General features: G+C 62.1%; 45 protein-coding genes (2 of these 45 running past the window's edge). 19 read left to right on the plus strand and 26 right to left on the minus strand.

Annotated features, from left to right (window positions below; all coding sequences use genetic code 11):
• Positions 1-309 carry the end of a xanthine dehydrogenase accessory protein XdhC gene (gene xdhC / locus AAGT95_RS17040; protein ID WP_342594581.1) on the plus strand. The gene continues 648 nt to the left of window position 1, outside the view, so the window shows 309 of its 957 coding nt (coding positions 649-957); its start codon lies off the left edge, out of view; its stop codon occupies positions 307-309.
• 2 nt (positions 310-311) lie between these two features.
• Entirely contained in the window at positions 312-1,637 is a 1,326-nt protein-coding gene (guaD, locus tag AAGT95_RS17045; RefSeq protein ID WP_110600422.1) for a guanine deaminase, read from the plus strand.
• Between the two features lie 6 nt (positions 1,638-1,643).
• Here guaD and AAGT95_RS17050 read toward each other — a convergent pair whose 3' ends face one another.
• Both AAGT95_RS17050 and AAGT95_RS17055 read right to left on the minus strand, forming a co-directional pair.
• A complete protein-coding gene (locus tag AAGT95_RS17050; RefSeq protein WP_110599465.1) occupies positions 1,644-2,579 on the minus strand; it encodes a hydroxymethylglutaryl-CoA lyase in 936 nt (311 codons plus the stop codon).
• Positions 2,579-3,796: a CaiB/BaiF CoA transferase family protein gene (locus AAGT95_RS17055; RefSeq protein ID WP_110600421.1), complete on the minus strand. Its 1,218-nt coding sequence runs from the start codon at positions 3,794-3,796 to the stop codon at positions 2,579-2,581. Before AAGT95_RS17055 ends, AAGT95_RS17050 begins: the two co-directional genes overlap by 1 nt.
• 186 nt (positions 3,797-3,982) lie before the next feature.
• Here AAGT95_RS17055 and AAGT95_RS17060 point away from each other — a divergent pair, with 186 nt between their 5' ends.
• From AAGT95_RS17060 to AAGT95_RS17070, 3 genes are all read left to right on the plus strand, one after another.
• The gene (locus tag AAGT95_RS17060) at positions 3,983-4,930 is read left to right on the plus strand and encodes a LysR family transcriptional regulator (protein ID WP_110599463.1); all 948 of its coding nucleotides are present in this window, start codon (positions 3,983-3,985) and stop codon (positions 4,928-4,930) included.
• Between the two features lie 163 nt (positions 4,931-5,093).
• Entirely contained in the window at positions 5,094-6,080 is a 987-nt protein-coding gene (locus AAGT95_RS17065; protein ID WP_342594582.1) for a Bug family tripartite tricarboxylate transporter substrate binding protein, read from the plus strand.
• A gap of 170 nt (positions 6,081-6,250) precedes the next feature.
• Positions 6,251-7,609: a mechanosensitive ion channel family protein gene (locus tag AAGT95_RS17070; RefSeq protein ID WP_342594583.1), complete on the plus strand. Its 1,359-nt coding sequence runs from the start codon at positions 6,251-6,253 to the stop codon at positions 7,607-7,609.
• A 27-nt stretch (positions 7,610-7,636) separates the two neighbouring features.
• Here AAGT95_RS17070 and AAGT95_RS17075 read toward each other — a convergent pair whose 3' ends face one another.
• From AAGT95_RS17075 to AAGT95_RS17125, 11 genes are all read right to left on the minus strand, one after another.
• A complete protein-coding gene (locus AAGT95_RS17075) occupies positions 7,637-9,043 on the minus strand; it encodes a mannose-1-phosphate guanylyltransferase/mannose-6-phosphate isomerase (protein WP_342594584.1) in 1,407 nt (468 codons plus the stop codon).
• Between the two features lie 49 nt (positions 9,044-9,092).
• The gene (locus AAGT95_RS17080; RefSeq protein WP_342594585.1) at positions 9,093-10,448 is read right to left on the minus strand and encodes a UDP-glucose/GDP-mannose dehydrogenase family protein; all 1,356 of its coding nucleotides are present in this window, start codon (positions 10,446-10,448) and stop codon (positions 9,093-9,095) included.
• A 91-nt stretch (positions 10,449-10,539) separates the two neighbouring features.
• Positions 10,540-11,820: an O-antigen ligase family protein gene (locus AAGT95_RS17085; RefSeq protein ID WP_342594586.1), complete on the minus strand. Its 1,281-nt coding sequence runs from the start codon at positions 11,818-11,820 to the stop codon at positions 10,540-10,542.
• A gap of 142 nt (positions 11,821-11,962) precedes the next feature.
• On the minus strand, positions 11,963-13,360 hold the full coding sequence (locus AAGT95_RS17090; protein WP_342594587.1) for an undecaprenyl-phosphate glucose phosphotransferase: 1,398 nt from the start codon (positions 13,358-13,360) through the stop codon (positions 11,963-11,965).
• Between the two features lie 94 nt (positions 13,361-13,454).
• Positions 13,455-14,579 (minus strand): glycosyltransferase family 4 protein, encoded by a 1,125-nt coding sequence (locus tag AAGT95_RS17095; protein ID WP_342594588.1) that lies wholly within the window; start codon positions 14,577-14,579, stop codon positions 13,455-13,457.
• On the minus strand, positions 14,576-15,766 hold the full coding sequence (locus AAGT95_RS17100) for a glycosyltransferase (RefSeq protein ID WP_342594589.1): 1,191 nt from the start codon (positions 15,764-15,766) through the stop codon (positions 14,576-14,578). The genes AAGT95_RS17095 and AAGT95_RS17100 overlap by 4 nt, the downstream gene beginning before the upstream one ends.
• Before the next feature lie 6 nt (positions 15,767-15,772).
• The gene (gene murJ, locus AAGT95_RS17105; RefSeq protein WP_342594590.1) at positions 15,773-17,257 is read right to left on the minus strand and encodes a murein biosynthesis integral membrane protein MurJ; all 1,485 of its coding nucleotides are present in this window, start codon (positions 17,255-17,257) and stop codon (positions 15,773-15,775) included.
• A gap of 63 nt (positions 17,258-17,320) precedes the next feature.
• The gene (locus AAGT95_RS17110) at positions 17,321-18,484 is read right to left on the minus strand and encodes a glycosyltransferase family 4 protein (protein WP_342594591.1); all 1,164 of its coding nucleotides are present in this window, start codon (positions 18,482-18,484) and stop codon (positions 17,321-17,323) included.
• Between the two features lie 62 nt (positions 18,485-18,546).
• A complete protein-coding gene (locus AAGT95_RS17115) occupies positions 18,547-19,659 on the minus strand; it encodes a glycosyltransferase (protein ID WP_342594592.1) in 1,113 nt (370 codons plus the stop codon).
• Positions 19,660-19,684: 25 nt separating this feature from the next.
• Positions 19,685-21,064: an O-antigen ligase family protein gene (locus AAGT95_RS17120; RefSeq protein WP_342594593.1), complete on the minus strand. Its 1,380-nt coding sequence runs from the start codon at positions 21,062-21,064 to the stop codon at positions 19,685-19,687.
• Positions 21,065-21,204: 140 nt separating this feature from the next.
• Positions 21,205-21,444 carry a hypothetical protein gene (locus AAGT95_RS17125; protein WP_240612329.1) on the minus strand — a complete coding sequence of 80 codons (240 nt, stop codon included), beginning with the start codon at positions 21,442-21,444 and terminating at the stop codon, positions 21,205-21,207.
• Positions 21,445-22,360: 916 nt separating this feature from the next.
• On the opposite strand from AAGT95_RS17125, the gene AAGT95_RS17130 reads away from it, so the two are divergent.
• A complete protein-coding gene (locus tag AAGT95_RS17130; protein WP_110599439.1) occupies positions 22,361-23,257 on the plus strand; it encodes a flagellin in 897 nt (298 codons plus the stop codon).
• Positions 23,258-23,420: 163 nt separating this feature from the next.
• Positions 23,421-27,926 (plus strand): CDC27 family protein, encoded by a 4,506-nt coding sequence (locus AAGT95_RS17135; protein WP_342594594.1) that lies wholly within the window; start codon positions 23,421-23,423, stop codon positions 27,924-27,926.
• Positions 27,927-28,146: 220 nt separating this feature from the next.
• Here the strand turns inward: AAGT95_RS17135 and AAGT95_RS17140 are convergent, their stop codons facing one another.
• A complete protein-coding gene (locus tag AAGT95_RS17140) occupies positions 28,147-28,713 on the minus strand; it encodes a polymer-forming cytoskeletal protein (protein WP_342594595.1) in 567 nt (188 codons plus the stop codon).
• 233 nt (positions 28,714-28,946) lie between these two features.
• Here AAGT95_RS17140 and AAGT95_RS17145 point away from each other — a divergent pair, with 233 nt between their 5' ends.
• The 4 genes from AAGT95_RS17145 to AAGT95_RS17160 all read left to right on the plus strand — a co-directional run bounded on the left by AAGT95_RS17145 (position 28,947) and on the right by AAGT95_RS17160 (position 33,027).
• The gene (locus AAGT95_RS17145) at positions 28,947-29,540 is read left to right on the plus strand and encodes a polymer-forming cytoskeletal protein (protein WP_342596542.1); all 594 of its coding nucleotides are present in this window, start codon (positions 28,947-28,949) and stop codon (positions 29,538-29,540) included.
• A 55-nt stretch (positions 29,541-29,595) separates the two neighbouring features.
• Entirely contained in the window at positions 29,596-29,970 is a 375-nt protein-coding gene (locus tag AAGT95_RS17150) for a flagellar protein FlaG (protein ID WP_342594596.1), read from the plus strand.
• Between the two features lie 92 nt (positions 29,971-30,062).
• Positions 30,063-30,992 carry an alpha/beta hydrolase gene (locus tag AAGT95_RS17155; RefSeq protein ID WP_342594597.1) on the plus strand — a complete coding sequence of 310 codons (930 nt, stop codon included), beginning with the start codon at positions 30,063-30,065 and terminating at the stop codon, positions 30,990-30,992.
• A gap of 160 nt (positions 30,993-31,152) precedes the next feature.
• Positions 31,153-33,027, plus strand: a complete 1,875-nt coding sequence (locus AAGT95_RS17160; RefSeq protein ID WP_342594598.1) for a SulP family inorganic anion transporter — start codon at positions 31,153-31,155, stop codon at positions 33,025-33,027.
• Here the strand turns inward: AAGT95_RS17160 and AAGT95_RS17165 are convergent.
• Positions 33,022-34,230 carry an AGE family epimerase/isomerase gene (locus AAGT95_RS17165; protein ID WP_342594599.1) on the minus strand — a complete coding sequence of 403 codons (1,209 nt, stop codon included), beginning with the start codon at positions 34,228-34,230 and terminating at the stop codon, positions 33,022-33,024. The two genes, AAGT95_RS17160 and AAGT95_RS17165, sit on opposite strands and share 6 nt — an antisense overlap.
• A 228-nt stretch (positions 34,231-34,458) precedes the next feature.
• Between AAGT95_RS17165 and csiR the strand changes: the two genes are divergently transcribed.
• Positions 34,459-35,148 carry a DNA-binding transcriptional regulator CsiR gene (gene csiR / locus AAGT95_RS17170; RefSeq protein WP_110599426.1) on the plus strand — a complete coding sequence of 230 codons (690 nt, stop codon included), beginning with the start codon at positions 34,459-34,461 and terminating at the stop codon, positions 35,146-35,148.
• Positions 35,149-35,198: 50 nt separating this feature from the next.
• Here csiR and AAGT95_RS17175 read toward each other — a convergent pair whose 3' ends face one another.
• From AAGT95_RS17175 to AAGT95_RS17200, 6 genes are all read right to left on the minus strand, one after another.
• Positions 35,199-36,482 carry a CaiB/BaiF CoA-transferase family protein gene (locus tag AAGT95_RS17175; protein WP_342594600.1) on the minus strand — a complete coding sequence of 428 codons (1,284 nt, stop codon included), beginning with the start codon at positions 36,480-36,482 and terminating at the stop codon, positions 35,199-35,201.
• Positions 36,483-36,487: 5 nt separating this feature from the next.
• Positions 36,488-37,666: an acyl-CoA dehydrogenase gene (locus AAGT95_RS17180; RefSeq protein ID WP_342594601.1), complete on the minus strand. Its 1,179-nt coding sequence runs from the start codon at positions 37,664-37,666 to the stop codon at positions 36,488-36,490.
• A 107-nt stretch (positions 37,667-37,773) separates the two neighbouring features.
• Entirely contained in the window at positions 37,774-39,465 is a 1,692-nt protein-coding gene (gene cydC / locus AAGT95_RS17185) for a thiol reductant ABC exporter subunit CydC (RefSeq protein ID WP_342594602.1), read from the minus strand.
• On the minus strand, positions 39,462-41,189 hold the full coding sequence (gene cydD, locus AAGT95_RS17190) for a thiol reductant ABC exporter subunit CydD (RefSeq protein ID WP_342594603.1): 1,728 nt from the start codon (positions 41,187-41,189) through the stop codon (positions 39,462-39,464). Before cydD ends, cydC begins: the two co-directional genes overlap by 4 nt.
• Positions 41,186-42,187, minus strand: coding sequence for a cytochrome d ubiquinol oxidase subunit II (cydB, locus tag AAGT95_RS17195; RefSeq protein ID WP_110708805.1), 1,002 nt, complete (start codon positions 42,185-42,187; stop codon positions 41,186-41,188). The genes cydD and cydB overlap by 4 nt, the downstream gene beginning before the upstream one ends.
• 3 nt (positions 42,188-42,190) lie before the next feature.
• On the minus strand, positions 42,191-43,603 hold the full coding sequence (locus tag AAGT95_RS17200; RefSeq protein WP_342594604.1) for a cytochrome ubiquinol oxidase subunit I: 1,413 nt from the start codon (positions 43,601-43,603) through the stop codon (positions 42,191-42,193).
• Between the two features lie 498 nt (positions 43,604-44,101).
• Between AAGT95_RS17200 and AAGT95_RS17205 the strand changes: the two genes are divergently transcribed.
• The 4 genes from AAGT95_RS17205 (at position 44,102) to AAGT95_RS17220 (ending at position 48,507) form a co-directional block, all read left to right on the plus strand.
• On the plus strand, positions 44,102-45,337 hold the full coding sequence (locus AAGT95_RS17205) for a multidrug effflux MFS transporter (RefSeq protein WP_342594605.1): 1,236 nt from the start codon (positions 44,102-44,104) through the stop codon (positions 45,335-45,337).
• Between the two features lie 158 nt (positions 45,338-45,495).
• Entirely contained in the window at positions 45,496-47,253 is a 1,758-nt protein-coding gene (locus AAGT95_RS17210; protein ID WP_342594606.1) for a carbon starvation protein A, read from the plus strand.
• On the plus strand, positions 47,240-47,536 hold the full coding sequence (locus tag AAGT95_RS17215; RefSeq protein WP_110599415.1) for a cory-CC-star protein: 297 nt from the start codon (positions 47,240-47,242) through the stop codon (positions 47,534-47,536). Before AAGT95_RS17210 ends, AAGT95_RS17215 begins: the two co-directional genes overlap by 14 nt.
• A gap of 29 nt (positions 47,537-47,565) precedes the next feature.
• Positions 47,566-48,507, plus strand: a complete 942-nt coding sequence (locus AAGT95_RS17220) for an ArsA family ATPase (RefSeq protein WP_342594607.1) — start codon at positions 47,566-47,568, stop codon at positions 48,505-48,507.
• 25 nt (positions 48,508-48,532) lie between these two features.
• Here AAGT95_RS17220 and AAGT95_RS17225 read toward each other — a convergent pair whose 3' ends face one another.
• A complete protein-coding gene (locus tag AAGT95_RS17225) occupies positions 48,533-49,501 on the minus strand; it encodes a calcium/sodium antiporter (protein ID WP_342596543.1) in 969 nt (322 codons plus the stop codon).
• Positions 49,502-49,804: 303 nt separating this feature from the next.
• Here AAGT95_RS17225 and AAGT95_RS17230 point away from each other — a divergent pair, with 303 nt between their 5' ends.
• The 3 genes from AAGT95_RS17230 to AAGT95_RS17240 are packed head-to-tail and all read left to right on the plus strand — an operon-like array spanning position 49,805 to position 53,434.
• Positions 49,805-51,172 carry a paraquat-inducible protein A gene (locus tag AAGT95_RS17230; protein WP_110599409.1) on the plus strand — a complete coding sequence of 456 codons (1,368 nt, stop codon included), beginning with the start codon at positions 49,805-49,807 and terminating at the stop codon, positions 51,170-51,172.
• Positions 51,165-52,817, plus strand: coding sequence for an intermembrane transport protein PqiB (pqiB, locus tag AAGT95_RS17235; RefSeq protein WP_342594608.1), 1,653 nt, complete (start codon positions 51,165-51,167; stop codon positions 52,815-52,817). The genes AAGT95_RS17230 and pqiB overlap by 8 nt, the downstream gene beginning before the upstream one ends.
• Positions 52,814-53,434: a PqiC family protein gene (locus AAGT95_RS17240; RefSeq protein ID WP_342594609.1), complete on the plus strand. Its 621-nt coding sequence runs from the start codon at positions 52,814-52,816 to the stop codon at positions 53,432-53,434. The genes pqiB and AAGT95_RS17240 overlap by 4 nt, the downstream gene beginning before the upstream one ends.
• 140 nt (positions 53,435-53,574) lie before the next feature.
• Here AAGT95_RS17240 and AAGT95_RS17245 read toward each other — a convergent pair whose 3' ends face one another.
• The 4 genes from AAGT95_RS17245 to flhB form a co-directional block, all read right to left on the minus strand.
• On the minus strand, positions 53,575-54,273 hold the full coding sequence (locus tag AAGT95_RS17245) for an RNA polymerase sigma factor FliA (protein ID WP_110599404.1): 699 nt from the start codon (positions 54,271-54,273) through the stop codon (positions 53,575-53,577).
• Positions 54,274-54,403: 130 nt separating this feature from the next.
• Positions 54,404-54,829, minus strand: a complete 426-nt coding sequence (locus AAGT95_RS17250) for a flagellar protein FlhE (protein ID WP_342594610.1) — start codon at positions 54,827-54,829, stop codon at positions 54,404-54,406.
• Positions 54,826-56,910 (minus strand): flagellar biosynthesis protein FlhA, encoded by a 2,085-nt coding sequence (gene flhA / locus AAGT95_RS17255; protein WP_342594611.1) that lies wholly within the window; start codon positions 56,908-56,910, stop codon positions 54,826-54,828. The genes AAGT95_RS17250 and flhA overlap by 4 nt, the downstream gene beginning before the upstream one ends.
• A protein-coding gene (flhB, locus tag AAGT95_RS17260) for a flagellar biosynthesis protein FlhB (protein ID WP_342594612.1) crosses the window boundary here: on the minus strand, positions 56,907-57,671 show its 3' portion. Its footprint extends 399 nt past the window's final position; 765 of the gene's 1,164 nt are visible here — the last part of the coding sequence; its start codon lies beyond the right edge, outside the window — the gene reads right to left on this strand; its stop codon occupies positions 56,907-56,909. Before flhB ends, flhA begins: the two co-directional genes overlap by 4 nt.

Consider the following 57,671-nt stretch of genomic DNA (forward strand, 5'->3'; position numbering starts at 1 on the left):
GGGGCGTTGCGCTCCATCGGCATGATTGGCTCGAACAGCAAGTGGGCCAGCTTCCGCTCGCGCCTGGCCGCCGCCGGATTCGATGACGTCACGCTGGCGCGGATTCGCTGTCCCATCGGCCTGGTCTCCACCGCCAGCAAGCGCCCTCGCGAGATCGCGATCAGCGTTGCCGCCGAACTGCTGGCCGACCAACGCCCGCCGGAAGGCGCACCGGCACAACGAGGCGCGGCGCCGGAGCGACTTCGTTCCGCCTTTGCAGGCGCCGAGCCGATCGACACCGCCCATTCAAGAGATTCCGCCAGAGAATGACCATGACAAATCATCAACGTCTGCTTCGCGGCCCGCTGTTCACCTGCCTCGACGATCCCGGCGAGGATGCCGTGCCCTTGACCGGCACCACCCGCTATCTCGAGGACGGCGCGATCTGGATCGTCGACGGCCACATTCACGCCGTCGAACCTTTCGAGGGTCTCGCCGATCGGCTACCGGCCGGGATCGAGATCGTCGACTACCGCGACAAGCTGATGATGCCCGGCTTCATCGACAGCCACGTTCACTACGTTCAGCTCGACATCATGGCGTCCTATGGCCGCGAGCTGCTCGATTGGCTCAACGACTACACCTTTCCCGCCGAATGCCGGTTCGCCGACGCCGGGCACGCCCAGGCGGGGGCCGAACGGTTCCTCGACGAGATGCTGCGGGTCGGCACCACCACCGCGCAGGTGTTCTGCTCCTCGCATCCGGTCTCGGTGGACAGCTTCTTCGCGGCGGCCCAGCGTCGCCAGCTGCGCATGATCGCCGGCAAGGTGCTGATGGATCGCCATGCGCCGGACGCCTTGACCGACGACACCCTCGGCGGCGTTCGCGACAGCGAGCGGCTGATCGCCGACTGGCATGGGCGCGACCGTCTCGACTACACCCTGACTCCACGCTTCGCCCCGACCTCGACCCGCGAGCAGCTCGACGCCGTGGGTGGCGTGCTGCGCAATGCCCCCGATCTCTACCTGCAGACCCACCTGTCGGAGAATCGCGGCGAGATCGCCTGGGTCGCCGAGCTGTTCCCGGAAAGTCGTGACTATCTCGATGTCTACGAGCGTCATGGACTCGTCGGCCCGCGCAGCACCTTCGCCCATGGCATTCATCTCGACGCGGAGCAGCGCCGACGGCTGGCGCAGGGTGGCGCCAACATCGCCTTCTGCCCGACCTCGAACCTGTTCCTCGGCAGTGGGCTGATGGACCGCCTGGCCTGCCGCGACGCCGGGCTGGCTACCTCGCTGGCCAGCGATGTCGGCGGCGGCACCTCGCTGTCCGGCCTCGGCACGCTGCAGGGGGCGTATCAGGTAGGGGCGCTGCTGGGCCAGCCGCTGACCGGTTGGCAGGGGTTCTACCGGCTCACGCTGGGCAACGCCCGGGCGCTGCACCTCGATGACAAGATCGGCAGCCTGCAGCCGGGGTTCGAGGCGGATATCGCCGTTCTCGACCCCGAGTCCACCCCGCTGATGGCGCGCCGGCTATCCCAGACCACGACCCTGTCCGAACGCCTGTTCGCACTGATGATGCTGGGCGACGACCGCACGGTAGCGGCGACCTGGGCCAATGGCCGCCTGGCCCACCAGCGCGACGCGGCAGCGGCCTGACGACGCTCAGCCGTTGGCCGTCTCCGGCAGCGGGTAGCGGCGATCCGAGGTGCCGGCCTTGACCACCTGACCCGGCACGTCGTGGCCGATCATCGCCGGCAGCAATTCGGCGGCGGCGATCAGGCGGTCGAGGTCGACGCCGGTCTCCACGCCCATCTGCTCGAACATGTGGACCAGGTCCTCGGTGCAGACATTGCCGGTGGCCCCCGGCGCGTAGGGACAGCCGCCCAGGCCGCCCAGCGCGGCATCGAAGCGCGTGATCCCGCTCTGCCACGCGACCAGGGCGTTGGCCAGCCCCATCCCGCGGGTGTTGTGGACGTGGAGCGTCACCGGCAGCCACGGCCAACGGCTCAACGTCTCGCGGCTCAGATCGGCGACCTGGCGCGGATTGGCCATCCCGGTGGTGTCGCAGAGGGTGATCCCCTGGACGCCCAGCGCCAGCAGCTTCTCGGTGATCGACAGCACCCGCTTGAACGGCACCTCGCCCTCGAACGGGCAGCCGAATGCCGTCGAGATCGAGGCGTTGACGAAGACGTCGCTTCCCTTGGTGATCTCCAGAATCTTGGCAAAGCGCTCCAGCGACTGTTCCGCGGTCATGCGAAGGTTGGCTCGGCCGTGGCTGTCGCTGGCGGACAGCACCAGATTGATTTCGTCGACCCCGCAGGCGAGCGCGCGCTCGGCCCCCTTCTCGTTGGGAACCAGGACCACGTAGTCGACCCCCGGCACCCGCTCGATACCGCGCATCACCTCCTCGGCATCGCGCAGATTGGGAATCGCCTTGGGCGAGGTGAACGAGGTCGCCTCGATCTTCGCCAGCCCGGTACGGGAGAGCGCGTCGATCAACCGAATCTTTTCCTCCGTGGGGACGAACCGCGATTCGATCTGGAGACCGTCACGCGGTGCCACGTCGTTGACGGTGATGGACTGTGTCGGCGTCGTCATCAGATCACTCCTCGTTCGCGCATCTTCGCCTGGGTCTCGCGGTCGATGCCGAGCTCGTCGAGCACGTCCCGAGTGTGCTGGCCAAGTGCCGGGCCGCCGCCCTGGATACGGCCAGGCGTCCGGCTCAGCTTGGGTAACACGCCAGGTACCTTGAGCGACTCGCCATCGCCCAGCCGAATGGTCTCGATCATCTCCCGGGCCAGATAGTGCGGATCGCTGACGATATCCCTGGCGGTGTACGGATAACCCACCGGTACGTGAGCGCTCTCCAGCACGTCGAGCACGTAGTCGCGACGGTGGCGTCGGGTCCAGTCGGCGATGGCCCCATCGATCAGCTCGGCGTGTCGACTGCGGCCATCGTTGTGGGCGAAGCGCGGGTCATCGGCAAGGTCCTGGCGACCGATCGCCGTCATTAGGCGCTTGAAGATGCTGTCGCCGTTACCGGCGATCAGCACGTACTCGTCGCTATCGCCATCGCCCGACGCGCAGGGGTAGGCATTGGAGGGCGTGATCCCCGGCAGGGCGCTGCCGCTGGGTTCGCGGATCACCTCGGCACCGTCGTACTCGGGAATCAGGCTCTCCATCATCGCGAAGACCGACTCGTAGAGCGCCACATCGATGTACTGCCCCCGGCCACTGCGATGGCGCTCCTGCAAGGCCAGCAGGGCACCGATGATGCCGTAGAGCGCCGACAGCGAATCGCCGATGCTGATGCCGACCCGCACCGAGGGCTGGTCGGGATGCCCCGAGAGATAGCGCAGCCCGCCCATCGCCTCGCCGATGACGCCGAACCCTGGACGATCGCGATAGGGGCCGGTCTGCCCATAGCCGGAGATACGCACCATGATCAGGCCGGGGTTGCGTTCGCTCAGCGTTTCCCAGCCCAGCCCCCACTTCTCCAGCGTGCCGGGGCGAAAGTTCTCGATCACGATGTCCGCCTCGTCGACCAGCCGACGCACGATCTCCTGCCCCTCTGCCGAGCGCAGATCCAGCGCCAGCGATCGCTTGTTGCGGGTCTGCACGTGCCACCACAGCGAGGTGTCGTCCTTCAGCACGCGCCACTTGCGCAACGGATCACCCGTGCCCGGCGGTTCGATCTTGATCACGTCCGCGCCGAATTCGCCGAGCAGCTTGCTGGCGAAGGGCCCCGCGATCAGTTGACCCAGCTCCACCACCTTGAGTCCCGCTAGCGCCTGCGCGTCGTCGCTGGCCGCCATATCGCTCTCCTCCGTCACGTACATCGGCACCGCCTCGCTCGAACCGCTGCCGCCATGATCGTTTCTCGATAGCGGCAGAGTGACCCAGCCCTCGGGCTGCCACAATTAGGCGATCGTCAAGCTAGGCTTCGTCCATCGCGAACGCTAGAGTGGCCGCAACTTCGTCGCCAAACGGACACCCTCACCATGAAGCGGCTCGACTTCATCACACTCAAGCTGTTCGTCGCCATCGCCGACCTGCGAAGCCTGACCCGCGCCGCCGAACGGGAGCACCTGGCCCTGGCGGCGGTGAGCAAGCGCATCAGCGATCTCGAGACCCAGCTCTCGACCACCCTGCTCTATCGGCGCCCGCGCGGCGTCGAGCTGACCCCCGCCGGCCATGCGCTGCTCCACCATGCCCGCCACATGCTGGACAGCCTCGACCACCTCAACGCCGATCTCAGCGAGTACAGCGTGGGAATCCGCGGGCATGTGCGGCTGCACGCCAACACCTCCGCGGTGATCGAGTTCCTGCCCGACGACCTGAGCGACTTCACCTGGCGCTATCCGCAGATTCGCATCGACATGCAGGAACGCCTGAGTCACGAGATCATCACGGCCGTCCGCGACGGCCTCACCGACATCGGCATCTTCTCCGCGCACATCCCCGCCGACGGCCTCTCGATCCAGCCCTACCGCCGGGACCGACTGGTGCTGGTCACCGCCCGGGACCATCCACTGGCGAACCGGCAGCGGCTGGCGTTCGCCGAGACCCTGGATCACGACTTCATCGGGCTGGAGCAGGACTCGTCGCTCCACGCCCTGCTGCACCAGGATTCCCAGCGACTGTCCCGGCCACTGCGGATGCGCATCCAGGTGCGCAGCTTCGAGGGCATCTGCCGCATGATCGACCGGGGCATGGGAATCGGCATCCTGCCCGCCCGGGCCGTCGCCGCCTATCGGGAGAGCCTATCCCTGGCGACGGTCCCGCTGATCGACGAGTGGGCGGAGCGCGAGCTGGTCATCGGCGTCCGCGACCTGGACGCACTGCCGCTGATCGCCCGCCAGATGGTCGACCATCTGGTCGGCGCGGGGACCCGAGAGCTCGAGGCCAGCGAGACCCGAGCCGGCGCGGTCGCTGCGACGAAGGTGTAAACCCTTCGAAAAGCACGAAGCCTTGCTTGCCCAGAAACCAATTTTTCCCGTCGGCGCCCCTCGCTACAGTCCTCTACCGTCTGCTGTCGTCCCCTCCCGATGACAAGGCACAGCAGACAGGTCTCCCATGCCAATCGATAACAAGACGAAGAGGAACGCGCCAATGATCAAGCCTCAACTCAAGACGCTCATCGTGGGCGGTCTGCTCTGGAGCGTCGCCAGTGCCTCCCAGGCTTTCGAGCAGAGCGGAAAGGTGGACTGCATCGCTCCCGCCAATCCCGGTGGCGGCTGGGACTTCACCTGCCGCTCCGTGGGGCGAGTGCTCAGCGATCTCGACCTGGTCGATGGCAACGTCCAGACCATCAACATGCCAGGCGCCAGTGGCGGTGTCGGTTTCTCCCACGTGGTCCAGAAACGGGCCGGCCAGGAGAACCTGATCGTCGCCGCCAGCACCGTGACCACGACCGGCCTGGCTCGCGGCCAGTTTCCCGGGATGGACGCCGGCATGGTCAACTGGATCGGGACGCTGGGCGCGGACTATGGGGTCATCGCCGTTGCCGCCGATTCGCCCTACCAATCGCTCTCCGACGTCATGCAAGCGCTGAAGGAGAATCCCAGGGCGCTGACCTTCACCGGCGGCACCGCGACCGGCGGATGGGATCACCTCAAGCTGCTGATGGCGGCCGATGCCGCGGGCGTCGACGATCTGGCGCGCATACCCTACCTCGGTTACAACGGCGGGGGCGAGGCGGTGACCCAGACCCTGGGAGGCCACGTCGATGCCTTCACCGGCGACATCTCGGAAGTGATCAGTTTCATCGAGTCCGGTGACCTGCGCCCCCTGGCGATCCTCTCCGAGGAGCGCCTGCCCGGCAAGCTGCAGGAGTGGCCAACGGCGCGTGAGCAGGGAATCGATACCATCGCCCCCAACTGGCGTGGTTTCTACATGCCGGCAGAGGTTTCCGACGACGCCTACGCCTGGTGGGTCGACACCATCGACACGCTCTACAGCAGCGATGAGTGGAAAAGCGTCATGACGCAGAACGGCCTGATGCCGTTCGAGATGCATAGCGAAGCCTTCACGACGTTCGTCAACGACCAGATCGCCCAGATCGACGATATCTCGCGCCAGATCGGGCTCTCTCGGTAACCGGCCGGACATTCGGCGCTGGCGGGCACCGCCCCGCGAGCGCCGCTCGCCGCTCGCCGTATCGCCGAGCCAACGACGGCCCTGCCGGAGAAAATTGTCCCACCCGACGAAAGTTGTAGCCAGAGCGCCTAAGCTGGAGGAAGTCGACAACAGCAACAACAGGCTCCTCCATGAAGGCATCAGTCATCGATACGACGATGGCGGCGTGGCTCGATGCGCTGCCATTCTGGCTCACGGCGGCGATCATCGTCGTCGTCACCATCGCCGCCCATGCCCTGCTCAAGTACGTGCACTTCCGGCTGCGAAGACTCGGCGATAGCCGCCACTCCCTGCTCGGTACTACCGCCAAGGCCGTCCATCCGCCGCTGGTGGGCGTACTCTGGGTCTACGGACTCTTCGGCGCGGCCCACTTCCTGGTTCCGAACGCCGTCGAGGGCCACGCGCTGATCATGACGGTGGCGCACTTCTGTGCCGCCTTGCTTGGCGTCTGGCTGTTGATTCGGCTATGCCGGCGGCTGGTCGCCACCATGGATCGCTGGGGGGATTCGCGGACCTCGATACTGGAACGTTTCCTGGTTCCGTTCATGGCGCGCTGCCTGGCCGCGCTGATCCCGATCTTCGTGCTGTTTTCGCTGTTCCCGGTTTTCATCACCTCGGCCCGCCTCGACGCGGCGCTGCACGACCTGACCAGCCTGATACTGATCGGCAGCATCGCCGGGGTGCTGATTCACGGGATCAACATCAGCGAGCGGGCATTGAGCGAGCGCTACAAGTTCGATGACGAGGATGCGGTCGCGCGCAAGGTGCACACGCAGATCACCGTGCTGCGAAAACTGATCAATTTCATCATCGTCATTCTGGCGCTCGCCTCGATGCTGATGGTGTTCGAGAAAGTCCGCCAGCTTGGCGCCAGTATCCTCGCCTCCGCCGGGATCCTGGGTGTGGTGCTGGGTTTCTCGGCGCAGAAGGTACTGGGCAACCTGATCGCCGGCATCCAGATCGCCCTCACCCAGCCGATCCAGCTGAACGACTCGGTCATCGTCGAGGGCGAGTGGGGCTGGGTAGAAGAGTTGACGCTCACCTACGCGGTGGTGAGGACCTGGGACTGGCGCCGGGTCGTGTTGCCGATCACCTATTTCGTCGACCACCCCTTCGAGAACTGGACCCGCCGCGACAAGGATCTGATCGGCGTCGTCATTCTCTACGTCGACTACCACCTGCCGATGGAGCCGCTGCGGGCCGAGTGTCAGCGAATTGCCGAGGCCTCGCCATTCTGGACCGGGCGCGTCTGCAAGGTGCAGATGCTGGAGATGACCGAGCGCAACAAGCAGCTGCGTGTGCTGATCAGCAGCAGCGGCGGCCCCAATACCTTCGATCTACGCTGCGAGATCCGGGAAGGACTGATCGACTTCATCTGCGCAAACTACCCCGAGTATCTGCCGACCCTGCGTCTGGACGTGCCCCAGCGCGACGGCGGCAGTACGCCGCCGGACCCGGCGACGACGAGAGCCGCGGAGACCGACGACTAGGGCAGCAGGATCGGGCCGGCTCAGTGATCACTCCCGGCGGTAGACGTCGTCGAAGCGCTCGATGTCGTCCTCGCCGAGGTAGCTGCCGCTCTGGACTTCGATCAGCTCCAGCGCGATCTTGCCGGGGTTCTCGAGACGATGGACCACCCCCAGCGGGATGTAGGTCGACTGGTTCTCCTCCAGCAGGAAGGTCTCCTCGCCCCGCGTCACCCGCGCCGTACCGCGCACCACGATCCAGTGCTCGGCGCGATGGAAATGCTTCTGGAGCGACAACCGGCCACCCGGCCGCACGCTGATCTGCTTGACCTGATACCGCTCGGCGGCATGCACGCCGTCGTAGCTGCCCCAGGGACGGTGGACCCGGCGATGCTGATCCCACTCGGTACGATTCTGGCGCTTGAGCGTCTCGGCAACGCGCTTGACCGCCTGCGAGGCGTCGCGATGCGCCACCATCACCGCATCCGGCGTCTCGACGATCATCAGGTCCCTGACGCCGATCGCCGCCACCAGTCGGCTTTCGCTGTGGATCAGGCTCCCGCTCACGCCGTCGACGATCACATCCCCCCGCAGCGCGTTGTCATCCTCGTCCTTGGCGGAGATTTCCCACAGCGACTGCCAGGAGCCGACATCCGACCAACCGGCATCCAGTGCCACCACGCTGGCATCCGGGGCGTTCTCCATCACGGCATAATCGATCGACTCGGCCTCGCAGGCGCTGAAGGCGTCCACGCCCACCCTGAGGAAATCGAGATCGACCTGGCGCGCGTCCCAGGCCGACTTCACGGCCGCGAGCATGGCCGGCCGCTGGCGCTCGAGGGCTTGCAGGTAGCGATCCGCCCGCATCAGGAACATGCCGCTGTTCCAGAGATAGCGGCCGCTAGCGAGGTAGGAGTGCGCGGTCTCTGCATCCGGTTTCTCGACGAAGCGCCGAATCGGCACCGCGCTATCGGTGCTCGGGGTGTCAGCGGCCTCGATATAGCCGTAACCGGTTTCCGCCCGCGTCGGGGACACGCCGAACGTCACCAGCCTGCCCTGCTCCGCTGCCGCCCGCGCCGGCGCGATCGCCGCGGTCAGCGCCTGCGGGTCGGCCACCGCGTGATCGGCCGGCAATACCAGCATCAGCGCATTGTCATCCCGGCCAATGGCCTGTAACGCCGCTAGGGCAATCGCCGGTGCGGTGTTGCGCAGCGCCGGCTCGAGCAGGATATCGCCGGTCACACCCGCCTCGCGCAACTGCTCGGCCACCAGAAAACGATGCGCATCCTGGCAGACGACGATCGGCGCCGCCGTCGACAGCGAATCGAACCGCGCCAGTGTCTCTACCAGCATGCTGCGACGCCCGGTAATGGGCAGAAACTGTTTGGGGTGACTCGCGCGGGACATCGGCCACAGACGCGTGCCAGCACCGCCAGCCAACACCACGGGTATGAGCATTCCGGCCTCTCCTTCGCGCTCGCTTGTCGGGTTGGGCATGGTCAGACGCTCAGTGCGCCGGACGGCCGCTGATACGCAGCGAATCACCGCGACCCACCGCAAAATAGAGCAGGCCGGCGGCCCGCACCTGCTCGGGCTCGAACAGGTTGCGGCCATCCACGATGACCGGGGTCCGCAGCGTGCGCTGAAGATGACCAAAATCCACCGTCCGGAAGGATTTCCATTCGGTACAGATCACCAGCGCATCCGCTTCCTGCAGCGCTTCGTCGCGCCCCCCGACCAGCGTCAGATCGGCGCGCTCGCCGTAAATGCGTCGACACTCCTCCATGGCTTCCGGGTCGTAGGCCCGAACCTTGGCGCCAGCGGCCCAGAGCGCTTCCATCAGGTGGCGACTCGGGGCTGCGCGCATGTCATCGGTATTGGGCTTGAACGCCAGCCCCCAGACCGCCACCGTCTTGCCGTCCAATTGGCCATCGAACGCCTGGCCGAGCTTGTCGAACAGGGTCGACTTCTGGCGGTCGTTGACCGCCTCGACGGCATTGAGCAACTGCGGATCGTAGCCGATCTGGCTGGCGGTCCGCGCCAGCGCCTGCACGTCCTTCGGAAAGCAGGAGCCGCCATAACCGCAACCGGGGTAGATGAAGTGATAGCCGATTCGCGGATCGCTGCCGATCCCTCGGCGGACCTGCTCGATATCCGCGCCCAACCGCTCGGCGAGGTTCGCGATCTCGTTCATGAAACTGATCTTGGTCGCCAGCATCGCATTGGCGGCGTACTTGGTCAGCTCCGCGCTGCGCACATCCATGAACATCAGTTTCTCGACGCGCCGGTTATAGGGCGCGTAGCACTCGCGCATCAGTGTTTTGACTTGCTCCGAGTCGGTGCCCACGACAATACGTGCGCCGTGAGTGAAATCCTCGATGGCAGCCCCTTCCTTCAGAAACTCCGGATTCGAGCAGACATCGAAGTCGAGCGCGACGCCGCGCTCGCCCAGGGTCCCACTGATCGCCTCGTGAACCCGATCCGCAGTACCGACCGGCACCGTGGACTTGTCGACCACGACCTTGTACTCGTCCATGTGCTGGCCGATGGCCTTGGCCACCGCCAGCACGTACTGCAGGTCGGCACTGCCATCCTCGTCCGGCGGCGTGCCCACGGCGATGAACTGCAGCGTGCCGAACGCCACCGCTTCCGCGGCGTCGGTGGTGAACAGCAGTCGCTGCTGACCGACGTTCTCGGTGACCAGCGTTTCCAGCCCGGGTTCGTAGATCGGAATCTCGCCCTGCTTGAGCCGGGCGACCTTCTGTTCATCGATATCCATGCACATGACGTCATGGCCCGCATCGGCCAGACAGGCTCCGGTGACCAAGCCGACATATCCGGTACCGAAAATCGTGATTCGCATTGCTGTCCCTTCAACCATCGGATGAAAAAAGCGCGAGCCGACACACCGTTTTCCTGCCTACGCGTCGCACTCGCCACTATACGATTGTGGCCTATGGTAATCGGTTTTCGACGGCGCGGCGCGGGTCGGCGGGTGAACGCCAGTAAAGCGTGACCAGCCCTCCCACGATCAGATTGTGGACATAGATGCCAGTCCAGAACGAGAGGTAGGACTCGAACTGATTGACGATCAGCCAATAGCAGAAGAATGCCACCGCGAACAGCGCCACGTCGTTGGGCATGTCGCCCCGCGACCAGGCTCGCCAGGTGACGGTTCCGACCCAGGCTATCAATCCGATCATGCAGGCCAGCCCCAGGAAGCCGTAATTGACCAGCGTCTCCAACAGGAAATTGTGCAGATGCCCAAAGTGGCTTTTCACGTACTCCGGCAACCAGGGCGTGTGCTCGATCACCAGCTCGCGCCCGTTGCTGCCCCAGCCGATCCAGGGCCGTTCGGCGATCCACTGGGTGGCCGCGACCCAGGAGTGGATGCGAATGCCGATGCTGCTGTAGGGCAACGTATCCAGTCGCCCCGACAGTAACTGCGCGATGATCTGGTCTTCCGCCAACGCTCGGTCGGTCAGCACATGGCCGAATAGCATCGTGACGACTGTACCCGCCAGAATCAGCCCTGCGCCGATGCCCACGGTCAGCCGATTCAGCAGCCGGACCCGATAGCGTTTCTTGGCGTAAATCCCGAGCACGAACAAGACCACGACCAAGGAGAGGAGCAGCGCCAACCAGACGGCCCGAGTCTGGCCGAACAGAATTCCCACCAGCACCATCAGCATCATGCCGAACCAGACGCAGGCGCGGCCCCTATGAAACCCGCCGGACCAGCAGAACCGTCGGGCAAAGACACAGAGCCCGAGTAGCGCGACACCGAACAGCATCGAGGCATGCTGATTGTTCTGGATACCGAACCCGACACGCTCCCCCTGCAAGCCGAGGACCCATGATTCACGTCCCTCGGGATAAACAACCGTCGTCAGCAGAAAGGCTACCAACGCTAGCCCCCATACCCAGAAGAGATGACGTAGGCTTCCTTTCAACCACCAGGCGATGGCGATGAAGATGAACAGCTTTGCCATTCTTTCCGTATCGGGGTTGGGTCTGGCCCATTGCGGATGATCGGCGATGGCGAGCCACCAGCTGACGAGCTGGACCAGGCAGATCGCCACCAGCAGGACCAGTGCCCCGCTTTTTCGCCGCCATCCTCCGAACACCAGCAACGAAGCCAGACCCAGGAACGCCATGTAAGGTTCGATGACATCCTTCAGCGAATGCGCAGCGATTCCCAGGGCGGCATAGACCAGCACCAATGAAAAGCCCAACCACCAGAGCCCCCTAGGGCAGTACCAACCCATCCCTTTCCCTCACACTTCTCACTCGAAAAAGAAAACGCCGCAGTGGCGGCGTCACAAACTCACCCATCTCGAAACGACCCTTCACGGGTATCGTGCGGCTAACTCGGCCTCAATAGGCGTGGGGATTCGTGAATCCCCGAAAGAACGTCAGCAGAATGATTTTAAGATCGAGCCACAGCGACCAGTTCTCGATATACCAGAGATCGCACTCGATTCGCTTGTTGAGATCCGTATCGCCGCGCCAGCCGTTGATCTGGGCCCATCCGGTAATGCCGGCCTTGACCATGTGCTTCTGCATGTAGCCCGGTATCTCGTGCTTGAAGCGCTCGACGAAGATCGTGCGCTCCGGCCGCGGGCCGACGATGGACATGTCTCCACGAAGCACGTTGATGAACTGCGGCAGCTCATCGAGACTGGTCCGCCGCAGGAAGGCGCCGAAGCGGGTCGTCGACTTGTTTCTCGCCCCGCCCCAATTCACACCGGCTTGCTCGGTATCGACATGCATGGAGCGGAACTTCAGCATCCAGAACGGTCGCCCGTTCCAACTGACACGCTCCTGCCGATAGAAGATCGGACCCCGGGAACTGGCTCTCACGCCCAAGGCCAGGATCAGGAGCAGGGGCGCAATCGTTACCAGGATCAGACTGGACAACACTACGTCCAGTATGCGCTTCTTCATTCGCCGCCAGCCCGTCATCGGCGAACAGCACACGTCGATGAGATGCTGCCCGGCGATGACCGATGTGCTGTGATTGATCAGACGCAGATCCGACAGGTTCGGCATCAGCCGGATATTGGCAGTGACCGTATCCAGCGCGTCGATGATGCGATGCGCATCATTCCCGCGTGACAGCGGCAGACATACCCAGACTTCGTCCTCCTCGACCGTGATGCGTCGTCCGAACTCGTAGTTATCGACAACGCCCTGGTATTTCCCGAGTCGCCGGCGGAGGCCGTAATCCAGGACCAGAACCCGAGCGACATCGAACCCCTGCCCGGGGTCCCGGCGCAGGGCGTAGAAAGCGTTGCGACACGACGAAGCGTCGCCGATCAACAACACCTTGCGCTGGTTGCGGCCATGCTTGCGCAGCCGGGTGATCAACGGATAGGCGAGCCCGCGGGCGCCCGTGGAAAGCGCGAAGGCCAGCAGCATCCACCCCAGCAGCCAGATACGCGAGTAGTCGAACAGTTGGAACGCGAACATCACCATGGCAAGTGCCACGCCCCAGGCCAGATAGCCCCCAAGGAGCTTGGCGACCATGGCCAGCCAGCGACGCCCCCGCCAGGAACGGTAGAGCCCGAACAGCGGGAACAGCCAAAGTTGGATCAGACCACCCACCAGGAGCGCCCATTGGTAACGCTCGTAATGGACGACCACGCTATCGAAACGCCAGGCATAGGCGATCCACCCGGCCAGCAGCACGGCACAGAAATCCGCCCCGCGAGACAGCAGCGCCATCAACCAGTCGTGACCCCGGGGCCGCGACCTCTCCTCTGCAGGCGACATTATCCTCTCTCCATCCTCACGCTTCCGATGAGAACAGCGCTCATCCGTCAGTCGCCGTCACTAGTGACCGACAGCCAGAACTCGGCCGCCGAGCCTAGAACCCCCGTTTCACCTTCAAGGCGTCCCAACGCTCCAGCACGAACGCCTCCATTTCCCGATCGAAGCGTTCACGCGAAAAACTCTCGGCATGCTGCCGGATTTCGGAGGCGCCGAATGATACCCCTTTTGTCTCGAAATTTTCGACCGCTTCACGGATTGATTCCGGCGTCTGGCGATCGAAGTGGAAGCCCGTCTTGCCATGCTGAACGGTTTCCAGCGCGCCACCGCGCGCATAGGCAATCACCGGCGTGCCACAGGCCTGCGCCTCGATCGGCATGATGCCGAAATCCTCTTCGGCGGCGAACACGAAAGCCTTGGCGCGTTGCAGGTAGCCACGGAGCTCCGAAAAGGGCTGATGACCGAGAAAAGTGATATTGGGCGTCAGCATTCGCCGAATCTTGTCCTCCTGGTCGCCCTCCCCGATCACCACGAGCTGGCGATCCGGCATCCGGGAAAAAGCCTCTACCACCAGGTCGATGCGCTTGTAGGGGACCAGGCGTGACGCAGCCAGATAGAAAGTCTCCTTCTCGGGCACCAGCGAAAAATCATTGACGGCGACATTCGGATAGATGACATCGGCATCGCGGCCATAGACCTTGCGGATCCGCCGACCTATATAGCGGGAATTGGCGATGAAATGGTCGACGCCATGCGCGGTGCGTACGTCCCAGATACGAAACCGGTGCAGCAGATAGCGCGCGAGCCACCCTTTCAGGCCACGGCCCATGCCAGACTCGTTCAGATACTGGTGTTGAAAATCCCATGCATAACGAATGGGGGTATGACAGTAGCAGATATGAAGCTGATCCGGCCCGGTGAGCACCCCCTTGGCCACCGCATGGGAGCTCGATATCACGACATCGTAGGCAGATAGATCGAACTGCTCGACGGCCAGCGGCATCAGAGGCAGGTATTTCTGATAATGCTTCAGCGCGCCAGGCAGCCGGGCGATGAAAGACTCCGTCACCCGGGCCTTTTCGAACCCGGTTCCCTTGAACGCTTCGCGATTGAAGACACAGGTAAAGACATCGGCTTGAGGGAACAGCCCCAGAATGGCTTCCTCGACCTTCTCGGAACCGGCGTACGAGACGAGCCAGTCCGATATCAGCGCAACTTTCATTGGGAACCCTCTTTTTCAGTCATCTCATGCCTGACGAGATCCAGCATGCTGGAAGTCCTGGCTTCGTAGGTATATTCGCGGGCCAATTGCTGACGGGCCTCGATGCGCTCGGCGCTGTTCTCCTTGAGGGCACGATCGACCTGATGCACGAAATCCTCCTCCCCTCTCGCCGTAAAGACCATTTCCTGGAACTCGGCCAACGCTTCCAGCCTCGTCGCGACGACCGGCTTTCCTGCAGCCAGGTACTCGAAGAACTTCATCGGGAACATATTGGCGGTGTATTCGTTCAGCAGGCTGGGCAGGATCGTCACATCGAATCCCTTGAGGATGCCCGGCAGGTCGGCGTAGGCCGCCGGCCCCGGAAAGTGGACATTGGGAAGCGCTTCGAGACGGCGGATGTCGGTATGGGGATCGCCCTCCCCGATCTTGCCCACCAGGACGATCTGGTAGTCCGGGCGGGTGAGCGCCAGATGCTCAAGCAACGGGAAATCCACCTTATACCCACTGATCGCCCCGACGAAACCGATCACCGGCCTGTCGAGGCGCGCCACGATGGGAGAAACGGGCGTCGAGGGCTCGCTCGCCCGGGAGAAGTGACGATAGTCGGCCACGTTGGGGAAGAACCACGTCTTGTCGTTCCACCGCTGCCGGGTCTCGAAGAGCTTTGGCGCGGTGACGAACACCACGTCGGATTCCTCCACCAGTCTCTTCTCGGACTCTTCGAGGATGAGAACCGGCATATCCGGCTGCGCCTTGATCTCGTCGACACAGTGATAGATGAGAAATCGGTATCGGGAAACATCCAGCAGGCGCAGCGTCAGCGGATTGTATGTCCAGAGCACGGGGTTTCGGAATCCATGACATCGCGTCAGCAGACGAATCATCAGTCCCAGAGAGAACCGATTGATGCGGCGCACGAGAGAAAATCGCTGCAGCGGTATGACGATCGGCGACCAGACGATCACATTCTCCTCGACATGCCTGGGCCGTGAGAAGAAAGACTTCAACCTGGCTGCGATACGCTTCATGTCGGAGCGATTGAAACTGGGTTGGCGCAATCCCAGCGAATTGATGTAGAACACCCGATGCCCTCGCCTGGCCAGCTCACGCGCGACATGCTGCTTGTTGGTCCAGAACGGATTGTCCCAGTCTGCTGTCGACAACATCACAATGTCGAACTTCTCCATGACCACTCAACTCCTGACGTTACGCTGCTTGGCCAGATCGACGATGCACTGACGGAAGGCAGGTATCACTAAGACGACGATAGACCAGTAGATGGCCGCGAACAGCGCGTTGCAAAAAAGGCGCGACAATTCATGGTCGGGAGCTGGTACCCACCGGCCACACAGAAGATATCCGCAACAGGCGACGGCCAGGATGGGCAAGTAACGTCCAATCGATTTCGCGAGACCACAGGCCCAGACCGTACCGAGGAACAGCAGCAGGCCGTAGACGGCGTTTCCCAACCCCAGGGTCCAGGCACCCAGCCATCGGTAGAGCAGCAGATTGGTGATCACGTTGCCGAACAGCGCAGCCGCCATGATCCACAGGACCTGGCGATTGCGCATTTTGGCGTTGAGCGCCTTGATCAGCACGTACCCCACCACCTGGGCCCAAAGCCCGATTGCGGCGCCTTGCAGAATGGCCGCCGTGGTAGTGGAAGAAACCGCATCGAACGCTCCCCGGGCGTAGACGACATCCACGATCGAACCCGCGTTGTCGTAGAGGAACAGGCTGCCGGGCACCGCGACCAGCAACAGCAGCATCGTGACCCGCCGCAGCTGCCGGTCCAGCGCCTCTCGACTCAGCACGCTCCAGCTCGACAGACCGACGTAGGCGATCGGCATGGCGAGAAGCAGGATGATCGTCTCGGTGACGAAGCGCGAATAGTCGATCGCCGCCACGGCGGTCAGGCTGATCATCGAGGCGACCGCCCGTTCCGTCACGATATTGCCCTGAAGCATGACGGGCAGCAGCAACAGCGGCCTCAGAGTGAGCCAGAACGCCCGTGCGACCTCACGCAACTCACCCAGCTGCCACGCCTCCGGCCATCGAAGACTGCGGGTGACGATCGCCCGATACAGGCTCCAGCCAAAGAGCCCCATGTAACTCGCGGTGAACCCCCAGGCCAACCAGCTGACGTGGCCAGTGAAATAGGCCAGCAGCACCCCCGCGATCATGCCGAGATTCTGGATGGAGGGTCGCAGCGCCATGGGCACGAAGTCATCATGGGCCATCGCCTGGAAGATGAAGATCATGCTCCAGAGATAGAAAGGCACGCCCAACGCCATGATACGCAGCAACTCGACGGCAGTGGTCGTGGCGACGGAACCGAGTCCCGGCGCCAGCGTCTCCACCCAAAGGGGAGCCAGTACCGCCAGCCCGTAGCCGATGGCGACGGACAACAGCGTGAACAATCCGAGAATTTCCCAGAGCAGGACGATCGCCTTGTCGGGGGACTCGACAAGATAACGCTTGTAAAGCGGGATGAACGCGGCATTCAGGCTGTCACTGGTGAAGAAGTTGACAGGGACCAGCGTACCGGTCTGAGCCACCCGGTAAGCACCGGCCGTTGCGCCGGTTCCGAAACAGGCTGCCGTCAGGACTTCACGAACCGCGCCCAACAGTTTTGAAAGGAGGTTGCCGCTGAAGACTTGAACAATGGCTCTCATCATGCCCAGTTCCCCTTCCACCAAGCGAGAACCTGCATGTCATAGGTCGACGGAAATTTCATCTTACTATCGGTTCGCTCTGTTGCGTTTGTCGCAACTAATTTTATGAAAGAGAGCAATATAGGAATCAGCCACACTCGACCAAGCGTACTGCCTTGCCGTCGATATTGCCTTTTCACCCATGCGACTCACAGCAGAGGGAACATCAATAAAGTACTTCACTTTGTCAGCTATATCTTTTGGATCTCGAGTTATTTCAAAACCATTATGACCATCGTGCAAATATTCACTTATCCCACCAACCGGGCACATCAAAACCGGCAAGCCACAAGCCATGGATTCAACCCCAACCAATGCCCAAGTCTCATAGAAAGATGGCAGAACAAAGAGATCACACATATTTAGCAAAGCAGCGACATCCGACCTCTGCCCCAAAAACTTGACCCGGTTTTCGACAGCCAATTTTTCCGCAATCTTCTTATATTGGTCTATTTTAGACTGGGACCCGCCTCCCACCACGACAAGCTTGACGTGCTTCGGCAACAACGCCAAAGCTTCGATAACCAGTTTCAATCCTTTCCTATCAAACTCATGCCCAACAAAAATCAAACATAGGTCTTCCAAATCCAACCCAAAACTCAGCCTCAGGCCACAACTATCCTGGGGCAGGCCAGGCCGGTAAACATCCAAGTCGATACCATTGGGTATCACAACCACCTCACTTTTTATTTTTGGATAAACCTCAAGAAGCTCTCGTTTTTCACGATCACTAAAACACACAATGACAGAGTGAATATTAAAATAAAATCGAAGCCACTCCCTCAACAACAAAAATAAATGAAAAGGGTTTCTAACAATAATCCTAAACCTATTCTCTGAGCGCTTCAACATGGCCAAATGGAGACCATGGTTTACGTAGACGTCACCATAAAGCACATCGGCATGGCACAGAACAATAGATTGGTCACTTGATTTCAAAAATCGCCTTCTTGCCCGAAACGTACCAAAAACCGTAAACTGGACAACCTCCTTCATTAACTTTATTTTGCTAAAAAAAATCGACCTGCCCATCGGCTCTTTTTTCGATTTTCCGAGAGTGAGATTCCGAGTCTCTATCCCTTTTCTTTTGAACTGGATACCAAGATTGTAGGCAACGCCATTGATCCCTCCACCAGGCCCTATATCCCTGACAATTTGAACGACAGACAACGGCAGCTTAGAAAAATTCATAAATCACCAGTAAAAAGACAACGGTATCGCTCCAGAAGATGCACCCACAATTAAAAACAATATCAACAAACGCCTTTTAGAACTGATTTATAAATCCGCTCAAGAACTTTAGACTGGCACTTCATTTCAAACCTGTCCTGTACCATGACCTTCGCATTCAGCCCCATGCGGACATTGATTTCATCGTCCGCGACTAGCTCTAGAAGGTATTTCTTGAGATTCGTGACGGATTTTTCCTCAACGAGAAACCCCGTCTCCCCGTGAACGATCACTTCCGGTATACCACCGTGATGGGTGCCGACCAGAGGGATTCCCATGGCTGCCGCCTCGAGCAGCACCATTCCGAGACCTTCCATGTCTCCGGTTGCCGCCTGGATACTGGGCAAGGCAAGGACCGAGGCACCGGTCAATCTGGTGAGAACGGTCTCGTGTGGAAGCGAACCCAGGAAATTGACCTTCCCGTTCAGCGTCAAGGAGTCGACGAGATCCTTGAGCTCCCTCTCCAAAGGACCCTCGCCGATGATCTCCAGTTCACAATCCGGCATTTCCCGAAGCAGCTCCTTGAATGCCAGAATGAGGTAACGCGTGCCCTTCTTCTCCACCAGTCTAGCGACATGAACTATCTTTTTGGCCCCGCCGACGGGCGACCTGGGAGGTATCAGGGCTGAGTCAATCCCCGTGTAGTGGACGAATGTCCTCTCCTCGGGAAAACCCAGCGCCAGCACACGATCTCGGATGTAGTCCGAAACGCAGAGAAAGAGATCGCCATCCCGAGCCAGCTGCCTTCGAAACAGCAAATAGTGATACCACGCGGGAGAACCCGATGTCAGGAGTCCTTTGCGGTTGGTCGTGGCGTCAAACCCATGAAACGTGGTGACCAGCGGCACGCCAAGCCTTCTAGCCAATGGTAGCGCGTAGACGGCATCCACGCCGAAGTGGGCATGAATGATGTCGACCGGCCCCTCCCTCAGCAGGCGAACGTATGCACCCGGGTAGCGAGTCAGTGCATTGACCGTTTGATGCCCCCGCGCGACGGTTCCCTGCGAGCAATCCAGTGATAGATACCTTGCGCCCTCAGGCGCTCTACCCAGCAGTTTCCTGCCGATATAAACCGGTTCGAAATGGGTTAACGCCTGTGCCTGCTGAGTTATGAAAGGTTCGGAAAATTTAAACAATTGATTCCGAAATATGCCCACTCGCTTAAGCTGCACTAGCGCGCTTCCTTTCTGATAGATTGTCGATGCCGGCAATGATGACAGCCAGTAGCGTCACCTGATGAGCATCGCCAAGGAGCCCGGTGTTATCTCCCATGCCATGCACGGTCAGCCAGACCCATGCCCCCGTCAACGCCATCGCCATCCTGAGGCCATGTTCTTTTTCACGATTTTTGCCGATCGCCGAAAGGGAAATACCGCTCCAGTACAATAACAACAGAGCCGCAAAAACAACCGAGAGCGCCCCGCTTTGGCTCCAGAGATAGATAAAGGTATTATGCGGGGGAAAGCCATCGCGCAACTCGATCCCCTCCTCGCCCAGTCTTTTGACGTAACTGGAAAACCCCTGCTGCCACCCCCCGTACCCTTGCCCCATGAGAGGTCTTTCTTCGAACGCTTCCAAGCCGTATTGCCATATCAGCAGTCGGCTGTTCATCGAATCCTCGGCATTATCCAATGTCTCGCGCGGGCCCGGTTCGTCCGAAGACGGCGGAGACGCGGAGGGTAACATAGGAGCTAGGTTAGTTTCCTGACTCGTAATCTTGCCGACGAACTGTTGTGGAATCGGGCTGTAGAACAATATCATCATTGAAGCCACCATCACTCCCAGCGCCAGAGCCATTTTGGCGGCCAGGATGTTTCTCAGGACGAGAGCGACTACCAGATAGACGATGGTCAGGCCGATCAAGATAACCGTCGCCGTCTTCGATCCCGTCGAAAAAACGGCAACGAGCAGTGGAAGGCTGATGCCCCAAGCCAGCCGAGGGCGCCTGATACAAGCCAACGTACAGAGTGAAAGCATACCCAGGTAGCAGCTTGCCACGTTGGCGTTGACGAATATGCCGCCAGCTTTCACTGGGTCGAAAACATTGTTACGGATGCTGCCATCGGCCAATCCCTGCTGCACATTGGGGTTGATGAAAATACCACTCCACCCGGATAGCAGGAAGGTATCCTCCAATTCCGGAAAGATTCGACAAATGATGACGAATCCTGCCAATAGAAAACATCCTATGAAAAAGTTCCACATGGCCGGCTGCTTTTTGAGCCTTTCCCAATCACAATGCTTTGCCGCTAAAAACACGACGATAAAGACTGCCTCGTAGACAATGACTTTCACTCCCATTGCTTTATCGACTGACCCTGTAAGAGCAAAGCACTGCGTCGCCATCAAGCCCATCAAGAGTAGAACCGTTCTATCCCTGACCAGCTCTCTGAATCGAATTATTAGCTCAGGAAATAGTAGAACGACGGCCACGAGAGCTAAAGGAAGCCACATCCCCATGACTTTCACGACAAAAAACTGGGGCAAGGATAATAGTAAAACAAAACTTAGCCGACTTTCGAGGCTAATCGAGGATGTCATGAGCGGAATCCTTTCCACTGCGGGGTTGAATTAAAGGAAAAGTATTCGGCCGAACTTTTAGCTACCGCTCACGCCATACAAAGGCAGATAAATTTCAGAGACACGTAGCAATTACAACACCATTATTCAACCACTCGATTTTAGAATATTTTTTTATATTCCATCAGCGTGCTCAACATCTTGTGCACGCAGCGCTGGCTCAAGGCGTATTCCTGCATCAGATGTTGCAAGCGATCCTTGAAATCAGAATCTTTTTGATCCACCGATACCTGCTCGGATCGGCTGGGCCCGCCATCCAGCTCGCGCAGGGCTTCGGCAAAGGCATCATCAAGTTCACGGAACTTACGAATCTTCTCACGTTCATTCATGGTGCGTGGCATAGTGATTTATCAGGAAACCCTATCAATAAAAAGAGAAATCGACACATCGTCAGCGCTACCACCTTCTGATAGGCACGAAAGAGTCACTATTTGCCGACAGAAGATTAAGCATTTTGCCATTGACACGGGCCTGCTCAGTCTAGCGAAAGACACCCGAAAAATCACCATGCCTGCACTTGGTCGGGCCAGGAACCAAGAAAGCGGGCGAGCAAAGCAACGAGCGAATCAATAGTGGCGTGCGGATAGTGACTTGGGACGGTCGCGTCCAGCATCGCCAGGAACGGCTCCCGCCTCGCCTTGGCCAAGCCCGCCAAGCCCGCCAAGCCCGCCAAGCCCGCCAAGCCCGCCAAGCCCGCCAAGCCCGCCAAGCAACATCATTCGAGCCCGATTCGACCGTTTCGAGGGCGTCTCGAACATCGATCGCTAAATTCTGGTCAATGCGCTCTCGCGATGGATAGAAAAAGATGGCGTAGCGCCGGGGGCCCCGCACAGCCGCTGACCAAGTTCGCTCCTCTTACTGCAAATGCGTAGAGCCATGTCACACGCTCGTGTCGGATTGGCGTTTACCCTGCGGCCTGGAGCGAGACGCCACCTCGCCTGCCCGAAGGTAGCGACTCATATGAAGGACAATGAGTAACATTAGGTAATCAATAGAAGTCTTTTGTTGCCCGGGTTCTTGCCGTCAGCTCTCCTACACCGCCGGAATCCCCGCAACCATGCGGCCTCGCATTGAGGCACTCCCACCAGTACCGAATCACTACATCAAAAATTTCTCAGACGAGGCTAAAGCAACATCGGGTAGCGCCGATAACTGGGTCAACGGCCACGGGGCCGTTGCAGCAGGATCCGGCACCACCTGCCACCGCGCAGCGGATCAGGCCCAAATTGCCCTCTCAAGTGAGAAAGGAATACGACAATGGCAGTTATCAATACCAACATCACCTCCCTGATCGGTCAGAACAACCTGAACAAGTCTCAGGGCCAGCTTCAGACCGCGATGGAGCGTCTCTCTTCCGGCCTGCGCATCAACAGCGCGAAGGACGATGCTGCCGGCCAGGCCATCGCCAACCGCATGACCTCTACCGTCACCGGTCTGACCCAAGCCAGCCGTAACGCCAACGACGGCATCTCTCTGGCCCAGACTGCCGAAGGCTCGCTGGATCAGATCAACGACAACCTGCAGCGTATCCGTGAACTGACCGTACAGGCTCAGAACGGTACCAACAGCGCCCAGGACATCGACTCCATCCAGAAGGAAGTCAACCAGCGCTTGGAAGAGATCAACCGCGTTACGACTCAAACGTCCTTCAACGGAACCAACGTCTTCAAGACCAACGCCAGCGATTCTTCCTTCAGCATCCAGGTCGGTTCCAAAGACGGCGAGACCATCAGCATCACCATCGGCGGCGCCAGCGCTTCCGGCACCTCCAGCACTGGCACCTCTGGCTGGAACATGTACACGAGCACCGCAACTGCAGCCGGAGCTTCCGTCAACGGCGAGGCTCGCGCTGTCAGCACCAACGGTTTCGACGTGCTCGCCACCAGTGCACTGGCCATTCTGGACAACAAGCTCAACAACGTTGACAACGAGCGTAGCAACCTCGGTGCGGTCCAGAACCGTTTCGAGACCGCTATCGACAACATCACCACGACCTCGACCAACCTGTCTGCCGCACGTTCGCGCATCGAAGACGCCGACTATGCGGTCGAAGTCTCCAACATGACACGCGCCAACATCCTGCAGCAGGCCGGCACCTCGGTCCTGGCCCAGGCCAACCAGTCTCCGCAGAGCGTTCTGTCACTGCTCCAGTAAGCGCGCCGAGGCGGTAAACGAGGCCGGCAATATGCCGGCCTTTTTACGTTTCGGTTCACGACGATAAAAGGCTTGGAGTGACATCACTTCGTCGCTTCGAATCTCTTCGAGTGTGGGAAGCTGATCCAATCCTCGTCAGCACCACACCGGAATACGGATTCTTATGAGCCAGAGTCTTCAAGCCCCCGCCTCCCGTCAAAAACAGTTCATGGATCTCTACCGGCAGGGCAAGCACAAACTCGCCATGACGGAAGCCGAGAAACTGGTCCAGAACTATCCCGAGGATGCTTTTGCCTGGAAAGCACTGGGCAACTGCCAGCTGCAGATTGCCCCCGATGAGGCCAAAGAGACACTGGAGAGAGCTTATGCGCTCGATCCCGATGATCCCTTAACGCTGACGGCACTGGCACGAGCCTGTTTCATGGCGGGAGAGAAGCAGCGAGCCCAGGCACTGCAGGCCCGCAGTATCGAACTCGATTCCGGCAATGCCCAGGCCCATTTCAACATGGGTCATATGCTCTACCAGATGGGCTCCTATTCGGAGGCAGAAAAGTTCCTGTCAAAAGCCGAGGAGCTGGGCCACTCCCCCGCAGAAGTCCTGGCCATGCGCAGTGTGATCCTCTCGCTCCATTTCAAGTTCAAGGAAGGGCTGGAGGCACTGAATCGTCTTTATACGTTGAGGCCTCAAGACCCCACAGTGCACAACACGCTCGGTAACTACCACAAGGACATGGCCGACTTCAGAAAGGCCGAGTGGCATTATCGAGAAGCCCTGCGCTTGAGACCCGACTATTCGGGTGCTTACTCCAACGAGATCCTGACCAAGCACTATGATCCGGAAGCTTCGGCAGAGAGCATCCTTGAAAAGTCGAAAAAGTGGAGCGCGCGTTTCAAGCCGCCCCAGGTCTTCGATCACGGCAAGAAGGATACGTCCCCCAATCGCCGGTTGAGAGTGGGTCTGTTGTCCGGGAACCTGCGCGCCCATCCGGTCGGCTGGATGATCAGTAGCGCCCTCGAGCAGCTCCCTGAAGACATCGAGCTCCATGCCTATTCCGATGCCGACGCCGGAGACAATGATCCGATTGCCAAACGCATCAAGCAGGCCTGCGAGTGGCATCCCGTCTATCACTTGAATCATCGCCAACTCGCCGAAAAGATCTTCGAGGACGACATCGACATTCTGATCGAGCTCGCCGGACATGGCGGTCTCAACCGATTGCCGACCGTCGACACGAAACCGGCTCCCATCATTGTCAAATGGGTCGGCATGCAGATCAGTAGCATGGGCATTGATGCGTTTGACTACTTCCTGAGTGACAGTCATGAAACCCCGGCGGGCGTCGACCACCTCTATACCGAAAAGCTCATCCGGCTGCCGGACGACTATATCAGTTATCAGCCCCCGGGCTACAAGCCCGCCATTACCGCGCTACCCTCGCTCAGCAATGGCTACATCACCTTCGGCTGCTTCAACAATCCTGCCAAGGTCAACGACACTCTGCTGGCCGAGTGGGCAATTCTCCTGCAACAGCTGCCGGGTAGCCGCCTATTCCTGAAAGGCGGTCAGTACAGCAGCGACGAGGTGTGCGAGCGCGTGCTCGCGACGCTGGAAAGACACGGCGTCGAGCGGTCGAGAGTCCTGCTGGAGGGCCCGTCGCAACACAAGGAGTTACTGGAGAGCTACAACCGTGTCGATATCGCGCTGGACACCTGGCCGTACTCCGGCGGACTGACGACATGCGAAGCTCTGCTAATGGGCGTTCCCGTGGTCACCCACACCGGCCCGACTTTTGCCGGCCGCCATAGCGCGACCCATCTGTGCAACGCCGGCATGCCGGAATTGGTGACGGACAACTGGGAAGACTACCGCAAACGTGTTCTCGACCTCGCTTCGGACCTACCGAGTCTGGCAGTGATTCGAGCAGCGCTACGCACCTATCTCGAACAGTCGCCCATCTGCGATGCCCCTCGCTTTGCCAGAAATCTGCACAAAGCCTTACGAGCCATCTGGCAACGCCACTGTGAAGACAAGGCACCGGCAGCCCTGACTTTCAACAAAGGTGGCCAAGCCTGGTTCGAAGATGAGGCCAAGCCCGTCAAACTGCCTGCATCGCTTCTAAAGGAGTTCGATTGGGATCTGGAGAGCCCAATCACGATTCTGGACAACGGCTGCAATATCGTCAGACGTGGCGACATCAAGAACTTGCTAGGCACTGGCAACGTGGCAATGCTGGTCTTCGATCCCGCCTGTGAGCTCGATAATGCGAGTGAGCTTTCTCAATACGGCGAATTAGAGCATCTACCGCAGGTCACTCTTGGCGATGGACATCCAACCCCGGTGATACTCAATGATACGGGAGAGAAACCCGCAACCCTTGAGCCATTGAAAATCCCTGATACCGTCAATCTTGAGACATTCGATATCGCCAGCGTTTCCTTGGACAGCATCGAAGGGCTGGAAAGCATCGATTTGTTGGCGCTGGATGATCGGCACGACAACCTGGAAATCCTTGAACATGGCTCTCAGGCTTTGGCGGAGGCGCTCGTCCTGCAGATTCGGGTAAGATTCAACCCTATTTATAAAAGACAGACAGAATTAGGCCATCTGATTCAGTGGGCCGATGAGAACGGGTTTCAATTCTATCGCTTTCATTCAGCCTCATATGCTGTCACTGAACAGGATAAATCATCAATCCCAGGTTTCCGGGCGTCCCAGTTGATCAGCGCTGATGCATTGCTGATACCAAATGACTCTCGCCTATCTACCTTAAGCGAGGCGCAGAGAAAGAAGCTGGCGTTTCTTGCCGCTGGTCTTTACGGCATTGAAGACTTCAAGGGCTTGTTACCATCTTTTAATAAAGAAGAAAATATCCCCGACAGTCTCAAAATGCTAAAAGAAAATAACAAAGGAGGACCGCTCACTCCCAACGACATTATTTCATTGGTAAGTGAAGAAGATCCTCTGGATCATGAAAAGGGTGCTATCGTAGTCGGCCTGACAGACAACCTGAATCGATTCGATGCAAGCGCGGTCGATAGCTTGCTTGAAAGCTGCAGAGATCTGCTTGAGTGGCAACAGAGCAATAATGCCGCATTCTTCATTCTCACACATGCACTACTGTCGAGAAAGGAAGACTTAGATGACAGTGAAAAATCAGCATCTCTAAGAAATCGATTGGCAAGGGTCAAATGGGAGCACAAAGGGCCACTCTACGACTACTGGCTATCTCAAGAGAATGTGCGAAACCATCGGACTGAGTTCGATATATCGGCTATCATTATAGCAAACCGATTCAAACCAGAAATTGTAAAGAACCTTTCAAAACTTCGTGAGGAAGGTGGAAATAAATTACAGATCGTTTTTGTCAATAACGGCTGCCCGGACGAGGAGTTCAAAGACATAGAGCCTTGGGTAGACACTTGGTTAAAAACCTCTGGAAACGCAGGTGCATATCTAGCGCGCAACATTGGCGCACTGTACAGCGAAGCCCCTATCCTTCTGTTTGTCGATGATGATGGCATCCCTGAACCGGGCTTCATTGACAGCCATATCAGAGCCCATGAAAAATGGGATATCGTCTCACTGCGAGGCGTTTATCATCAGCCTTCAGGGTTGACTGGACCTAGCCACTACTACCCTTGCGACAAGCCACTCCCGGCTCCTCCGGAGCTGGAGGGTAATGCTTCATTTTCAGCAAAGCCATTCTTCGAAATAGGAGGCTGGGGAGACTACATACTGTTCGGCCATGGCGGCGTGGATATCTCATATAGACTGATTCAAGCGGGATATTCTGCCCGCAAACAGGCTTACGACCCTGGTCCGGTGTTGATTCACGAATATCTTCGTGGTCAGGACCATGCCAAAGAAAAGATCCGCAAGCAGGCCGACTCATGGGTATTGCTGAACGCTTTGCACTCCCAGATTTCAAAGCATTTTTCTCTTCTTCAGGAGGCCAAGAGTCAAGGGCTCATCAGTCGGGACGCCGTTACTCGGGCATCATACGCAGAAGATGCTCGTACTCATCCGAAAATTGATAAAAACACCTCAGAACAGCAAAGTGATAGCAGGGATACCCTGATAGAACCCAAGGTCACCTTACCTCCAGAAGTAGAAAACTACATTACTGAGCTATACCAGAAAAGCTCTGTCATTCTCGAGTACGGGAGTGGGGGCTCCACGATCATCGCTGCTAAAATGCCCAATAAGCATATTACGTCAGTAGAGAACGATGCTGCTTGGGCCCGAAACATGGATCGCTATATCGAATCAGCCGATCTCTTGTCGCGCCCAAACATCATGCATGTCGATGTCGGCGAGACGGGCCTTTGGGCAAAACCCAAAAATGATGCAAAATGGCGCAATTTCCATCGATATCCCACTCAAGCGTGGCATCACGATGACTTCGTGCACCCAGATGTTGTTCTGATCGACGGCCGGTTTCGGCGGGCGTGCTTTATAACGACTTTCCTGATGATCGAGAAGCCCACCATCGTGCTTTTCGATGATTATACAGATCGACACTACTACCACGAGATCGAAAGATTGGCAGAGCCAACGGAGACCGTGGGCAGGATGGCACGATTTGACCTCGTACCTAGCTCGCTACCCAGAAAACACTTGGCATGGATTTTGGAAAATTACAACAAAGTTGCATATGGAGCATCGTAGTAACGATAAAGTTATTTTGCCGGAACCAACTCCATTGAATTCCGACGAACCAAGGCCGGCTCAGTAAAGCCGGCCGGGGCCGCATATTGAGGAAATGTCTAAGCTCACCCAAAAACTGTTTAAATCTTGAACAAAATGATAATTTGTAATTCTAGTCGAATATCAAAACTGATGAGCCATTCAGCTCACTCGGGTTCGACGCATCTACGGGTTTCTTGCCTCAACTCCCTGAAACGGGCGCGCTCCGGTCGTCCGCCGGGAAGGTATCGGCTTCTGCAACCTGAGACGGCTCCGCGCCGAGGCGAGCCGACGCCGGAACGGTGGAGTCGACACGCGCCGCCCCGGTCTCGAAGGCATTCCTGAGCTCTTCCTGTTCCGGCTCCATGTCGATGTTGCCGTGAAATGCCGCGCCCTCTTCCAGTACTAGACCGGGAGAGTGGAGTTGGCCGTTGACCACGGCCCCCGCTTTCAGGGTGATCTTCTCGGCGGCGATCAGGGTGCCATCCACCCGTCCTTTCACCGTCAGCTCCCTGGCCACCATCCGGCCTTCCACGACGCCTTCCGCTCCGACGGTAACACCATGCTTCCGAAACAGGACGTCGCCCAGGATCCGCCCCTCGATAAGAAGGTCCTCGTCGCCGCTGATGTCGCCTTGTAGGGTCGTCTTGCCCCCGATTCGAGAGAGGCCGTGAGCGGGAGCGGGGTTGCCGCCAGATGACGCCGGGCTGTCGCTGCTGTGGGATGGCGCCACCGACTGCCGGGTATTGTGGTTCGATTTCTGAAACATGTCGCAGTTCTCTGTCGCTGTCGGGGGATGGCGGATTCAGCCTCAAGCATAGCCACCCGATGTGATGATAGATCGGCAGAAGACGAGGCATCTTTATCTCCCTTCGATGCCTACCGGCAATTCTCACCTTCAGATATTTCCCGCCGCGCCGATAGCTATCGACATATCTCGCCCAACCATCGCCGAACGGTCTATTCGACACAGGGGTTGGAGCCGCTTGGGGAATGAAATCTATGGACTCGGCAGAATGGCTTCTGCTCGGTGGACTCATCGGCTGCGCCCTGCTGCTGCTGGATGGGTATCGCCGAGTAACGAGGCGACAACGACTACCCGCGGGGACATCGCTTGACACCGCACCTCCGGGTAACGGGTCATTGCTTGAGCATGCGACTTCCGCCCCATGCGCAAGCGAGTCGCAACCAGGGCCAACGCTCACCTTCCCTGAAGGCAGCCTGATCGGCCGAACGGTCAAGGTGCGGGGTCGTCTCGAGACGCGCGAGACGCTTTGGATCGAAGGGGAGGTAGAGGGAGACGTCGTGGCCGATGGTCAACGGGTCGTGGTCGGCACGGATGCCCGGGTAGCGCCGTGGCTCGCGGCTCGCGAACTCCGTCTGGCGGGAACCTCTCTGGGAAGGCAGGAAGTATCGGAGCATGTCGTCATCGAAATGGGGGCGCGGCTGGAAGGCCAGCTCTCCACGGCGAGCCTGCACTGCCACGAGGGTGCATGGATCCAGGGCAATTTCGATATCGGCGGCAGACGGGCGGCCCCTGCTCGTCCCGTGTCTCCCGCCCCTGCTTCACCCAGTCCGGTCTCCGAGTCCAGATAGCGATGACGAAACCTGGACGTCTACTTTCCGTGTCGACTCTTCGAGGAAGATGGTCATGCCTACCCCCATCGATCTGGCTTCGCTCTCTCTCAACCTGGGTGTCGACGGGTCTCCCCGTCAGAGACTGGAAACGTTGCTGAGCCAGGCGGGGTTGGTTGCACCGCCATCCGTCACGGCGTCCTCCTCTTCGCCAGCGGACGGCTCGACCCCAGGAGTCGGTTATCTGAGCGATCGGCTTCACTCGCTCAACGGCGTCATGTCTCAGTACGGACTGCGTTTCGAGTTGAGCGAATTCGATAGTCGAGTCATTACGCAGGTCATCGATCGGACGACGGGAGACATCATCCGCCAGATCCCGGCGGAAGAGATGGTAAGAATCGCCGAGGCGTTCGCGGAAAATCAGGGACGACTGTTCGACGCCTCTGTCTGATTCACCATCGAGCCTCCTTCGGCCACGATTCGCGCAATGGTCAGTGACCTCTTACGCTGAACTCACCAGACACGAATCAGGGATGTGCGTGAATGCCAATCCGAGTCATGAAGCCGCTGGGGCGCTGGCTGCCAGCGGTCCTCTCCTGCGTTCTCTTTGCCGGCTGCACCACCTACGTCAACGCCCCCAAGGGCGATCTTCCCCCAGCATGGCAACAGCCTCGCGATCTCGATTATCGCGTGGTCAAGAATCGAACCTATACGCCATCGGATTGGCCCCAGCCGCTGCAGGCGGATATCTACCTGCCGGAAACCGCCGGCGAGGCGCTGCGCCCCGCCGTCATGATGGTCCACGGCGGCGGCTGGGAAGGCCGCTCACGAGATGACATGACTCCGATCGCCAAGCGATTTGCGCGCCGAGGTTATGTGGTGGTCAACGTGAGCTATCGGTTCGCGCCGGAGTATCGTTTTCCGGCCCAGTTGAACGATCTGCAGGTCGCCCGTCACTGGATCGATGACCACGCTGGCGAGTGGCGTGTCGATACGCAGCGCATCGCCGGTCTCGGCTACTCCTCCGGGGCGCATCTCGTCAGCCTGCTGGCGTTGGTGGCTGGCACGAGCAGCAGACTGGACGCCCCTTACGGCGGTAGCGATACCGGCTTCGCGGCGGTGGTGTCCGGCGGTACGCCGGCAGACCTGCGGCTATGGGACAGCGGTCGCCTGCTGATCCAGTTGATGAATGGAACCGAGGCGGAGCGTCCGACGGCCTATGCCGAGGCGTCGCCGGTCTTCCATGTTCATCCCGACGCACCGCCCTTCTTTCTGTTTCATGGCAGTTGGGACGACCTCGTGCCCCCCGAACAGGCCGAAACCTTCATGCAGGCGCTGGAGGCGGACGGCAACCACGTGGAACTGCTCTGGATGAATGGCCGCGGCCATATCACGACCTTTCTGTTTCGCGGCAGCGCCGAATCCGCAGCGCTGGATTTCCTGGCGCGGGAGATGCCGGCGCCGAACGCCTGAAGACACACTCACAGCCAGGCCATCATGTGTGCCCCATCGCCGCCCGCGGGAATACGTCGGAGCGCTCGTCGACTTGCACACGATCCGGAGTGCGCGCACCATTTACCGCCCTGATTATCCTTTTAAACGATAAGCTTATTACCGGGAGCGTGACGAGACGATGAGCCTTTGGCGCCGATTGACGGGAACCGACACGCGAGAACAGATCCACTTCCGTGCCCGTCTGGCACGCTATTTCCCGATCATCAGTTGGGCGCCCTACTATAACCGCCACCTGCTGAGCGAGGACCTGGTAGCGTCCATCATCGTCACGCTGATGGTGATTCCCCAGGCCCTGGCCTACGCCATCCTGGCAGGGCTGCCGGCGATCACCGGCCTCTACGCCAGCATGCTGCCGCTGATTCTCTATTCGATCTTCGGCACCAGCCGCACGCTGGCGGTGGGCCCGATGGCGATCGTCTCGCTGATGACCGCCGCCGCCCTATCGCCCCTGTTCGCAAGCGGCACCCCGGCCTACAGCCAGGCCGCAATGACGCTTGCGATGCTGTCGGGCCTGATTCTGGCCGTCATGGGTCTGCTGCGACTGGGGTTCTTCGCCAATTTCCTCAGCCATCCGGTGGTTTCCGGCCTGCTCACCGCCTCTGGCGTGCTGATCGCCGCCAGCCAGTTCGCCAGCCTGATCGGCATCGGCGGCTCGGGATTCACGCTGATCGACCAATTGGCACATTTGCTGACCCATCTCGATGGCGTTCACTGGCCAACACTGATACTGGGCGTCGCCGCGCTGGTCTTTCTGCTGCTGATACGACGGGCAGGGCCGATGCTGCAGAAGATGGGGCTGAGCGCCGGAAAGGCGACCTTCATCGTACGCCTTGGCCCGGTCATGGCCGTCGCCATTACCACGCTCGCCTCATGGGCGTTGCAGCTCCCCGCTCAAGGCGTCAACGTGGTCGGCGACATCCCCGCGCATCTGCCGCCGCTCAGCCTGCCCTCGTTCGAGCCGGGCCTGCTGCGCGACCTGCTGCTGCCCGCGTTCCTGATCAGCGTGGTCGGGTTCATCGAGTCGGTGTCGCTGGCACAGATGCTGGCCGCACGGCGACGTGAGCGCATCTCCCCGGACCAGGAGCTGGTCGGCCTCGGCACCGCCAACCTGGCGGCGGCCTTCACTTCCGGCATGCCGGTGACCGGCAGCCTGTCACGCACGGTGATCAATTTCGACGCCGGCGCCCGCACGCCGGCTGCCGGGGCGTTCGCCGCGTTGGGCGTCGGGCTGGTGATCCTGTTTCTGACCTCGCTGATCGCCTATCTGCCAATCGCCACCCTGGCTGCCAGCATCATCGTCTCGGCGATGACGCTGGTCGACCTCCCCGGCCTCAGGCGAACCTGGCACTACTCCCGAAGCGACTTCGCCGCGATGCTGATCACCATCGTGCTGACCTTCGTCGAAGGGGTGGAGGCCGGCGTCATGGCCGGCGTCGGCGTCTCGCTGGCGCTCTACCTCTACCGCACCAGCCGTCCCCATACCGCGGAGGTCGGGCGTCTCCCGGGCACCGAGCACTTTCGCAACATCCGGCGTCACGAAGCGGAAGTCGATGACGAGATCGCCCTGCTGCGGGTGGACGAGAGCCTCTACTTCGCCAATGCCCGCTATCTGGAGGATACCGTCTACGGGCTGCTCGCCGACCGCGAAAACCTGCGACACCTGGTGCTGATCTGTTCGGCGGTCAACCTGATCGACGCCTCGGCGCTGGAGAGCCTGGAGGCGATCAACGCCCGCCTGAAGGATTCGCAGGTCACCCTCCACCTGGCCGAGGTGAAAGGGCCGGTGATGGACATGCTCGGCAACAGCGACTTCCTCGATCACCTGACCGGCGAGGCCTATCTCAGCACCTTCGCGGCCTGGACCGATATCCGCCATCGCCTCGACGACGAACGTGCGGCGCTGCTGGCGGCGAAGGAGGCCTCGAGCGAGGTTCAGGCAGAAGAACCCGATCCGGACCCGGCCGAAACGCCGTCAGCTGGCGGGAAGTCATAGCGATGCCGCCACTCCGCGCTCGCCGTGCTGGCGCTGCATGATCGGCAGGATGTCGTAGCAGGCGGAAAGATTGTGGCAGTCGGTCTTGGGGGCCGGGCTCTTCTCCCGGGAGTAGCGCCGGTTGTCCTGGGTCAGGATGCGATACCAGCCGCCGTGCTCGTGATCGATCATGTGCTGCCAGCAGTAGTTGGCGATCCTGTCGTACCAGCGCCAGTAGCGCGCCTCCCCGGTCAGGTCGCCGAGCATCGCGGCGGCGGCCAGGCCAACCGCCTGCACCCAGTAGAGCTTGTCGCGATGGAGAGGCCGACGGTTGAAATCCACCCCGCCGATCAACCCGCCATACTTGTCATCCCATCCCTTCTCGACCGCCTCGATGAACAGCTGGCGGGCCGTCGGCAGCAGCCAGGTCTCGGCCGGACGATGATGATGGAGCCGCAGCAGCAGTCTGGCCCACGCTGTCTGGTGACCGATCTGAAACCCCCAGGGTCGAAACTGGTCGTCGGGACGGTCGCGGTGATAGTCGAAATCGATATGCCAGTCGCGGTCGTAGTTCTCCCACAGCCAGCCATCGCCCATGGGCGCCAGCCGCTGCCACATCGTCCGGGCGATACCCAGCGCCCGGTCGAGCAAGGCAGGCTCGCCAGTGGCGTCGAACGCCGCGATCAGCGCTTCGCAGCTCCGCTGATTGACGCTCTGGCCACGATAGCCAGTCAGGTGCCAGTTCGCGTCCGCTTCAGCCGCGTAGAGCCGCGAATGGGACTCGAAGAACCGGCGATCCATCAGGGCGTGGACTCGATCGAGCCCGATTCGCGCCTCGGCAACCCCGGCCTTCAGCGCCGTTGCGTAGGCCAGCATGACCCAGGCCAGCCCGTAGCAGTGATGGTTGGCGTCTTCCGCCTTGCCGTGGTCCAGGGTCCAGGCGAATCCCTGGGTACGGGTCTGGTAGTGTTTCTCCTCGATGAACTTCAAACCGTGGCGTGCCCATTTGAGAGCCTCGGGCGCGCCGGTGTGCATCGCGGAGCGGGCGTAGACGATCACGTAACCGGCGCTGGAGACGAGATGTCGATGATGGCGGTTGTAGCGATGCCCGTCGTCGGTGAGGTAGTGGTAGAAACCCGCCTGGGGATCGATGCAGCGCGGGTGATAGAACGCCATGGTCCTGGCGATATGCTGTTCGATCTGGTGCGGCGTGGTGAGCGGCATGGCGAACCTCGCTTGACGGATGCCGATGCACGAGGGATCCGGTGCATGGCGACACCGGACGGATGCCGGGTAGCGCCGAAGGTTTCGAGTTCATTCTGGTCGGCATCGCCGACGGCCACAATGCGCCTCTCGTCGGATACCGGTCGACGCAGCACAGGTGTCGATATTTTTCTTCAACATCGACAGAATTGACCAACCGACACCGATCGACCCCAATAGGGCCTGGCGATGACCGCAACTGCCGAACGATCCCCCACCGCGCTCGACGTCTACCGGCGCCTGAAAGCGGATATCATCCGCGGCGCCTATGCACCGCAGGAAAAGCTGCTGATGAGCCGGCTGAAGGCGAGCTACGACACCGGCGTCGGCCCGTTGCGGGAGGCCTTGACCCGACTGATCGGCGAACGCCTGGTCACCGGTATCAGCCAGCGTGGCTATCGCGTGGCGCCGATGTCGGTGGCCGAACTGGCCGCGATCTACGACGCTCGCGCCGAACTCGAGGGCCTGCTGATACGCCTGGCCATCGAGCGCGGCGACGATGACTGGGAGGCATCGATCCTGGCCCGGGCCCATACCCTGGCCAAGGTCGACCGTATCAATGATGGCGAGGAGATGCTCGAACGCTGGGACCGGCGACACCAGGCGCTTCACGATGCCATGGTCGCCGGCTGCGACTGCCTGCCGCTGCTGCAGTCGCGGGCGGCCCTGTTCGATCAGGCCCAGCGCTACCGCCATCTATGGCTACGCCGAACCGTCTTCTCCGATCAGGCGCTGGCCGACAAGCACCGCGAGCATCGGACACTGGTGGACACGATCCTGTCACGCGATGCCACGGCCGCCAGCCGAATGATGCGCGAGCACCTGATGACGCCGGTGCCGATCATCCGCGAGCGGCTGGAGGAACGGGGCTGGGTCTAGTGGGATGTCTCGCAGCTTGTCTGGCACCACCGGGCCCAGATAAGGCTCGTTCAGCCAATCGCTCCATCGCGACGCAGATCCGCCAGCGCCTCGGCGTCCAGCGCCAACCATTCGTGCAGGACGCACGCGGTATGCTCCCCCAGGCGCGGCGGCGATCGGGGCGATGTCATCCGACAGCCATCCAGCGTGATCGGGTTGCCCACCAATCTGGCACGGCGCCCATCTCCCATGGCGCTCTCCTGGGACATGCCGCGATGGCGCACCTGGGGATCGTCGAAGACCTGATCGAGCGTGTTGATGGGCCCGCAGGGCACGCCATGGGCCTCTAGCAGCGCCAGCCAATCGTCGCGCGGCCTGGCGATCAACCGCGCCTCCAGCAGGGCAACCAGCGCCTCACGATGGGCCACCCGCTGGGCATTGGTGGCGAAACGCGGATCCACCGCCCACGCCGGCTCGCCCAGCGCCTCGCAGAGGTAGCGAAACTGGCTGTCGTTGCCCACGGTGACGATGAGATGACCATCGGCGGCGGCGAACGCCTGGTACGGCACGATGTTGGGGTGCGCATTGCCCATGCGCTGCGGCGTCTGGCCGCTGGTGAGGTAGTTGAGTGCCTGGTTGGCGAGGACGCCGACCTGGACATCCAGCAGCGCCATGTCGATGTAGCCGCCCTCGCCGGTCGCATCCCGGCGGCGCAGCGCCGCCAGGATCGCATTGGCGGCATAGAGCCCGGTGAAGATGTCGGTGATCGCGACGCCGACCTTCATCGGCTCGCCGCCCTGTGCGTCGGGTGCACCGGTCAGGCTCATCAGCCCGCCCATGCCCTGGATCAGGAAATCGTAGCCGGCGCGGCCGGCATAGGGCCCATCCTGGCCGAACCCGGTGATCGAGCAGTAGATCAGGTCCGGCTTGAGTCGCTGGAGGCTGGCGTAGTCGAGCCCATAGGCAGCCAGCCCGCCGACCTTGAAGTTCTCGATCACGACATCGGCCTTCGTTGCCAGGCGCCGAACCAGCTCCTGCCCCTTCGCGGTCGACAGGTCGATGGCGACCGAGCGCTTGCCGCGGTTGGCGCTCAGGAAGTAGGCGGACTCTTTCATTCCGGCACCCGGACCCGTGCCGGTACCCGACTCCATCGAGTCTTTTGTTTCCGACCTCGTGCCGACGCCATCGAGCCACGGCGGGCCCCAGGCCCGGGTATCGTCGCCCCGCCCCGGTCTCTCGACCTTGATCACCTCGGCGCCGAGATCCGCCAGTTGCTGCGTGCACCAGGGGCCGGCAAGCACCCTCGAGAGGTCCAGCACCTTGAGACCGGCCAACGGTTTGGATAGCTCACGCATCGCCTTCAACCGAACGCCTGGATGCCGGTCTGGGCACGCCCCAGGATCAGTGCATGGACGTCGTGCGTCCCCTCGTAGGTGTTGACCGTCTCCAGATTGATCATGTGGCGGATCACGCCGAACTCCAGCGAAATACCGTTGCCGCCGTGCATGTCTCGCGATACGCGGGCAATGTTAAGCGCCTTGCCGCAGTGATTGCGCTTGATCAGCGAGATCATTTCCGGGGTCGCCTGGCCCGCGTCCAGCAGCCGCCCGACCCGCAGACACGCCTGGAGGCCAAGCGCAATCTCCGTCTGCATGTCGGCCAGCTTGACCTGGACCAGTTGCGTGGCGGCCAGTGGCCGGCCGAACTGCTCCCGATCCAGGGTGTACTGGCGGGCAGCATGCCAGCAGAATTCCGCCGCCCCCATGGTGCCCCAACCGATCCCGTAGCGGGCCTTGTTGAGACATCCGAATGGCCCGCTCAACCCGGCAGCACCGGGCAGTAGCGCCTCCTCGTCGACGAGAACATCATCGAGCACGATCTCGCCGGTGACCGACGCCCGCAACGACGCCTTGGCCTGGATGGTGGGCGTGGAGAAGCCATCGGCGCCCCGGTCGACCAGAAACCCCTTGATCTTGCCTTCGTGGGCATCGGACTTGGCCCACACCACGGCGACGTCGGCGATGGGGCTGTTGGTGATCCAGGTCTTCTGGCCGCTGAGACGATAGCCGCCATCGACCTTCCTGGCCCGAGTCTGCATGCTGCCGGGGTCGGAGCCCGCATTGGGCTCGGTCAGACCGAAACAGCCCACCATCTCGCCGCTCGCGAGTTCGGGCAGGTAGCGCTGCTTCTGCGCCTCGCTGCCGTAGGCCTCGATCGGGTGCATCACCAGCGAGGACTGCACGCTCATGGCGGAACGATAGCCGGAATCGACCCGCTCGACCTCGCGCGCGATCAGGCCGTAGGCGACGTGGTTGGCGCCCGCGCCACCGTAGGCCTCGGCCACCGTGGCCCCCAGCAGGCCGAGCCCGCCCATCTCGCGCAGGATCTCACGGTCGAAATGGTCGCGCTCGAAGGCCTCCAGCACGCGAGGCTGCAGGCGCTCCTGGCAGTAGTCGCGGGCCAGTTGCTGAATCTGGCGCTCCTCTTCGCCGAGCTGCTGGTCGAACAGAAAAGGGTCATCCCACTGGAAACCGGACATGATTGGCGCTCCTGACATCGATGGAATCGCCCGGCTTCGATAGCTCGGACGGGCAAGATGTGGTCAGGGTAACGCCCCAATGAATGTCGACACTATTGGATAAATGTCTACATTTTTGACAGCTCGCGCTCACCGACCCTCCCCGTCCGGGCCGGCATCAGCCTCCAACATTCGTCACAGGCTGGCAGCGCCTGGCGATCATGGCCCAGCAGCAGCGCCGTGCGTCCTGCCAGCCACGCATCCAGTGTCGACTTGATCGAGGCCGCCGTCTCGGCATCCAGCCCGCTCAGGGGCTCATCCAGAATCACCAGCGGCGAATTGCGCAATATCACCCGCGCCAAGGCGACGCGACGCGCCTGGCCGCCGGAGAGCTGGCGCCCCTGCTCGCCGACCCAGGTTTCCAGGCCGTCCGGCAGCGATCGCGCCCAGGCCTCGAGCTCGACACGGGCGAGCACGGCCCAGAGTTCGGCATCGCCGGCATCCGGGTTCCCCATGCGCAGGTTGGCGGCCAGGGTGTCGTGGAACAGCTCGCTGCGCTGGGTGAGATAGCCGATTCGCGCTCGCAACGAGTCGGGCGCCAGCCGGGAGATATCCTGGGAGGCGAATTCGATGCGCCCCGCCTGGGGATCGAATGCGCGTACCGCCAACTGCGCCAGTGTCGACTTGCCGATCCCGGAGGGGCCGATGATGCCGACTTTCCGGCCGGCTCCGATGACCAGGTTCAGGTCGTCGAAGACGGTTTGCGCGCCGTGGCTGACCTCGACGTCCCGATAGACCAGCGAAGGCGCCGCGCCTCCGGACGTGAGCCGGTCCCCGGCCAGCGGCGTCTTCAGCTCGGCCTGGGCGTTGAGCCGCTCGGCGGCCCGTACCGTGGCCCCCAACTGGGTGAATGCCATCGGCAGATTACCCAGCCCCTCGCTGACCGCCAGCGTGCCTAGCGCCAGCATCACCATCACCGGCCCGCTCACCTGGCCGCCGCGAAAGGCCTCGAGCCCCACCAGCAGAACCAGCAGCGTCGCCAGTTGGACGCCGAGCGTGACGACGAGATTGCCCGTGGCAGTACGCCGGCCGAGTTGACGCTGATCGTCGAGCAGCGCCTGCTCCTCGCGGCGCCAGAGCGCGCGATGTGCCTCCAGCGCCCGGTAGCTGGTCAATTCGGCCAGCCCCTCGACCTGCTCGATGGCGCGTGTCCGCAGCCGTTCCTGCCGATCGATCCGGCGATGACTGGCCCGCCAACCCCACCAGCCGCAGCCGGCGGTCGCGATCACACCCACCGGCAACAGAATGGCCAGCAGCACGATTCCGGCGACGGGCAGTAAGGCGCTGGCGAAAGCGGCGAATGCCAGCACGCTGATCAGTGCCACCAGCGGCGGCGCCAGCAGGCGCAGATAGAGATTGTCGAGGGTGTCGATATCCGCCGTCAGTCGATGGAGCCACTGGGAAGCGCGGGCTCGTGCCAGCGTGCGCGCATCCAGGGTGACCAGGCCCGCGAACACGCGCCCGCGGAGATCCGCCAGCAGTCGCAATATGGTGTCGTGATTGTAGAGCCGTTCCAGATAGCGGCTGGCGGTGCGGGAGACGGCGAAGAAACGGATACCGCTGCCGGGGGTGAAGACGTCCAGGTAGCCGGTTGCGCTGACCGCCGCGATCGCCGTGGCGGTGATGAACCAGCCGGACAGCGACAGTAGCCCGAGTGCGCTGAGCAGCGTGGCGAGCATCAGCAGCGCGCCGATCAGGAGCCGGCCGCGACGCTCGGCCAGGACGCCGAGCCATGGCCGCAGCGAGAGCAGTGACTTCATGAGTGCGCCTCCCGGGAGAGATCCGGACGCTCGACTGCGGACAGCCTGCCCGCCTCGATGGCGAGGACACGACCGGCCATGGCCATGATCGCAGGGTGATGGGTAGCGACGATCAGGGTGCGACCGCTGGCGGCCAGCCGGGTCAGGCCGGCGATGACCTCGCGTTCGGTCTCCGGATCGAGGGCTGCCGTCGGTTCGTCCAGCAGCACCAGCTTCGCTGGCGAGAGAAAGACCCTGGCCAGCGCCAGCCGCTGCCCTTCGCCGCCGGAGAGCCCGACGCCCCGCTCGCCCAGTGGTGTATCGAGCCCTGCCGGGTTCGAAGCGAGCCATGCCTGCAGCCCCGCCTGCTTCAGGGCGCTACACAGCTCTTCGTCGCTGGCATCCGGCGCCACCAGGCGCAGATTCTCAGCGAGGGTGCCCTGGACGATCAGCGGTCGCTGGTCCAGCCAGGCGATTGCCGGCGTCGGGGTGACCCGAACCCTCCCCGCGCTGGGCGCGATGAAGCCCGCGATCAGTTGCAGCAGGCTCGACTTGCCACTGCCGGAGGGGCCGATCAGCGCCACGACCTCGCCGGGATCGATCCTCAACGACAGCGGCCCGAGAATTCGCTCCCGCCCGCGATGGCGCAACTCGACAGCGTCGAGCGCGACCGCACCGGGAAGCTGGCACGGGGTCTCGTCCGCCTCGGTTTCACCGCCGATTCCCGCCGGCGCGTCCTTCTCGTCGGCCTCCGGCTCCAGCAGCGCCACCAGCCCTTCCGCCGCGCCAAGGGCGGAAGCCCGGTCATGGTAGTGCTGGGAAAGGGTGCGCAGCGGCTGGAAGAACTCCGGGGCCAGCAGCAGGATGAACAACCCGCTGAACAGGTCGAGCTGGTCGGCGGGGCCATACTGGATATAGCCCAGCAGGCCGAAGCCGATGTAGATCGCCACTACCGCGACGGAGACCGCCGCGAAGAATTCGAGCACCGCCGACGACAGGAAGGCGACCCTCAGCGTCTTGAGGCTTCGCCGCCGATAGTCGTGGGCGACCTCGCTCACCTCCTCGACGCTGCGCTCGGCCAGACCGAACAGTTGCAGCGTGGCGATGCCCCGCACCCGGTCGAGGAAATGCCCCGAAAGCCGGGTGACCGCCTGGAACTGCGCTTCGTTGAGACGCTGCGCGCCCATCCCGATCAGCGCCATGAACAGCGGAATCAGCGGCGCCGCGATCAACAGCCAGATCGCCGCCAGCCAGTTGAGCCAGAACACCACAGCGAGGTAGATCAAGGGGATCAGCGCCGCCAGCACCATCTGTGGCAAGAAACGGGCGTAGTAGCCCTCCAGCGACTCGACCTGATCCACCAGTTGGCTGGCGAGACCGGCGCTATGCCGGGACGCCAGTCGCACGGGGCCGAGCTGTTGCAGGCGCGCCAGCAACAGCGCACGCACCCGCTGCTTCACGCGCAGGCCGCACGCCTGGCCGCACACTTCCTGCCCCCATTGCGCCGTTGCCCGGGCGGCAATGGCGGCGACGATCACCGAGACACCACCGACGACCGCCTCGAGCGAGGCGCCGTCCGAGATCACGCGATCGACGACCCAGGCCAACGCCCCCATCTGGATCAGCGTGGCAACGCCCACCAACAACCCACAGCAGACGGCCCCACGATACCAGGGCCGGACATCGGCCGCCTGCTGCTTCAGCCACTCGCGTGACGGGTTAGCGGATCGCCTGGTGGCGCTCAATGGTAGCCCTCACCGACGCGGACCTTGCCGCGGAAGACCCAGTAGGACCAGGCGGTGTAGGTCAGCACGATCGGCACCACGAACAGCACCCCGATCAGGATGAAGAACTGGGATTCCGGCGCCGAGGCGGCGTCCCAGAGCGTGTAATCCGGTGGGATCACGTAGGGCCAGCGGCTGACCAGCAGTCCGAGGTAGGTGAAGATGAACAGGCCCAGCGTCAACAGGAACGCCAGCCCTTCACGACGACGGCGAGTGGCAAGGTAGATTCCGGCCGCGCAGAGCAGGGCCGCGAACGGCAGCAGCCAGATCACCTGCAGATGGTCGAACCAGCGGTCGAACACGCCCGGATCGATCCAGGGCGTCCACAGACTGACGATGACGAATATCGCCAGCACGCCGATCAGCAGTCCGGGAATCAAGCCACGCGCCCACTCGCGAACATGCCCCTCGGACTTCAGCACCAGCCAGGTCGCGCCCAGCAGAGTGTAACCGACCACCAGCCCGATGCCGGTGAGGACCGAGAAAGGCGTCAACCAGTCGAACGCTCCACCGGTATAAACGCGATTCGCGGTTTCGAAGCCCTGGATGTAGGCCCCCACCACGCAGCCCTGGGCAAACGCCGCGACGAAGGAGCCGCCGGCGAAGGCCGCGTTCCACCAGCCCCGCGTCCGCTTGGACTTGAAGCGAAATTCGAACGCCACGCCACGGAAGATCAATCCGGCCAACATCAGGAATACCCCCAGGTAGAGCGCCGGGAGCAGGATGGTGTAGACCAGCGGGAAAGCAGCGATGAGACCGGCACCGCCGAGCACCAGCCAGGTCTCGTTGCCGTCCCATACCGGTGCGACGGAGTTCATCATCACGTCGCGGGCGTCCTCGTCGGGGGCGAATGGAAACAGGATGCCCAGGCCCAGGTCGAACCCGTCCATCAGCACGTACATGATCACGCCGAACGCGATGATGACGGCCCAGATCAGCGACAGATCGTACATTTCCATGGCTCAGCTCCTGGATGACGCGGTGGTGCCGTCGAATGGCACGTGGGTGGCGGACAGGGGACGCATGGGGCGGTCGGCGTCATGGACTTCCTCGTCCGCACCGAGATCGTCCAGCCCATGGCGAACGACCTTGAACAGGTAGTAGATGCCGGCCCAGAAGATCACCGCATAGACCGCGACATAGCCGATCAGCGTCGCCAGCACCATGCCACCCGTCAGCGAGGGCGTGACCGCATCCGCATAGGAAAGCACGTTGTAGACCAGCCAGGGCGAGCGCCCGATCTCGGTCACGAACCACCCCGCCAGCACCGCGATGAACGGCGCCAGGCTCATGCCCTGCAGGCCATGCAGGAACCAGCGCGAGGTGTACAGCTTCCCGCCACGGCGAAGCACCAGCCCGGTGACGGCAAACGCGATCATCAGCAGACCCAGCGCGACCATGACCCGGAAGCTGTAGAAGACGATCCAGACCGGCTGCTGCTGATCGACGGGGATCTCCTTGAGCCCCGGGACCACGCCATCGACATCGTGACGCAGAATCAGGCTGGCGCCGTTGGGGATACCGATCTCGAAGCGGTTGGCCTGGAGCTCGCGGTCCGGAAGCGCGAACAGCAGCAATGGAACATTGGACTGGGTCTCCCAGTTCCCCTCCATCGCCGCAATCTTCATCGGCTGATGCTCGAGGGTGTTGAGACCGTGTTCGTCACCCACGAAAGCCTGGAGTGGTGCCAGAATCAGCAGCAGCCACATGGTCATGGAGAGCGCTCGCTTGTGCGCCTCGACATCGCGCCGTCTGAGCAGGAACCAGGCACTGACCCCGCAGACCACGAAGCCACCGGTCAGGAAGGCCGCCAGCGCCATGTGCGCGAATCGATACGGGAAGGAGGGCGTGAACATGGCCTCCAGCCAGGAGGTCACGTGCACGACACCCTCGCGGATCTCGTAGCCCTGCGGCGTCTGCATCCAGCTGTTGGTAGCCAGAATCCAGAAGGCCGAGATGAAGGTACCGATGGCGACCATCAGCGCAGCGAAGAAATGCACCGACGGCGAGACACGATGGCGGCCGAACAGCAGCACGCCGAGGAACCCGGCCTCCAGGAAGAACGCCGTGATCACTTCGTAGCTCAGCATCGGCCCGATGAAGTTCGAGGCGAACTGGGAGAAATTGCTCCAGTTGGTACCGAACTGGAAGGCCATGACGATGCCGGAAACCACGCCCATGCCGAAGACGACGGCGAAGATCTTGGCCCAGAACAGGCCCAGACGATCCCAGACCGCGTTACCGGTCGCGACGTAGAGACCCTGCAACACCGCCACATAGGAAGCGAGCCCTATCGTGAAGACGGGAAATATCGCGTGAAAAGAGACCACGAAGGCGAACTGCAATCGTGATAGCAGGATAGGATCTAACGCCATGGCTGACTCCTCGCAAGCGCCAGGGCAGCGGTTCCCTCATACCCCGACGGCAGCTGTTTCATCTGACTGTTTGCTGTTTGTCCCTCGCCCGGCCATTGCAGCCGTTCGATGCGCCCTATCATAGGCGCGACCCTGGGCCGGGCCGCCGTGTCCGGTTGTCGCAGCCCCATGCCGCACTGTTGCGCGCAACGCTCTAGACAACCTAGGCAATGCTGCCGAAAGTCGCCAACCACGAGGGTTTCCAAGCCTCCGCGCCACCCGCAGACCCGACTTTCATCCCGGCGGATTCCAGCACACCTGCGACAATATGCCTGGCTGACACGCCGTGACGACCGGGGGCCGCCCTGCGTCGTCACGCGACAGACGGCTTTGGTCAAATAGTCATACGTCAAATAGTCATACAAAGTCAGATCGCGTAAGGTTCGAATGACATACAGGCTAATGGCTATCCCGCTATTGGATCCCGCCTGACTCTTTTTCCTGATCACGAGGCGCTTCGTGACCGACCCGACCTCCTCGACCGCCCGCTCGGCCTCCCCGGCCCAGACGACAAAGGCCGGTCCCGTGCCGGCCCTGTGGATGCTGGTCATGATCACCCTGGCCGGCACGCTGGCCATGCACATCTTCGTGCCGGCGCTGCCGATCGCCGGAGAGGCGCTGCACGCCGACAATGCCCGGATGCAGTTGACCATCAGCCTCTACATACTGGGTCTGGCGCTCGGCCAGCTCTTCTATGGCCCGCTCTCCGACGCGCTGGGAAGACGACCGGCGTTGATGCTCGGCATGGCCATCTACAGCATCGCGGGCGTCGTCGCCTGGCAGGCGCAGAGCGTCGAGATGCTGATCGTGGCGCGTTTCTTCCAGGCCTTCGGTGGATGCGCCGGGCTGGCGCTGGGGCGCGCCATGATCCGCGACACCGCGGCCCCGGACCGAGCGGTGCAGCGGCTGGCGGTGCTCAACCTAGTGGTCGCCATCGGCCCGGCCATGGCGCCGCTGATCGGCAGCCTGCTGACATCGGCACTGGGTTGGCGAACCGTACTGCTGGCACTCTGCCTGATGGGTGTCGGCAACCTGCTGTTCGTCTGGCGGCTGATGCCGGAAACGGCACAAGCCACCGGTCGCATCAACCTGCCAAACCTGGCCCACGAGTATCGCACCTTGCTCCGCTCTCCCGCCTTCATCGGGTACGCGATCGGCGGTGGTTGCGTCACCACGGCGATGTTCGCTTTCGTCGCCTCGGCGCCGTTCATCTTCGTCGAACAGCTGGGCAAGCCGGCGAGCCACGTGGCGTACTACCTGTCGCTGCTGATCCTCAGCATCTCGCTGGGCAACTTCATCACCAATCGCACCATTCACCGCATCGGCCTGGTGCGATTGATGCTGTCTGCCAGCCTGCTGAGCCTGGCGGGCGGAATCTCGATGCTGGTCATCGTGCTGGCGGGCTGGGCTTCGGCGGTCACCCTCGAAGCCTCGGTGCTGCTGTTCACCTTCGGGGTGGGAATGACCGGACCGACCGCGTTGACGCTGGCAGTGGGCATCAATCCCAAGGTGGTCGGCTCCGCGGCCGGGCTCTACGGATTCGCCCAGATGGGCATCGGTGCTCTGTGCACGGCGCTGGCCGGCCTGGGCGACAATCCGGCCCTGGGTGCCGCCGTGGTACTGGCCACGGCTGCCGTGATCGGCCAGATCGCGTTGAGAACCGCGCTGCGGTTCGATCGCCAGCCCCCGGGTTGAGCCGCAGGTGGGAGGTCTCGGGTCTCGTCAGGGCCCCTCGCGCGCCTGATGCGTTCGTCTAACGGAGCGCCCTCCTGTTCTTCGGTAGTGTAGGCATACCACGACAACGCAGGTGGCCGTGCTCCGCCACGCCCGCCGAAACGGTCTAGGGGATGCCCATGAACGCTATCTGGATCGCTCTGTTCGGTACCGTGTGTTTCGTGATGGGCTATCGGTTCTATTCGAAGTTCATCGCCGAACGCATCTACCGACTCGACGCCGATTTTCAAACGCCGGCGCATACCTATCGCGACGGTGTCGATTACGTTCCCACCAACAAGTGGATTCTGTGGGGCCACCATTTCACCTCGGTGGCCGGGGCGGCGCCCATCGTGGGGCCTGCCATCGCGATTTACTGGGGCTGGTTGCCGGCCATCCTGTGGGTGGTGCTGGGCACCGTCTTCGCCGCCGGCGTCCACGACTTCGGCGCGGTAGTGCTCTCCAACCGCCACAAGGGCCATTCGATCGGGACACTGGCCAACCGGCTGATCGGACAGCGTGCCAAACTGCTGTTCCTGTTCATCATCTTGATTCTGGTATTGATGGTCAACGCGGTCTTCGCCTGGGTCATCGCCAAGCTGTTCATCACCTTCCCGGCCAGTGTGCTGTCGGTCTTCATCCAGATTCCGCTTGCCGTGTGGATCGGCTATCGCGTCTATCGCCATTCGGGCTCGATGCTGCTGCCGTCGGTGGTCGCTCTGGCGGTGATGTACGGCGCGGTGCTGGTGGCCAGCGAGGTGCCGCTGCTGCAGTTCGACCTGGTGAGCTGGTTCGGCGGGGCCGACGCACCGGTCGTCGGCGGCTTCAACGGCACCTCGATGGCCTTTCTGGTCTGGATCGTGGTGTTGATGGTGTACGTCTACATCGCCTCGACGCTCCCCGTCTGGAAACTGCTGCAACCGCGCGACTACATCAATTCGCATCAGTTGGTGGTCGGCCTGGCGCTGCTGTACCTGGGGCTGCTGTTCGGCGCGCCGGAGATGACCGCGCCCAGCATCAACGGCGAGGCGGAGATCAGCTGGTATCCGCTGCTGTTCATCACCATCGCCTGCGGCGCGATCTCCGGCTTCCATGGCCTGGTCGCCTCGGGCACCACCTCCAAGCAGTTGGACAAGGAGACCGATGCACGGATGATCGGCTATGGCGGCGCCCTGGGCGAAGGCATGCTGGCGATGATCGCCATCATCGCGGTGGGCACCCTGTTCGCTTCAGGCGCCGACTTCACCGCCACCTATTCGAGCTTTTCCGCGGCCGGCTCCAATGGCCTGGGGTCGTTCGTGAGGGGTGCCGGCCAGCTCGCCGGCAATCTCGGCATTCCCGAACAGGTGGGGTCGACGCTGATCGCGGTGATCGTGGTGAGCTTCGCCGCCACCACCCTGGATACCGCCGTGCGCCTGATGCGCTACATCATTGCCGAGCTGGGCAACGAGTACGGCATGCCGGTCATCGCCCGCAAGCACGTCGCGACCAGCATCGCCGTTATCACCAGCGGCGCGCTGGTGATCCTGCCGGAAGGTCCCAACGGCTTCGGCTCCGGCGGCTACCTGCTGTGGCCGCTGTTCGGCACCAGCAACCAGCTGCTGGCCGGCATCACGCTGATGCTGGTCTCGGTATGGCTCAAGCGCCAGGGCCGCCCGGTGATCTTCACCCTGGCCCCCATGCTGTTCCTGCTGGTCATGACGCTATGGGCCATGGGCCAGCAGGTGATCTTCACCTGGTCGGGTTTCGGCGATGCCGACCGCAACTGGCTGCTGTTCATCTTCGGGAGCCTGATCATGGTGTTCACGCTGTGGATCCTGCTCGAGGCGTCGCGCAGCTTCCGCCAGGACGACACTGGCACACGGCAGCCATCGCTGAGCTCCGATGAATCGCCCTGACAACGAGGTCTCCACGGTTGCCCTGTGGCGATCGCGGCTACATCGCGCGATCCAGGGATACGACGCGGTCCTGAGCCTGCCGCACCGGCGCGAAATCGCCCGGGAGCTGCAGGATGAGGAGGATCTCTTCATGCTGCTGTGCTTCTGCGACATGATGGGAATCCCCAATCCCGTCAGCGACATGACCCTGGAGCTCTACCCGCACATGCTCGACCGCTTCCACGAGTGGCACACCCGCCAGGGCATGCCGCGCTCGCCCCTGGCGGGCTTCCGCTGCTGCTAGGCGGGCGCATGTCGCACAAGGAACCCCGCATGGCCAAGAGCCTTTTCTTCGGCGGCAAGGGCGGCGTCGGCAAGACCAGTTGCGCCACCGCCTATGCCTTGAGCTGCGCGGCGGCCGGCTGGCGGACCCTGCTGGTCTCCACCGACCCGGCCCACAATCTGGCGGATCTGTTCGGGCGCTCGCCGGGGCCGAGTCCAACGCGCATGCGGGCCGGTCTCGACGTCGTCGAGCTCGATCCCGATCACGAGACGCAACGCTACCTGGAGCAGGTCAAGGCCACGCTGCGCCCCCTGGTCAGCGGCGAACGCAGCGAAACCGTGTTTCGCCAGCTCGACCTCGCACGACATGCTCCCGGCACCGAGGAAGCCGCCCTGTTCGATGCCCTGGTGGGCCTGTTGCTGGATACCGGCGACGCGTACGATCGACTGATCTTCGACACCGCGCCCGGCGGGCACACGGTACGTCTACTGGCGCTGCCCGAGATCATGGGCGCCTGGGTGGAGGGATTGATGCAGCGCCGCCGCAAGGTACGCAGCGACTACAAGGCGTGGCTCGGCGACGGCGAGGTCGTCGACGACCCCATCCAGGAGACGCTGATGCGCCGCCGCGGGCGTCTCGCCGCCGCCCGCGAGCACCTGACCTGCCCCGCGCACTCGGCGGTGATCCTGGTCGCCAACCCGGAACGGCTGCCGGCACTGGAAACCGCACGCACCCGCCAACTGCTCGAGAGTCACGGGTTGCACGTCGGCGCCGTGGTCATCAACAAGTGCCTGCCTGCCGAGATCGACAGCCAATGGCTCGCCAACTGGCGCGAGGAGCAACGCCCCTGGATCGATCATCTCGAGGCGACCTTCCCCGACCGCGAGCGCATACGTATCGATCACCAGTCCCATGCCCCGGCCTGCTGTGACGATCTGGTACCGCTCCAGCAAGCGCTGAGCGGGTTGGCGCCGTGGCACGCCCAGCCATGAGGGTCGGGCGGCCCGAGTCGATGGCCTAGCGCGTGCCGATCACGCTGTAGACCAGCCACGTGGTGTAGGCCACGAAACTGATCAGCAGCACGGCACCTTCCAGCCGATTGATGCGGCCCTGCCCCTTGATGCCGATGCCGAACACCAGCAGCGCCAGCGTCAATGCCGCCATGACCGGCCAATCCCGGACCAGCACGTCGGGATCGACGTCGATGGGGTGTATCACGCCGGCCAGGCCGACGACCGCCAGGGTGTTGAACAGGTTGGAGCCCACCACGTTGCCGATCACCAGGTCGTGCTCGTTCTTGCGTACCGCACTGATGGAAGACGCAAGCTCCGGCAGCGAGGTGCCGATGGCGACCACCGTCAGCCCGATGACCAGATCGCTAACCCCGAACGCCTCGGCGACCGTGACCGCGCCCCAGACCAGAAAGCGCGAACTGACGATCAGCATCAGCAAGCCGACCAGCGTCCAGACCACGCCGCGCTTCAGCGACATGGCGTCTGCTGCCGCATGCGCCTCGACATCGGTCTCAAGCGCATCGCCGTGGGTACTGCGGGCCCGCCAGATGCTGTAGCCAAGGAAACCGAAGAGCAGTGCCAGCAGGAGGACCGCATCGACGCGCGAGATCACGCCGTCATGCAGGCACCAGAACGAAATCAGCGTTACCCCCCCAAGCACCGGCAACTCCTGGCGGATCACCTGAGAGTGCACCGTCAGCGGGCTGATCACCGCCACCAGCCCTACGATCAGGGCGATATTGGTAATGTTCGAGCCGTAGGCGTTCCCCAGCGCCAGGCCGGGATTGCCCTGGACGGCTGCCAGCGCCGATACCATCAGCTCCGGAGCCGAGGTGCCGAAACCGATCACCACCATGCCGATCAATAGTGGCGGGAGCCCCAGATGACGAGCCGTCGCCGCGGCGCCATCCACGAATCGGTCGGCACTCCACACCAGTACCACGAGTCCGGCCACAATGGCCGCCAGCGCCATCCACACGTTAGGATCTCCCCTATGTTCGTAAGGCCCCGACAGCCGGTGGCGGGGCAACGACAGAGCGCCCGGCTGCGCTCCGGAGAACGCCTCTGCCGCCCAGGTAAGCGATTGTGCTTCTTCGGCAAAACGGCCTTAGCCTACTATAGTATCCAAGCGGCTGAACTATCATGACTTTTCGACAACAACGCCAGCGTCTTCGAGTGCATCCAACAAACATGCACGGACGTATGTATTCCAGTAACATGCTGACATCAAGCAGCGTGGTACGCCTTTCATCCAGCTTTCGCATCGGGTACGGCTTTGGCAGCAGGCAAGAGTGACTCTGACATCGACAAGACGAGTTTCCTGACGCCTCGACGGACGCGTCGTCGTCTTCGTGCCTGCCACGAATGCGATCTACTGGTCGCCCTGCCGCCTCTGCATCCGGGTGAGCGAGCCAGTTGCCCACGCTGTGGTCACACACTCAGCCACCGACATTTTCGCCCCGCCGAGCGCAGCCTGGCATTTGCCATCAGCGCCTTGATGGCGTTGGCGGCGGCGCTCTACTTCCCGTTCATCAGTTTCGAAGCGCGCGGTGTCAGCAATGCCATTCATCTCGTCGACACCTCCGCCAGTCTCGTCAGGTTCCACGAGCCGTTCGTCGGCATGCTGGTACTGCTGACGGTCGTGGTGCTGCCCACGGTCTATCTTCTTGCCGTCGTCTGGCTGCACCTCGGCCTCCTGCAACGACGTCCGCTGCCGCGGAGCTACCGCATCGCTCGCGCGCTCTCCCATCTCGGCCCCTGGATGATGGCGGACGTGTTCGTCATCGGCGCCCTCGTCAGCCTGATCAAGATCGCCGGCATGGCATCCGTCGACCTGGGCCTTTCGTTCTGGGCGTTCTGCGTCTACGCCCTGCTGCTGCTGCTGACCACACGCTCCATCGACACCGACTGGATGTGGTTCTCGCTGGTGGGTGAGCCGCTCGCCCCCGAGGGGTGCCGACCGGGCCAGCCGGCCGCCGAACAGAAGCTCACCGGTTGCCCGACCTGCGGCCTGGTCAATCGCCTCGGCCATTTCGGGCGCGGGCGCTGCCAGCGCTGTGGCGAGCCGCTACGCTTCCGGAGCCCTCACAGTCTGCAGAAGACCTGGGCGCTGCTGATCGCCGCAACTCTCTGCTACATCCCCGCCAATCTCTACCCGATCATGACCACGACGTCGCTGGGCAACGAAACGCCCTCGACCATCATCGGCGGCGTCATGATCTTTCTCGGCCACGGCGACTGGCCCATCGCGTTGGTCATCTTCACCGCCAGCGTGGTGGTGCCGATCGGCAAAGTCTTCGCACTCGGCTGGCTCTGCATTACAGTCCGGCGCAGCGGTGAATCCGAATTCAAGCACAAGCGCCAGAAGCTGTACCGGATCACCGAACTGATCGGGCGCTGGTCGATGATCGACGTCTTCGTGGTCGCCATTCTGGTGTCGCTGGTCCATGCCGGATCGCTGCTGGCGATCACGCCGGGCCCGGCGGCGCTCGCCTTTTCCGCGGTGGTCATAATCACCATGCTGGCCGCGATCAGCTTCGACCCACGCCTGATCTGGGACGCGCGCAACATGCAGCCCCACATGCCGGCCGCGCTCAAACGCCAGTCACCCTACTCGCCCGTCAAGGAAGCCGACGATGCCTGATTCGATGCAACGCGCCAAACGGGTGTCGCAATCGCGACTCTCGCCGATCTGGATAGTGCCTCTACTGGCGGCGCTGATCGGTGCCTGGATGGTGTGGGACAACATTTCCAGCCGAGGGCCGTTGATCACGCTGAACATGGACAACGCCGAGGGCATAGAGGCCGGCAAGACCCTGATCAAGACGCGCAATGTCGAAGTCGGCCATGTCGAGGCCGTCCGCCTTTCCGACGACTTGTCACACACCGTGGTCACTGCGCGCATGTCCAACGACGCGGCGCGAATGCTCAATGCCGAGACGCGCTTCTGGGTGGTCAAGCCACGCATCGGGCGCGAGGGCATCAGCGGTCTCAATACCGTGCTGTCCGGCGCTTACATCCAGCTCGCGCCGGGCAAGAGCGATGAAGCTCAGGACAGCTTCGATGTCCTCGAACAGCCGCCGGTCGCACCGCCGGATGCCCCTGGACTCAGGATCAACCTGGTGAGTCAGGTCGGCAATTCGCTCAGCGCCGGCGATCCGGTCACCTACCAGGGCTATACCGTCGGTCGCGTGGAGAGTACCGATTTCGACCCCGACAAACGGGAGATGCGCCACCGCATCTTCATCCAGTCTCCCTACGACAGTCTGGTGACCGATACCACGCGTTTCTGGAGCTCTTCCGGCATCGACGTGCAGCTGGATTCGGAGGGGGTGAACGTCAACCTGGACTCGTTCGAGACGTTGATCAGCGGCGGCGTCACCTTCGGCGTGCCGGAGGACGTGACCCGGGGCGGTCCGGCCAAGCAGGACGCGACCTACACCCTCTACAACAGCGAGGAGAGTGCGCGCGAGGGAACCTATGACCAGTACATCGAATATGTCCTGCTGGTCGATGACACCGTTAGAGGGCTCAGTCGCGGCGCGCCGGTGGAGTATCGCGGCGTGCGCGTCGGTACCGTCGTCGCGGTTCCGTGGCACTTCACCGCCCCGCAACCGGACGGTCTCAACCAGTTCGCGATTCCGGTGCTGATCCGGATCGAACCTCAGCGACTGGAGAGCGGCGAGGACATCAACAAGAATATCGACGATCAAGAAGTGCGTCAGCGCTTCGAGAAGATGTTCAAGGACCTCGGGCTGCGCGCCACGCTCAAGGCCGGCAACCTGCTGACCGGTGCACTGTTCGTCGATCTCAACTTCAGCCAGGACGCCGATCCCTACAAGCCGCTGACGTTCGACGGCAAGCCCGTGTTCCCGACCGTTTCAGGTGGTTTCGCGCAGATCGAACAGAAGATCTCGAACCTGCTGGACAAGCTCAACAATCTGCAAGTCGAGCCGATTCTCGACCGCCTGGATCAGACGATGCAGACCTCTCAGCAGACGCTGGAGCAGGTGCGTCAGATCGCCGAATCGGTCAATGCCATCGTCTCCGACCCCGCGACGCAACAGCTACCGGGCAGTCTCAACGACACGCTCCAGGAATTGCAGAATACGCTGAACGGCTTCTCTGCCGGCTCCTCGGGGTACCGTCAGTTGAATGACACCCTCAAGCAGCTGGAAATATTGATGCGCGATCTGCAGCCGGTGGCCAAGACTCTTCGCGAGCAGCCCAATGCGCTGATCTTCGATCGCGAAGTCCAAACCGACCCTGTGCCGAGAGCTCCCCAATGATGGCCTTACTCATGTTCCGCTGGCGCCAGTTCGGCGCCACGACCCTGCTGATGATCGCGACCGCGGCCCTGGCGGGTTGTGCCGCGCAATCGACACCAACCAATCGCTATACCCTGCCGGAGGTCGCGAGTCCGCCGTCGTCGCCAACGTCGTCGATCTCCGGGAATCGGCAACTCAGCGTCAGCCCGGTCGAGGTGGCCAGCTATCTCGATCAAGAAGGTATCGTGATGCAGACCAGCGATATCGAGCTCAATGCCGCCAATCAGAATCTGTGGGCCGAAGAGCTGGGCCACCAGTTGACACGCCAGTTGCGCCAGTCGCTGTCTGCCGAGCTGCCGGGCGTGACGGTCGTCAGCTCGGCTCAGGGCGGCGCCGGGACGCAGCGGCTATCGCTGAGCGTCGATCAGTTCCAGGGACGCTACGACGGTCGCGCCGTGGCCTCCGGGGAGTGGCAACTCCACGACGGTAACCGGCTGGTGATGCAACGCCATTTCGACGTGACCCGGCCACTGGAGAATGACGGCTATCCGGCGCTGGTGCGCGCGTTGGGTGCGGTGTGGAAGGAGGTGGCGCGGCAGGTCGCGGCGTCGGTTCGTGCGGCGCCATCCGCGGATTGACGGGCGCCAGTTCGAGGGGCCCGTTCGGACATTGAGTGGCGTCGACCCGGGAGCGGTCACGGTGACCGTCCCCGGGTCGATGAATCTGTCAGCGCCGGCGGCGCAGAGTTATCCCGGCTTCTCGGCCGACCGGGACCCGATCAGTGATTGAGCCGACTTCTCAGCCGGGCAACCGCCTGGCTGTGCAGTTGGCAGACCCGGGACTCACTGACGCCGAGCACGGCACCGATCTCCTTCAGGTTGAGCTCCTCCTGATAATAGAGCCCCAGCAGCAGCTTCTCGCGTTCCGGCAGCGCATCGATCGCCGCCATGACGTTGGCCCGGTTATCCGCGTCGAGGAGCGCCTCCAGCGGCGATGGCGGCCCCCCCTCGGAAACCGCCGTTACGCCGTTTTCGCTATCGCTCTCGTCATACGCCAGCAGAAAGCCGTTGTTGGCGTCCGTCAGCAGTTGATGGTATTCGTCGCGGGATATTCCCATCTCGCGAGCTATCTCCCGCTCTTCCGGGGCGCGGCCGAGTTGCTGCTCCAGCCTTCTCACCGCCTGGTCCAGGGCTCGGGCACTGCGCCGCACGCTCCGTGGCATCCAGTCACGACTGCGAAGTTCATCGATCATCGCGCCGCGAATTCGCTGATTGGCATAGGTCGAGAAGCTGGCGCCGTGCGCATTGTCGTAACGGCCCATGGCATCCAGCAGGCCCAGCATTCCGGCCTGGATGAGATCGTCGAGCTCCACGCTGGCGGGCAGGCGCACTTGAAGGGAGAGCGCGTGGCGTCTCACCATCGGCAAGTACTGCTCAATCACTGCGTGCTGATCGATTTTGCCTTGTGCGGTATACATCGAATGGCCTCGTCCAAAAACCCACGGTCACCGAAACGCATGACCCAATGACATCATTATGCCGCCCGCACGCCTAGCCAAGACGGCAAACTGCCCGTTATCCGGCGGCTATTTCGATTGTTTGTCGGCGTCACCCGCGATAATCGATGATCAATTGGCCGGCCGAGACCCTCACCCTGTCGACGCCGTGATCATTGACCGGCAGCTGGAACCGCAGCCGGAACGGGCTGGCGGCGGAACGTCCCGAGAAGTGCTGCGTTTCCCCCTGACGTCGGGCCAGCGGCAGGCAGAACGTCTGCTGGCATAGCCAGGCCTTCAGCGCCGGCGCAGGCGCATCGGTACGGAACGTCCAGCGAACGCGATCGATCCTCGCCTCCCCGAGGGAGGGCGGCGGCTGGATCTCGACGCCTGCCAGCGGACGCTCCGACATCACCACGGTCTGGCCCGGCAGCGGGGCCACCCAGGTTCCCTGGGCAGCCCAGGTCAACGCGATGGGCCATGCGACGACCGTGCCCAGCACGATGCGCCACGACGCTAGCGTGCGGCGAAGATTCATGGCGGCGCGCCAATGGTGGTGGTGACCCGCAGATTGCGATCGTCCGGAATTTCGGCTTGCGAGAGCACCACCAGCGACTTGATCTGGCGGCGCAGGAAGCGTGACAGCAACGCGCGCAATCCATGCTGTACCACCAGCACGGTCGGTTCGTCCCGGCTCTGCTGGCGCTCGACCGCGGCGGCCGTCTGCTGCATCAGGGTATCGGCCAGCCCCGGCTCGAGCGCACCGCCGTTGTTGAGCGCCTGGGTGAGAACCTGCTCCAGCCGGGGTTCGAGACTCATGACATGCATCGATTCGCGCCCCGGGAACCACTGCTGGGTGATCGCTCGACCCAGCGCGACCCGCACCAGGGCGGTCAGCTCGTTGGCATCCGACTGCTGCGGGGCGTACTCCGCCAGCACGTCGAGAATCGTGTGCATGTCGCGAATCGGGACATCCTCGGCCAGCAGGTTCTGCAGAATGCGCTGGAGCGACGTCAGCGGCAGCAGTTTGGGTACCACGTCTTCCACCAGCGATTTCTGATGCTCGGCAACCTTGTCCAGCAGTTGCTGGACCTCGGCCCGGCCCAGCATGTCGCCGGCGTTTTCGTGCAGCAGGTGATTGAGATGCGTCGCGATCACCGTACTGGCATCGACGACGGTATAGCCGTAGATCTGGGCACGCTCGCGCTGGGCCGTCTCGATCCAGTAAGCCGTCAGCCCGAATGCCGGATCCTGGGTACGACTGCCCTCGATGGCACCGGAAACCTGGCCCGGGTCGATCGCTAGCCACTTGCCCGGAAACGCCTCCGCCCGCCCGATTTCCACCCCCTTCAGGGTGATCACGTACGCATTGGGATTGAGCTCCAGATTGTCGCGGATATGCACCACCGACGGCAGAAAGCCGACGTCCTGAGCGAACTTCTTGCGCACGCTCTTGATTCGCCCCAGCAGTTCTCCCTTCTGGCGCTGGTCCACCAGCGGGATCAGACGATGCCCCACCTCCAGCCCCAGGGTGTCGACCAGTTGCACATCATCCCAGCTCGCCTCGGGCGTCTCCTGCACCGCAGGTGGCGCTCTCTCCTCCACCGAGCGGACCGCCTGGACCTGTTCACGCCGCAGGATCCACCACCCCAGTGCCGCCAGCACGACGGCAAACAGCAGGAACACGACGTTAGGCATGCCGGGAATCATGCCGAGCAGCCCCATCACGCCGGCGGCGAGAAACATCACTCGCGGATTGTTGAACAACTGGCTCAGCAACTGCTGGCCGACGTCCTGGTCGGTATTGACCCGTGACACCGTCACACCCGCCGCGGTCGAGATCACCAGCGCCGGAATCTGGGCAACCAGTCCGTCGCCAACGGTCAGCAGGGTGTAGGTCTTCACGGCTTCGCCGAAGGGCAGGCCGTGCTGGGCGACGCCGATCATCAGTCCGCCGATCAGGTTGATGACCATGATCAGAAGCCCGGCCATGGCATCACCGCGGACGAACTTGCTCGCACCATCCATGGAACCGTAGAACTCCGACTCCTGGTTGATCTCGGTGCGGCGCCTGCGCGCCTCTTCCTCACCGATGAGACCGGCGTTGAGATCGGCATCGATCGCCATCTGCTTGCCTGGCATGGAATCCAGCGTGAAGCGAGCCCCGACTTCGGCGATACGCCCGGCGCCCTTGGTGATGACCATGAAGTTGATGACGACGAGAATCAGGAACACCACCAGACCGACGGCAAAATTGCCCCCGATCAGGAACTCGCCGAAGGCCTCGATCACCTTGCCGGCGGCATCGCCGCCCTGATGCCCTTCCATCAGCACCACTCGGGTCGAGGCCACGTTCAATGACAGCCGCAGCAGCGTCGAGAACAGCAGCACTGCCGGGAAAGCCGCGAAATCCAGCGGCTTCTCGGTGAACATGCTGACCAGCAGCACCATGATCGACAGCGCGATGTTGAAAGTGAAGAACAGATCGAGCGCGAATGGCGGCAACGGCAGGATCATCATGCTCAATATCATGATGATCAGTACCGGACCCGCGAGCACCTTGTACTGCGTGTCTGCCGGCCACTTGCGCTGACCGAACCACTGGCTGAGCGCGTTCATTCACTCTCCTTGGATGAATCCGGTGCCGCGTCATCGAGCGCTGCTGGCACGGGTAAGTCACGGGGGGCCGTCGGCACCTCTCCGCCATCGCTTTCGACCTGCTTGAGGCGGAACGCCCAGGCCAGGACTTCGGCTACCGCGGTATAGAGATCGCCAGGGATTTCCTGGTCGAGATCGACATGATGATAGAGCGCGCGAGCCAGCGGCGGGGCTTCCAGGCGCGGTATGCGATTCTCGTCGCCGAGTTCGCGGATTCTGGCGGCTACCTGATCGGCGCCCTTGGCGATGACGACCGGGGCGGCCATCGCATCCTGCTGATAGCTCAGTGCGACCGCGTAATGGGTGGGGTTGGTCACGATCACGTCAGCCGTGGGCACCTTGCTCATCATCCGCCGTCTCGCCATGGCCTGCTGCTGCGAGCGGATACGCCCCTTGACGTGGGGATCCCCCTCCGTCTCCTTGTGCTCCTGGCGGATGTCCTCGCGGCTCATCCGCAACTTCTTGCTGTGGCTCCACATCTGATAGGGGACGTCGATCAGGATGACCAGCAGCAGTGAGGTCACAATGAGCGCGCACCCCACTGCCGCCATCCTCATGGCCGTCGCCAGCGCCTGCTGGATCGGCATCTCCATCAGGCCGAGCAAGGTGTCGCGCTGTGTCCATAAATAGGCCACTCCCACGCCACCGACCAGGACCGACTTGGCGATTGCCTTGGCCAGTTCTGCCAGCGCCTGGGTCGAGAACATCCTCTTCAGCCCCTT

Origin of the sequence: Salinicola lusitanus (genome assembly GCF_038648475.1) — a bacterium.
Taxonomy (GTDB): domain Bacteria; phylum Pseudomonadota; class Gammaproteobacteria; order Pseudomonadales; family Halomonadaceae; genus Salinicola; species Salinicola lusitanus.

What these genes read in the sequence shown, in the direction of transcription:
- murJ (WP_342594590.1), bottom strand. Translation starts at nt 17,257, where the DNA reads ATGATGAGAGCCATTGTTCAAGTCTTCAGCGGCAACCTCCTTTCAAAA.
- AAGT95_RS17250 (WP_342594610.1), bottom strand. Translation starts at nt 54,829, where the DNA reads ATGAATCTTCGCCGCACGCTAGCGTCGTGGCGCATCGTGCTGGGCACG.
- AAGT95_RS17210 (WP_342594606.1), top strand. Translation starts at nt 45,496, where the DNA reads ATGAACGCTATCTGGATCGCTCTGTTCGGTACCGTGTGTTTCGTGATG.
- AAGT95_RS17070 (WP_342594583.1), top strand. Translation starts at nt 6,251, where the DNA reads ATGAAGGCATCAGTCATCGATACGACGATGGCGGCGTGGCTCGATGCG.
- AAGT95_RS17135 (WP_342594594.1), top strand. Translation starts at nt 23,421, where the DNA reads ATGAGCCAGAGTCTTCAAGCCCCCGCCTCCCGTCAAAAACAGTTCATG.
- cydB (WP_110708805.1), bottom strand. Translation starts at nt 42,187, where the DNA reads ATGGAAATGTACGATCTGTCGCTGATCTGGGCCGTCATCATCGCGTTC.
- AAGT95_RS17145 (WP_342596542.1), top strand. Translation starts at nt 28,947, where the DNA reads ATGGACTCGGCAGAATGGCTTCTGCTCGGTGGACTCATCGGCTGCGCC.
- flhA (WP_342594611.1), bottom strand. Translation starts at nt 56,910, where the DNA reads ATGAACGCGCTCAGCCAGTGGTTCGGTCAGCGCAAGTGGCCGGCAGAC.
- AAGT95_RS17220 (WP_342594607.1), top strand. Translation starts at nt 47,566, where the DNA reads ATGGCCAAGAGCCTTTTCTTCGGCGGCAAGGGCGGCGTCGGCAAGACC.
- AAGT95_RS17050 (WP_110599465.1), bottom strand. Translation starts at nt 2,579, where the DNA reads ATGACGACGCCGACACAGTCCATCACCGTCAACGACGTGGCACCGCGT.
- AAGT95_RS17200 (WP_342594604.1), bottom strand. Translation starts at nt 43,603, where the DNA reads ATGGCGTTAGATCCTATCCTGCTATCACGATTGCAGTTCGCCTTCGTG.
- guaD (WP_110600422.1), top strand. Translation starts at nt 312, where the DNA reads ATGACAAATCATCAACGTCTGCTTCGCGGCCCGCTGTTCACCTGCCTC.
- AAGT95_RS17240 (WP_342594609.1), top strand. Translation starts at nt 52,814, where the DNA reads ATGATGGCCTTACTCATGTTCCGCTGGCGCCAGTTCGGCGCCACGACC.
- AAGT95_RS17065 (WP_342594582.1), top strand. Translation starts at nt 5,094, where the DNA reads ATGATCAAGCCTCAACTCAAGACGCTCATCGTGGGCGGTCTGCTCTGG.
- AAGT95_RS17155 (WP_342594597.1), top strand. Translation starts at nt 30,063, where the DNA reads ATGCCAATCCGAGTCATGAAGCCGCTGGGGCGCTGGCTGCCAGCGGTC.
- AAGT95_RS17110 (WP_342594591.1), bottom strand. Translation starts at nt 18,484, where the DNA reads ATGAATTTTTCTAAGCTGCCGTTGTCTGTCGTTCAAATTGTCAGGGAT.
- AAGT95_RS17225 (WP_342596543.1), bottom strand. Translation starts at nt 49,501, where the DNA reads ATGGCGCTGGCGGCCATTGTGGCCGGACTCGTGGTACTGGTGTGGAGT.
- AAGT95_RS17120 (WP_342594593.1), bottom strand. Translation starts at nt 21,064, where the DNA reads ATGACATCCTCGATTAGCCTCGAAAGTCGGCTAAGTTTTGTTTTACTA.
- AAGT95_RS17075 (WP_342594584.1), bottom strand. Translation starts at nt 9,043, where the DNA reads ATGCTCATACCCGTGGTGTTGGCTGGCGGTGCTGGCACGCGTCTGTGG.
- pqiB (WP_342594608.1), top strand. Translation starts at nt 51,165, where the DNA reads ATGCCTGATTCGATGCAACGCGCCAAACGGGTGTCGCAATCGCGACTC.
- AAGT95_RS17160 (WP_342594598.1), top strand. Translation starts at nt 31,153, where the DNA reads ATGAGCCTTTGGCGCCGATTGACGGGAACCGACACGCGAGAACAGATC.
- AAGT95_RS17180 (WP_342594601.1), bottom strand. Translation starts at nt 37,666, where the DNA reads ATGTCCGGTTTCCAGTGGGATGACCCTTTTCTGTTCGACCAGCAGCTC.
- AAGT95_RS17090 (WP_342594587.1), bottom strand. Translation starts at nt 13,360, where the DNA reads ATGTCGCCTGCAGAGGAGAGGTCGCGGCCCCGGGGTCACGACTGGTTG.
- AAGT95_RS17060 (WP_110599463.1), top strand. Translation starts at nt 3,983, where the DNA reads ATGAAGCGGCTCGACTTCATCACACTCAAGCTGTTCGTCGCCATCGCC.
- AAGT95_RS17080 (WP_342594585.1), bottom strand. Translation starts at nt 10,448, where the DNA reads ATGCGAATCACGATTTTCGGTACCGGATATGTCGGCTTGGTCACCGGA.
- AAGT95_RS17130 (WP_110599439.1), top strand. Translation starts at nt 22,361, where the DNA reads ATGGCAGTTATCAATACCAACATCACCTCCCTGATCGGTCAGAACAAC.
- AAGT95_RS17150 (WP_342594596.1), top strand. Translation starts at nt 29,596, where the DNA reads ATGCCTACCCCCATCGATCTGGCTTCGCTCTCTCTCAACCTGGGTGTC.
- AAGT95_RS17140 (WP_342594595.1), bottom strand. Translation starts at nt 28,713, where the DNA reads ATGTTTCAGAAATCGAACCACAATACCCGGCAGTCGGTGGCGCCATCC.
- AAGT95_RS17055 (WP_110600421.1), bottom strand. Translation starts at nt 3,796, where the DNA reads ATGGCGGCCAGCGACGACGCGCAGGCGCTAGCGGGACTCAAGGTGGTG.
- AAGT95_RS17165 (WP_342594599.1), bottom strand. Translation starts at nt 34,230, where the DNA reads ATGCCGCTCACCACGCCGCACCAGATCGAACAGCATATCGCCAGGACC.
- cydC (WP_342594602.1), bottom strand. Translation starts at nt 39,465, where the DNA reads ATGAAGTCACTGCTCTCGCTGCGGCCATGGCTCGGCGTCCTGGCCGAG.
- AAGT95_RS17245 (WP_110599404.1), bottom strand. Translation starts at nt 54,273, where the DNA reads ATGTATACCGCACAAGGCAAAATCGATCAGCACGCAGTGATTGAGCAG.
- AAGT95_RS17100 (WP_342594589.1), bottom strand. Translation starts at nt 15,766, where the DNA reads ATGGAGAAGTTCGACATTGTGATGTTGTCGACAGCAGACTGGGACAAT.
- AAGT95_RS17175 (WP_342594600.1), bottom strand. Translation starts at nt 36,482, where the DNA reads ATGCGTGAGCTATCCAAACCGTTGGCCGGTCTCAAGGTGCTGGACCTC.
- AAGT95_RS17215 (WP_110599415.1), top strand. Translation starts at nt 47,240, where the DNA reads ATGAATCGCCCTGACAACGAGGTCTCCACGGTTGCCCTGTGGCGATCG.
- csiR (WP_110599426.1), top strand. Translation starts at nt 34,459, where the DNA reads ATGACCGCAACTGCCGAACGATCCCCCACCGCGCTCGACGTCTACCGG.
- AAGT95_RS17125 (WP_240612329.1), bottom strand. Translation starts at nt 21,444, where the DNA reads ATGCCACGCACCATGAATGAACGTGAGAAGATTCGTAAGTTCCGTGAA.
- AAGT95_RS17095 (WP_342594588.1), bottom strand. Translation starts at nt 14,579, where the DNA reads ATGAAAGTTGCGCTGATATCGGACTGGCTCGTCTCGTACGCCGGTTCC.